General features: G+C 73.6%; 57 protein-coding genes, 1 tRNA gene and 1 pseudogene (1 of these 59 only partly in view). 25 read left to right on the forward strand and 34 right to left on the reverse strand.

Annotated features, from left to right (window positions below; genetic code table 11):
• A protein-coding gene (locus tag ABD160_RS18900) for an iron-containing alcohol dehydrogenase family protein (RefSeq protein ID WP_344024253.1) crosses the window boundary here: on the forward strand, positions 1-1,080 show its 3' portion. Its footprint begins 60 nt before the window's first position; the window shows 1,080 of its 1,140 coding nt (coding positions 61-1,140); the start codon falls outside the window, past its left edge; the stop codon is at positions 1,078-1,080.
• Positions 1,081-1,138: 58 nt separating this feature from the next.
• Here the strand turns inward: ABD160_RS18900 and ABD160_RS18905 are convergent, their stop codons facing one another.
• A complete protein-coding gene (locus ABD160_RS18905) occupies positions 1,139-1,357 on the reverse strand; it encodes a hypothetical protein (RefSeq protein ID WP_344024255.1) in 219 nt (72 codons plus the stop codon).
• On the opposite strand from ABD160_RS18905, the gene ABD160_RS18910 reads away from it, so the two are divergent.
• Complete coding sequence (locus ABD160_RS18910) at positions 1,347-2,009, forward strand: hypothetical protein (RefSeq protein ID WP_344024257.1); 663 nt, start codon at positions 1,347-1,349, stop codon at positions 2,007-2,009. The genes ABD160_RS18905 and ABD160_RS18910 overlap by 11 nt on opposite strands.
• 1 nt (position 2,010) lies before the next feature.
• Here the strand turns inward: ABD160_RS18910 and ABD160_RS18915 are convergent, their stop codons facing one another.
• Positions 2,011-2,163, reverse strand: a complete 153-nt coding sequence (locus tag ABD160_RS18915; RefSeq protein WP_344024373.1) for a HepT-like ribonuclease domain-containing protein — start codon at positions 2,161-2,163, stop codon at positions 2,011-2,013.
• A 15-nt stretch (positions 2,164-2,178) separates the two neighbouring features.
• Positions 2,179-2,652 carry a nucleotidyltransferase domain-containing protein gene (locus tag ABD160_RS18920; RefSeq protein WP_344024260.1) on the reverse strand — a complete coding sequence of 158 codons (474 nt, stop codon included), beginning with the start codon at positions 2,650-2,652 and terminating at the stop codon, positions 2,179-2,181.
• A 179-nt stretch (positions 2,653-2,831) separates the two neighbouring features.
• Here ABD160_RS18920 and ABD160_RS18925 point away from each other — a divergent pair, with 179 nt between their 5' ends.
• On the forward strand, positions 2,832-4,817 hold the full coding sequence (locus ABD160_RS18925; protein ID WP_344024262.1) for a glycosyltransferase: 1,986 nt from the start codon (positions 2,832-2,834) through the stop codon (positions 4,815-4,817).
• Complete coding sequence (locus tag ABD160_RS18930; RefSeq protein ID WP_344024265.1) at positions 4,814-7,747, forward strand: arabinosyltransferase domain-containing protein; 2,934 nt, start codon at positions 4,814-4,816, stop codon at positions 7,745-7,747. The genes ABD160_RS18925 and ABD160_RS18930 overlap by 4 nt, the downstream gene beginning before the upstream one ends.
• 136 nt (positions 7,748-7,883) lie before the next feature.
• On the opposite strand, the gene ABD160_RS18935 is transcribed toward ABD160_RS18930, so the two are convergent.
• A complete protein-coding gene (locus ABD160_RS18935; RefSeq protein WP_344024267.1) occupies positions 7,884-9,782 on the reverse strand; it encodes a glycosyltransferase in 1,899 nt (632 codons plus the stop codon).
• 53 nt (positions 9,783-9,835) lie between these two features.
• Positions 9,836-13,063, reverse strand: coding sequence for an arabinosyltransferase domain-containing protein (locus tag ABD160_RS18940; protein ID WP_344024269.1), 3,228 nt, complete (start codon positions 13,061-13,063; stop codon positions 9,836-9,838).
• Positions 13,064-13,248: 185 nt separating this feature from the next.
• On the opposite strand from ABD160_RS18940, the gene ABD160_RS18945 reads away from it, so the two are divergent.
• From ABD160_RS18945 to ABD160_RS18955, 3 genes are all read left to right on the forward strand, one after another.
• Entirely contained in the window at positions 13,249-15,618 is a 2,370-nt protein-coding gene (locus ABD160_RS18945; protein WP_344024271.1) for an acyltransferase family protein, read from the forward strand.
• Positions 15,619-15,722: 104 nt separating this feature from the next.
• Positions 15,723-16,400, forward strand: coding sequence for a hypothetical protein (locus ABD160_RS18950; protein ID WP_344024273.1), 678 nt, complete (start codon positions 15,723-15,725; stop codon positions 16,398-16,400).
• Positions 16,401-16,426: 26 nt separating this feature from the next.
• Positions 16,427-17,077: a nitroreductase family protein gene (locus ABD160_RS18955; protein ID WP_344024275.1), complete on the forward strand. Its 651-nt coding sequence runs from the start codon at positions 16,427-16,429 to the stop codon at positions 17,075-17,077.
• 6 nt (positions 17,078-17,083) lie between these two features.
• Here ABD160_RS18955 and dprE2 read toward each other — a convergent pair whose 3' ends face one another.
• Both dprE2 and dprE1 read right to left on the reverse strand, forming a co-directional pair.
• Entirely contained in the window at positions 17,084-17,839 is a 756-nt protein-coding gene (gene dprE2, locus ABD160_RS18960; RefSeq protein ID WP_344024277.1) for a decaprenylphospho-beta-D-erythro-pentofuranosid-2-ulose 2-reductase, read from the reverse strand.
• Positions 17,840-17,858: 19 nt separating this feature from the next.
• Complete coding sequence (gene dprE1 / locus ABD160_RS18965; RefSeq protein WP_344024375.1) at positions 17,859-19,193, reverse strand: decaprenylphosphoryl-beta-D-ribose oxidase; 1,335 nt, start codon at positions 19,191-19,193, stop codon at positions 17,859-17,861.
• Between the two features lie 183 nt (positions 19,194-19,376).
• Between dprE1 and ABD160_RS18970 the strand changes: the two genes are divergently transcribed.
• Entirely contained in the window at positions 19,377-21,191 is a 1,815-nt protein-coding gene (locus tag ABD160_RS18970; RefSeq protein ID WP_344024279.1) for a hypothetical protein, read from the forward strand.
• 27 nt (positions 21,192-21,218) lie between these two features.
• Positions 21,219-21,821, forward strand: a complete 603-nt coding sequence (locus ABD160_RS18975) for a DUF1707 domain-containing protein (protein ID WP_344024281.1) — start codon at positions 21,219-21,221, stop codon at positions 21,819-21,821.
• 51 nt (positions 21,822-21,872) lie between these two features.
• On the opposite strand, the gene ABD160_RS18980 is transcribed toward ABD160_RS18975, so the two are convergent.
• From ABD160_RS18980 to ABD160_RS18995, 4 genes are read right to left on the reverse strand one after another with little or no spacing between them, the layout of a single operon-like run.
• Complete coding sequence (locus ABD160_RS18980; RefSeq protein ID WP_344024283.1) at positions 21,873-22,643, reverse strand: ABC transporter permease; 771 nt, start codon at positions 22,641-22,643, stop codon at positions 21,873-21,875.
• Positions 22,640-23,512 (reverse strand): ABC transporter ATP-binding protein, encoded by an 873-nt coding sequence (locus ABD160_RS18985; protein ID WP_344024285.1) that lies wholly within the window; start codon positions 23,510-23,512, stop codon positions 22,640-22,642. The genes ABD160_RS18980 and ABD160_RS18985 overlap by 4 nt, the downstream gene beginning before the upstream one ends.
• Positions 23,509-23,823: a transcriptional regulator gene (locus ABD160_RS18990; protein WP_344024287.1), complete on the reverse strand. Its 315-nt coding sequence runs from the start codon at positions 23,821-23,823 to the stop codon at positions 23,509-23,511. Before ABD160_RS18990 ends, ABD160_RS18985 begins: the two co-directional genes overlap by 4 nt.
• Positions 23,820-24,428, reverse strand: a complete 609-nt coding sequence (locus ABD160_RS18995; protein WP_344024289.1) for a hypothetical protein — start codon at positions 24,426-24,428, stop codon at positions 23,820-23,822. Before ABD160_RS18995 ends, ABD160_RS18990 begins: the two co-directional genes overlap by 4 nt.
• Before the next feature lie 126 nt (positions 24,429-24,554).
• Here ABD160_RS18995 and ABD160_RS19000 point away from each other — a divergent pair, with 126 nt between their 5' ends.
• Together ABD160_RS19000 and ABD160_RS19005 are read left to right on the forward strand one after the other, a co-directional pair.
• Complete coding sequence (locus ABD160_RS19000; protein WP_344024291.1) at positions 24,555-24,677, forward strand: hypothetical protein; 123 nt, start codon at positions 24,555-24,557, stop codon at positions 24,675-24,677.
• Complete coding sequence (locus ABD160_RS19005; protein ID WP_344024293.1) at positions 24,674-25,123, forward strand: GtrA family protein; 450 nt, start codon at positions 24,674-24,676, stop codon at positions 25,121-25,123. The genes ABD160_RS19000 and ABD160_RS19005 overlap by 4 nt, the downstream gene beginning before the upstream one ends.
• A 70-nt stretch (positions 25,124-25,193) precedes the next feature.
• Here ABD160_RS19005 and ABD160_RS19010 read toward each other — a convergent pair whose 3' ends face one another.
• From ABD160_RS19010 to ABD160_RS19035, 6 genes are all read right to left on the reverse strand, one after another.
• Complete coding sequence (locus tag ABD160_RS19010) at positions 25,194-26,135, reverse strand: type IV toxin-antitoxin system AbiEi family antitoxin domain-containing protein (RefSeq protein WP_344024295.1); 942 nt, start codon at positions 26,133-26,135, stop codon at positions 25,194-25,196.
• A 171-nt stretch (positions 26,136-26,306) separates the two neighbouring features.
• Entirely contained in the window at positions 26,307-27,212 is a 906-nt protein-coding gene (gene glfT1 / locus ABD160_RS19015) for a galactofuranosyltransferase GlfT1 (protein ID WP_344024297.1), read from the reverse strand.
• Positions 27,209-27,961, reverse strand: coding sequence for a galactan export ABC transporter ATP-binding subunit Wzt/RfbE (gene wzt / locus ABD160_RS19020; protein ID WP_344024377.1), 753 nt, complete (start codon positions 27,959-27,961; stop codon positions 27,209-27,211). The genes glfT1 and wzt overlap by 4 nt, the downstream gene beginning before the upstream one ends.
• Positions 27,962-27,966: 5 nt before the next feature.
• Positions 27,967-28,836 carry a galactan export ABC transporter permease subunit Wzm/RfbD gene (gene wzm, locus ABD160_RS19025; RefSeq protein ID WP_425563633.1) on the reverse strand — a complete coding sequence of 290 codons (870 nt, stop codon included), beginning with the start codon at positions 28,834-28,836 and terminating at the stop codon, positions 27,967-27,969.
• Positions 28,837-28,921: 85 nt separating this feature from the next.
• The gene (locus ABD160_RS19030) at positions 28,922-29,479 is read right to left on the reverse strand and encodes a bacterial proteasome activator family protein (RefSeq protein WP_344024299.1); all 558 of its coding nucleotides are present in this window, start codon (positions 29,477-29,479) and stop codon (positions 28,922-28,924) included.
• Between the two features lie 43 nt (positions 29,480-29,522).
• A complete protein-coding gene (locus tag ABD160_RS19035; RefSeq protein WP_344024301.1) occupies positions 29,523-30,515 on the reverse strand; it encodes an NAD(P)H-quinone oxidoreductase in 993 nt (330 codons plus the stop codon).
• Between the two features lie 43 nt (positions 30,516-30,558).
• On the opposite strand from ABD160_RS19035, the gene ABD160_RS19040 reads away from it, so the two are divergent.
• The gene (locus ABD160_RS19040) at positions 30,559-31,260 is read left to right on the forward strand and encodes a GNAT family N-acetyltransferase (RefSeq protein WP_344024303.1); all 702 of its coding nucleotides are present in this window, start codon (positions 30,559-30,561) and stop codon (positions 31,258-31,260) included.
• Between the two features lie 173 nt (positions 31,261-31,433).
• Here the strand turns inward: ABD160_RS19040 and ypfJ are convergent, their stop codons facing one another.
• Entirely contained in the window at positions 31,434-32,390 is a 957-nt protein-coding gene (gene ypfJ, locus ABD160_RS19045) for a KPN_02809 family neutral zinc metallopeptidase (RefSeq protein ID WP_344024305.1), read from the reverse strand.
• A gap of 115 nt (positions 32,391-32,505) precedes the next feature.
• On the opposite strand from ypfJ, the gene ABD160_RS19050 reads away from it, so the two are divergent.
• Positions 32,506-32,591: transfer RNA gene (locus ABD160_RS19050), tRNA-Ser, on the forward strand.
• 23 nt (positions 32,592-32,614) lie between these two features.
• On the opposite strand, the gene ABD160_RS19055 is transcribed toward ABD160_RS19050, so the two are convergent.
• The 3 genes and pseudogenes from ABD160_RS19055 to ABD160_RS19065 all read right to left on the reverse strand — a co-directional run.
• On the reverse strand, positions 32,615-32,923 hold the full coding sequence (locus ABD160_RS19055; protein ID WP_344024381.1) for a tyrosine-type recombinase/integrase: 309 nt from the start codon (positions 32,921-32,923) through the stop codon (positions 32,615-32,617).
• A gap of 602 nt (positions 32,924-33,525) precedes the next feature.
• On the reverse strand, positions 33,526-34,014 hold the full coding sequence (locus ABD160_RS19060; RefSeq protein WP_344024306.1) for a transposase: 489 nt from the start codon (positions 34,012-34,014) through the stop codon (positions 33,526-33,528).
• 341 nt (positions 34,015-34,355) lie between these two features.
• Positions 34,356-34,823, reverse strand: a pseudogene (locus ABD160_RS19065) (IS110 family transposase); the annotation flags it as partial.
• Positions 34,824-35,165: 342 nt separating this feature from the next.
• On the opposite strand from ABD160_RS19065, the gene ABD160_RS19070 reads away from it, so the two are divergent.
• Entirely contained in the window at positions 35,166-35,540 is a 375-nt protein-coding gene (locus tag ABD160_RS19070) for a hypothetical protein (RefSeq protein WP_344024308.1), read from the forward strand.
• A 4-nt stretch (positions 35,541-35,544) separates the two neighbouring features.
• On the opposite strand, the gene ABD160_RS19075 is transcribed toward ABD160_RS19070, so the two are convergent.
• A complete protein-coding gene (locus tag ABD160_RS19075) occupies positions 35,545-36,024 on the reverse strand; it encodes an HIT family protein (RefSeq protein ID WP_344024310.1) in 480 nt (159 codons plus the stop codon).
• An 812-nt stretch (positions 36,025-36,836) separates the two neighbouring features.
• Entirely contained in the window at positions 36,837-37,613 is a 777-nt protein-coding gene (locus ABD160_RS19080; protein WP_344024313.1) for an alpha/beta fold hydrolase, read from the reverse strand.
• Between the two features lie 171 nt (positions 37,614-37,784).
• On the opposite strand from ABD160_RS19080, the gene ABD160_RS19085 reads away from it, so the two are divergent.
• From ABD160_RS19085 to ABD160_RS19095, 3 genes are all read left to right on the forward strand, one after another.
• Complete coding sequence (locus ABD160_RS19085) at positions 37,785-37,943, forward strand: hypothetical protein (RefSeq protein ID WP_344024316.1); 159 nt, start codon at positions 37,785-37,787, stop codon at positions 37,941-37,943.
• A 90-nt stretch (positions 37,944-38,033) separates the two neighbouring features.
• On the forward strand, positions 38,034-38,570 hold the full coding sequence (locus ABD160_RS19090; RefSeq protein ID WP_344024318.1) for a VOC family protein: 537 nt from the start codon (positions 38,034-38,036) through the stop codon (positions 38,568-38,570).
• A gap of 198 nt (positions 38,571-38,768) precedes the next feature.
• The gene (locus tag ABD160_RS19095) at positions 38,769-39,131 is read left to right on the forward strand and encodes a hypothetical protein (RefSeq protein ID WP_344024320.1); all 363 of its coding nucleotides are present in this window, start codon (positions 38,769-38,771) and stop codon (positions 39,129-39,131) included.
• A 208-nt stretch (positions 39,132-39,339) separates the two neighbouring features.
• Here ABD160_RS19095 and ABD160_RS19100 read toward each other — a convergent pair whose 3' ends face one another.
• On the reverse strand, positions 39,340-39,597 hold the full coding sequence (locus ABD160_RS19100; protein WP_344024322.1) for a VOC family protein: 258 nt from the start codon (positions 39,595-39,597) through the stop codon (positions 39,340-39,342).
• Between the two features lie 96 nt (positions 39,598-39,693).
• Between ABD160_RS19100 and ABD160_RS19105 the strand changes: the two genes are divergently transcribed.
• Complete coding sequence (locus tag ABD160_RS19105; protein ID WP_344024324.1) at positions 39,694-40,419, forward strand: hypothetical protein; 726 nt, start codon at positions 39,694-39,696, stop codon at positions 40,417-40,419.
• Between the two features lie 159 nt (positions 40,420-40,578).
• Positions 40,579-41,112 carry a DUF1707 SHOCT-like domain-containing protein gene (locus ABD160_RS19110; protein ID WP_344024326.1) on the forward strand — a complete coding sequence of 178 codons (534 nt, stop codon included), beginning with the start codon at positions 40,579-40,581 and terminating at the stop codon, positions 41,110-41,112.
• Here ABD160_RS19110 and ABD160_RS19115 read toward each other — a convergent pair.
• Together ABD160_RS19115 and ABD160_RS19120 are read right to left on the reverse strand one after the other, a co-directional pair.
• The gene (locus ABD160_RS19115; protein WP_344024328.1) at positions 41,099-41,314 is read right to left on the reverse strand and encodes an N-acetyltransferase; all 216 of its coding nucleotides are present in this window, start codon (positions 41,312-41,314) and stop codon (positions 41,099-41,101) included. The genes ABD160_RS19110 and ABD160_RS19115 overlap by 14 nt on opposite strands.
• 133 nt (positions 41,315-41,447) lie before the next feature.
• A complete protein-coding gene (locus ABD160_RS19120) occupies positions 41,448-41,786 on the reverse strand; it encodes a LysE family translocator (protein ID WP_344024330.1) in 339 nt (112 codons plus the stop codon).
• Between the two features lie 248 nt (positions 41,787-42,034).
• Between ABD160_RS19120 and ABD160_RS19125 the strand changes: the two genes are divergently transcribed.
• The gene (locus ABD160_RS19125; protein ID WP_344024332.1) at positions 42,035-42,715 is read left to right on the forward strand and encodes a PhzF family phenazine biosynthesis protein; all 681 of its coding nucleotides are present in this window, start codon (positions 42,035-42,037) and stop codon (positions 42,713-42,715) included.
• Here ABD160_RS19125 and ABD160_RS19130 read toward each other — a convergent pair.
• The 6 genes from ABD160_RS19130 to ABD160_RS19155 are packed head-to-tail and all read right to left on the reverse strand — an operon-like array spanning position 42,669 to position 48,286.
• Positions 42,669-43,088 carry a cupin domain-containing protein gene (locus ABD160_RS19130; protein ID WP_344024334.1) on the reverse strand — a complete coding sequence of 140 codons (420 nt, stop codon included), beginning with the start codon at positions 43,086-43,088 and terminating at the stop codon, positions 42,669-42,671. The two genes, ABD160_RS19125 and ABD160_RS19130, sit on opposite strands and share 47 nt — an antisense overlap.
• Positions 43,081-43,554 (reverse strand): DUF6194 family protein, encoded by a 474-nt coding sequence (locus ABD160_RS19135; RefSeq protein WP_344024336.1) that lies wholly within the window; start codon positions 43,552-43,554, stop codon positions 43,081-43,083. Before ABD160_RS19135 ends, ABD160_RS19130 begins: the two co-directional genes overlap by 8 nt.
• 48 nt (positions 43,555-43,602) lie before the next feature.
• The gene (gene arfA / locus ABD160_RS19140; protein ID WP_344024338.1) at positions 43,603-45,126 is read right to left on the reverse strand and encodes an arabinosylfuranosidase ArfA; all 1,524 of its coding nucleotides are present in this window, start codon (positions 45,124-45,126) and stop codon (positions 43,603-43,605) included.
• A gap of 39 nt (positions 45,127-45,165) precedes the next feature.
• Entirely contained in the window at positions 45,166-46,056 is an 891-nt protein-coding gene (locus ABD160_RS19145; protein WP_344024340.1) for a carbohydrate ABC transporter permease, read from the reverse strand.
• Positions 46,053-46,994 carry a carbohydrate ABC transporter permease gene (locus tag ABD160_RS19150; protein WP_344024342.1) on the reverse strand — a complete coding sequence of 314 codons (942 nt, stop codon included), beginning with the start codon at positions 46,992-46,994 and terminating at the stop codon, positions 46,053-46,055. Before ABD160_RS19150 ends, ABD160_RS19145 begins: the two co-directional genes overlap by 4 nt.
• On the reverse strand, positions 46,991-48,286 hold the full coding sequence (locus tag ABD160_RS19155) for an extracellular solute-binding protein (protein ID WP_344024344.1): 1,296 nt from the start codon (positions 48,284-48,286) through the stop codon (positions 46,991-46,993). The genes ABD160_RS19150 and ABD160_RS19155 overlap by 4 nt, the downstream gene beginning before the upstream one ends.
• Positions 48,287-48,648: 362 nt before the next feature.
• Here ABD160_RS19155 and ABD160_RS19160 point away from each other — a divergent pair, with 362 nt between their 5' ends.
• Both ABD160_RS19160 and ABD160_RS19165 read left to right on the forward strand, forming a co-directional pair.
• On the forward strand, positions 48,649-49,041 hold the full coding sequence (locus ABD160_RS19160) for a pyridoxamine 5'-phosphate oxidase family protein (protein ID WP_344024346.1): 393 nt from the start codon (positions 48,649-48,651) through the stop codon (positions 49,039-49,041).
• 40 nt (positions 49,042-49,081) lie between these two features.
• A complete protein-coding gene (locus tag ABD160_RS19165; protein ID WP_344024348.1) occupies positions 49,082-49,588 on the forward strand; it encodes a DinB family protein in 507 nt (168 codons plus the stop codon).
• A 10-nt stretch (positions 49,589-49,598) separates the two neighbouring features.
• Here ABD160_RS19165 and ABD160_RS19170 read toward each other — a convergent pair whose 3' ends face one another.
• Positions 49,599-50,033: a DUF6924 domain-containing protein gene (locus ABD160_RS19170; RefSeq protein WP_344024350.1), complete on the reverse strand. Its 435-nt coding sequence runs from the start codon at positions 50,031-50,033 to the stop codon at positions 49,599-49,601.
• A gap of 30 nt (positions 50,034-50,063) precedes the next feature.
• Here ABD160_RS19170 and ABD160_RS19175 point away from each other — a divergent pair, with 30 nt between their 5' ends.
• Positions 50,064-50,414, forward strand: a complete 351-nt coding sequence (locus tag ABD160_RS19175) for an avidin-fold protein (RefSeq protein WP_344024352.1) — start codon at positions 50,064-50,066, stop codon at positions 50,412-50,414.
• Position 50,415: 1 nt separating this feature from the next.
• On the opposite strand, the gene ABD160_RS19180 is transcribed toward ABD160_RS19175, so the two are convergent.
• Complete coding sequence (locus ABD160_RS19180; protein ID WP_344024354.1) at positions 50,416-50,985, reverse strand: CGNR zinc finger domain-containing protein; 570 nt, start codon at positions 50,983-50,985, stop codon at positions 50,416-50,418.
• 71 nt (positions 50,986-51,056) lie between these two features.
• Between ABD160_RS19180 and ABD160_RS19185 the strand changes: the two genes are divergently transcribed.
• Together ABD160_RS19185 and ABD160_RS19190 are read left to right on the forward strand one after the other, a co-directional pair.
• Positions 51,057-51,833 carry a class I SAM-dependent methyltransferase gene (locus ABD160_RS19185; protein WP_344024356.1) on the forward strand — a complete coding sequence of 259 codons (777 nt, stop codon included), beginning with the start codon at positions 51,057-51,059 and terminating at the stop codon, positions 51,831-51,833.
• Between the two features lie 143 nt (positions 51,834-51,976).
• Positions 51,977-52,381 carry a YccF domain-containing protein gene (locus ABD160_RS19190; RefSeq protein ID WP_344024383.1) on the forward strand — a complete coding sequence of 135 codons (405 nt, stop codon included), beginning with the start codon at positions 51,977-51,979 and terminating at the stop codon, positions 52,379-52,381.
• The last annotated feature ends 137 nt before the right edge of the window (positions 52,382-52,518 follow it).

Consider the following 52,518-nt stretch of genomic DNA (forward strand, 5'->3'; position numbering starts at 1 on the left):
TCCCGGCTGTCCGCCCTGGTCGACGGGCTGGGCGCGGACTCGGCGTTCGTCGTCACCGACGCCGGCCTGCGCGGCACCGGCATCGTCGACCGGGTGCTCGGCGGGCTCGCCGCGGACGGCCTGCGCACCGGGGTGTTCGACGGCATCGGGCCGAACCCGTCCACCACGGTCGTCGACGCCGGCGCGGTCGCGCTGCGCCGGTTCGGGCCGTGCGTAGTGATCGGCCTCGGCGGCGGATCGGTGCTCGACGCGGCCAAGGGCATCGCGCTGCTCGCCACCCACCCCGACGCGCACGCCACCGACCCGCTCTGGGACTCGCCCGTCGACGGGCTGCCGCTGGTCGCCGTCCCGACGACCGCGGGCACCGGGGCCGAGACGAACGGGTTCGGCGTCGTCGAGGACACCTGCGCCCGGCGCAAGATCTACCTCGGCCACCCGTCGGTCCGGCCGCGGGTCGCGGTGCTCGATCCGGAGCTGACGCTCGGCCTGCCCGCCGCGATCACCGCCGCCACCGGGTTCGACGCGCTCGTGCACGGCGTCGAGTCGCTCGCCTCGCGCGGCGCGAACCCGGTCTCCGACGCGGCCGCGGCGCAGGCCGTCGCACTGGTCGGGCGGTGGCTGCCGGTCGCCGTCGACGACGGCACCGACCTCGACGCCCGCTCGCAGCTGCTGCTCGGCGCGCACCTGGCCGGGCAGGCACTGACCGTGTCCGGGCTGGGACTGGTGCACGGCATCGCGCACGCCGTCACCGCGCACCTCGGCACCCCGCACGGGATCGCCCTGGCCGCGGTGAACGAGCAGGTCATGCGCTACAGCGCCGACGCGGCCGCCGCACCGTACGAGCGGGTGCGCCGGGCGCTGGACGGCGCGGCGCCCCCCGCCGGCCCGGCTCCCGCGATCGACACCGTCACCGCGCTGGCCGAGGGCATCGGCGTCCGCCGCACGCTGCGCGAGCTGGGCGCCGCCCGCGACCTGCTGCCGGTACTGGCCGCCGCCGCCGTCGCCGATCCGGTCACCGCCAACGCCCCCCGCCCCCCGAGCGAGGCCGACGTCCGGGACATCCTCGACGCCGCCTGGTGAGAGGTGCAGCGGTGCCCCCCGCGCCCGCCGGAACAGCGCCGGTGTACCCCTCGCCGGACTAGGGTGCCGGGGTGCGGTGGTGCTGGGCGGTGCTGGTGGGGCTGGTGCTGGTTGCGGGCTGCTCGACGGGTGCGGGCGGGGCGCCGGTGAGCCCGGCGCCGGTGAACCCGGGGCCGGTGAACTCCGCGCCGGCGAGCGCTGGGCCGGTGAACGCGGGCCCGGCGATCGCGTCCGTCGACACGACCGGGGCGCCGCTCCCGGCCGCGGTGACCGACACCGCCCGGGTGCTCGACGCCGCGCTGTCCTCCGGCGATCCCACCCCGGTCCGCGACCGGTACAGCCCGGCGCCGGGCGCGGCGTCCTGGACGGTCGTCGCCGACCGGCTCAGCGACCCGGCGAACCAGGCGAAGCTCGCGTCCGCGCTGCGCAACCCGCCCGAGCCGCGGCCGGAGATCGCCTACCTGTTCAGCGACGGCGACCACGGGTTCGGGCTGACCGCCGACGGCCGGCTGGCGTTCGTCGGCGTCGGGCAGCGCGCTCCGGGCGCCGCGACCGGGACGCCGGCGCCGAGCGGGCAGCCGTACTGGGCCGGGCGGTCCTACGGCCACGGGCGCTCGCTGGACGCCGACCCGTCCGGCACCGGCCTGCTGACCTTCCGCACCTACGAGACCTGCCCGTCGCAGCGGCCCGGGGTGCCCTGCGAGCCCGACGGCCCGCAGCAGGTCGGCCGGGTCGAGCTGCGGATCTACGACGTCGGCGGCGGGCCGTGGGTGGCCGAGGTCGTGACCAGCAACGACGAGCCGGAGTTCCCGGTCGGCGACCTGCTGCCGGTCGAGGAGCCCGCACCGGGCGTCGTGCTGCTCGGCAGCGGCGACCGGACGCTGGTGTTCTGCAAGGACGGCGTCACGCACGACGGTTGCGGCGCCTGAGTCAGCGGGGCAGCCAACCCGCCACGGCACCGACGAAACGGTCCAGGTCCGACGGGTCCGCCAGCCGGGCCAGCACGATCCGGTCGTCGACCTCGACATAGTCGTGCACCAGTACGTTCCGGAAACCGACGGCCCGGGCGACGGCATCGGCCAGCTCGCGACCCGTGCCTCATCGACCATCCCGGCTCCTCATCGCGTCCAGGAACTCCCGGTGCGCCCGAGTGATCCGGGGAAGCTCGTCGAGATAGATCTTGCGGGTGGTCGCCACCCATCGCACGCGGGCGGGGGGATCGTCGTCGAACAGCAGCTCGCCGTGCAGCGCGACCCGCCCGGCGAGCTCCAGCGGCGCGTCGTGCAGCACCAGCAGATCGACCCCGGCGGGCAGGTCCACCTCGAAGGACGCCGGCGGATCGGCGGGCCACCACGCCGCCAGGTCGAGATCGGAGCCGGGCCGGGGCGACCCGCCGGCGGCCCGGCTGCCGTGCACGAACGCGAACCGCGCGCCGGCCGACCGCAACACCGCGACGGCGGCGTCCCGGAGCTCCTGCTCGGTGCCGGACACCCGGCCAGTCTTCACCATGCCGGGGAGCGCCCGCAGCACGGCGGGCGGCGCCCGGCCGACCCGGCGAAACGGACGTACCACTCCGGATCGGTGGCGCGCCCGACCGCCTCCCGGAGCGCCCGCGACCCGCGGCTACGCTCGGGCGACCCCGACCGGGCCGAGCGACGCGGCCGCCCGGGCACGGGAACGACCGGAACCAGCCGACCCCCGAGGCAGTTTCTGCGATGACCACCGCCCCCACGGATCGACGAGGCCACCAGGTGTCCGAGACCGCGCAGTCCCCGACGACCGGCGAGACGCTGCTGCAGCGGGTGATCATGCCCCGCCCGGCGGACCCGTTCGCGGTGCGCGCGCTGTACCTCGACGAGCGCCCCGGCACCACGCTGGCCCCGGTCGAGCCGCTGCGGGGCGAGCAGGACCGCCCGCTGTCGCTGACCGTCTCCACCGCGGGCGGGCGCCGCACCCGGGTGCACGACCGCACCGCCGCGACCGTCCCGCCGGGGACCGAGGTGTCCTTCGGCGCCTACTTCAACGCCTTCGCCGCCGGCTACTGGCGGGCCTGGTCCACGCTGACCGCGATCGAGCTGCGCCTCGACCTGGAGGGCACCGGCCGGGTCGACGTCTACCGCACCAAGGCCGACGGCTCGCAGATCTTCGTGACCGGCGAGCTCGTGCAGGGCCGCCGGCAGGTGACCCTGGAGCTGGACCTGCGGCCGTTCGAGGACGGCGGCTGGTACTGGTTCGACCTGTCCACCGACGAAGCCGCCGAGCAGGGCCTGCACCTGCACGGCGGCGGCTGGCACGCGCCGCACGACGCGCCCGGGCGGGCCGCCGTCGTCGTCGGGATGCCGACCTTCAACCGGCCGGCCGACTGCGTCGCCACGCTCACCGCGCTCGGCTCCGATCCGCAGGTGCTCGACACGGTGACCGCGGTGATCCTGCCCGACCAGGGCACCCGCAAGGTGCGCGACGAGGCCGGCTACGAGCAGGCCGCCGCGCTGCTCGGGGACCGGCTGCGGATCATCGACCAGCCCAACCTCGGCGGGTCCGGCGGCTACGCCCGGATCATGTACGAGGTGCTGCACGGCACCGGGCCGCACGCTGGCGGCATCGACTGCGAGCAGATCCTCTACATGGACGACGACATCCTGCTGGAGCCCGACTCGGTGCTCCGCGCGGTCGCGTTCTCCCGGTTCGCCCGCTCCCCGATGCTGGTCGGCGGGCAGATGCTGTCGCTGCAGGCGCGCTCCCAGCTGTCCACGATGGGCGAGGTCGTCGACCGCAACCAGTTCATGTGGCGGCCGGCGCCGGAGACCGAGTCGCACCACGACCTGGCCGCCCGCACGCTGCGCCAGTCGCCGTGGCTGCACCGCCGGGTCGACGTCGACTACAACGCCTGGTGGATGTGCCTGATCCCGCGCCGGGTCGCCGAGGACCTCGGGCTGCCGCTGCCGCTGTTCATCAAGTGGGACGACGCCGAGTACGGCCTGCGCGCCCGGGCCGCCGGCTACCGCACGGCGACCGTGCCCGGCATCGCGATCTGGCACATGTCGTTCATCGAGAAGGACGACTCGTCGGACTGGCAGGCGTACTTCCACTACCGCAACCGGCTGGTCGCCGCCGCGCTGCGCGGCCCGGAGGACCCGCGGGCGCTGCTGAAGGAGACCTTCAAGCGCACCCTGCGGCACCTGATGCTGATGGAGTACTCGGCGGTGGCGCTGCAGATCAAGGCGTTCACCGACTTCCTGGCCGGGCCGGAGGCACTGTTCCCGAAGCTGCCGGTGGTGCTCGACGAGATCCGCGAGCTGCGGTCCCGCTACGACGACGGCCGCCCGCTGAACTCCGCCACCGACGTCCCGCTCGCCGATCTCGACGCGCTGGGCGCCCAGCTGTTCCCGGAGCCGCCGGTCGGTCGGGCGAAGGCGGCGCTCGGCCTGGCCCGCGGCGTGCTGCGCAACCTGCGCACCCCGGACCCGGCGCTGCGCGAGCGCCCGCAGCGCAACGTCCCGTGGGCGAACGCCCAGTGGTTCGTGCTGGCCGGGCTGGACTCGGCGACGGTGTCCACACCGGACGGCCGCGGGGTGACGTTCCGGCGGCGTGATCCGCTGCTGTTCAAGCAGATGGTCACCGAGTCGCTGCGGCTGCACCGCGCGGTCGCGGCCGACTGGGGGACGCTGCGCGGCCGTTACCGGGCCGCGGAGCCGACGCTGACCGGCCGGGACGGCTGGAAGCACATCTTCGAGTGAGCCGGGCCGACCGCTCGCGGCGCGGCCTGGTTCTGCTCCTGCTCGGTGCGCTGACCTGCCTGCTGGGGCTCGCCGCGGCGCTCGCCCCGGTCGACGCGGACGACCCGGTGGTCAGCTGGCCCCGGGCGGGACAGGAGCCGTCGTCGACGGTGCTCCCGCTGTCGCCGTACCGGCCGCTGCAGCTCACCGCCACGATCCCGTGCGCCCCGACCGCCGACGGGGACGTCCTGCGGACGATGCCCGCCGCCGTCGACGACCCGGTCACCGCGCCCGGGCTGTCGGCGACCGTGACCGGCGGGACCCTGACGATCCGCTCCGGCACCGAGGTGCTGCACACCGGCCCGGCCGGCGGGGACTGCACGTACACGGTGACCGCGGACGCCGGCGGCACCGTGCTCACCCGGGACGGGGCGACCCTCGCCGAGTACCCGGACCTCGCGCCACCGCAGGTCGCGGAACTGTCCACGACGCTGACCGGCCCGGACACCGCAGGCCTCGGCGTGCAGCTGCACACCGACGCCCGCTACGAGTCGTCGCCGACGCCGCTCAAGGTCGGCCTGCTGGTCGCGCACCTGCTGGCGCTGGCCGCGACCCTGGCCGTCGCCGTCCGCAGCTGGACCGGGACCCGGCCGATCCTCGCGGTGCGCCCGCGGCCCGGGATCGCCGACGCCGTGGTCGTCGTCGTGACGCTGGCCTGGGCGGTGCTCGGCCCGGTCAACATCGACGACTCCTGGTACGCGCTGATGGCCCGCCAGGGCGCCGACACCGGGGCGATCGGCAACGCGATCTACCAGTTCAACGTCACCGAGGCGCCGTTCACCACCGGCCAGTACCTGATGCAGTTCTGGGGGAGCCTCGCCGGCTGGGGTCTGCTGCCGTTGCGGGCGGTGCCGGTGCTGCTCGGCCTCGGCACCTGGGTGCTGCTGCGGCTGACCATGGTGGTGCTCGCCGACCGGGTCGGCGCCCGGCCCGCGGTGGTCGCCGCGCTCGCCGTCGCGCACCTGGCCTGGTTCCTGCCCTACGGGATCACGCTGCGGCCCGAGCCGGTCGGGACGGTCGCCGCGGCCGGGGTGCTGCTGCTGGTCGCCGCCGCGCTGCGCACCGGCGCCGTCGGCCTGCTCGCCCCGGCGACGGCGGTCGCCGTGCTCGGGGTGACCGCCGCGCCCGCCGCGCTGGTCGCCGCCGTCCCGCTGCTGCTCGCGCTGCCGCTGGTGTGGTGGCACCTGGTGCACGCCGGATGGGTCACCCGGCTGGCGACCCTCGCCGTCGCGTTCGCCGCGGCGAGCGTCGTCGTGCCGCTCGGACTGGCCGACGCCACCCTCGCCGACGTGCGGGAGTCGGTCGCGGTGCACCGCTGGTACTACTTCCAGTACCCGTGGTGGCGGGAGATCGTGCACTACGCCAACCTGCTCGGCCCGGACGACCAGGGCGCCTGGGGCCGGCGGCTGCCGGTGCTGCTGACCGTCGCCGTCGTCGTGCTCGGGGTGGTCCGGCTGGTGACCCGCCGCGGCACCGGCGGCCCGCTCGGCCGCGCGTTCGGGTTCGCACTCGCCGCGACCGCGCTCGGCCTGGTCGCGGTCGGGCTCAGCCCGACCAAGTGGGTGAACCACTTCGGTGCCGTCGCCGCCCCGGCCACCCTGCTGCTGGCGATCGCGCTGGTCCGCGGCCCGCTGCCCCGGCGCGCCCCGGGCCGGCTGGTCGCGATCGGCACCGCCGCGCTCGGTCTCGTCGCGGCCGTCATCTACGCCGGCCCGAACCTGTGGCGGCCGTTCGGGGACTGGGGGCAGCCGTTCGGCAACCACTCGGTCGTCGACGCGCCGGTGCACCAGGACGTGCTGGCGCCGCACCTCGGCCCGCTGTACCTGCGCAGCCCGCTGCTGTGGCTGCTGGTCGCGGTCGCCGCGCTCTGGTGGGCGCACCGGCGCCGGCGGGCCGGGCGGCCGTCCGGGGCCGGACCGGACGCAGCCGTGCTGCGCACCGCCGCGACCGGCGGGGTGGTGCTGATGCTGCTCGTCTTCACCGTCGCGCCGGTGCAGCAGGCACCGGGGGCGTCGGTGGCGTCGATGAACCTGGCGTCGCTGACCGGTGAGCCCTGCGGGCTGGCCGACGCGGTCACCGTGCTGGTGCCCGACGACGGGCCGCCCCCGCCGGACGGGCCCGCGGAGCTCACCGGAGCCATGGTCGAGGGCCCGGCACCGGACCGGCCGGCGCTGCCCGGGCCGGCGTGGCACGCCGCCGACGCCGGCATGCTGCGCACCGGCTGGTTCGACGTCCCGCGGGGCGCCACGGCGCTGCTCGTCCCGGTCACCGGCGAGCTCGCCGCCGGCGCATCGGTGACGGTGGAGTCCGCCGACGGCGCCACCGCCCCGGTCCGGCCGGAGCTGCCCGGCTCGTCCGAGTCCGGCTGGCACGACCTGCAGGTCGAGCTGTCCGGGGACGCCGCCCCGGTGCGGCTGGTCGTCGAGAACCCGCCGGGCGCGCTGATCGGCGTCGGCGCCCCGGTGCCCGCCCGGGAGCGTCCGGCGTCCGAGGTGGTCCGCGGCGACCCGGTGTTCGCCGACCAGGTCTCGGCGCTGCTGTGGCCGTGCGAGGACCAGATCGTCGTCCGGCACGGGATCGCACAGGCCCCGCAGTGGCGGCTGCGGGTCGGCGACGGCCTGGAGGGCGCCACCGAGGACAACGCGTTCTTCGCGCCCAACGGCGGCGTGCTCACCGGGATCGGGCGGACCGCGACGTTCGACGAGCTGCCGTCCCGGCTGGACCCGCCACCCGGGCGGGCCGCGTTCGGCTGGGGGCACGTCGAGCGGGTGGTGTACGACCACCCGACCGACGGCTACGACCTGACCGTGCGGAGCGAGCGGCGGTGGGGCTGGGAGCGCCTGCCGAGCCTGGCGAACAAGGAGTACACCGGGCGGGACTTCCTGGGCTGACGCCGCCATGATCGTCGTCGTGGTGCGTCCGGCCACGCGGATCGCGGTCTTGCGCACCGGCACGGTGATCACTCTTCTCGGAGCCCTGCGCAGCGCAGGTGGCACCGTGCTGAGGGTGGAGCACGGCCCCGGCCGGTCAGCCCTCGCCGTACAGCCGGGCCCAGGTCTCCCGCGAGGTGAGCCGCGGCTCGGCGGCCTTCCAGGCGCGGGCCGCGTCCGGACCCTCGCTGTAGAGCCGCCGCACGGTGCGCACGCCCCGGCCGGCCAGCTCGCGGAGCCGCTCGCGGTCCCGGGTCCGGATCCGGACGCCGGTCTCGGCCATGTCGGTCACGATCGCCCGCTCGAACAGCGCCACGTGCCACCAGTGCGCCTCGCCGGCCGGCACCATCCCGCTGCGGAACGGCACCCGCCCGGACGCCTGCAGCACGGCCCGCTTGAGCCAGGTCCGGATCATCTTCGACGGCTTGCCCCCGGCCAGGTGCACCACGGACTCCCGCGGGTCCAGCCCGGCGTCGGCGATCGGCACGGCCGTCGTCTCCGGGTAGGCGGCGCGGATCCGGCGGATCGTCGCGGCGGCGCCCGCGGAGCCGTCGTCGAGGATCTGCGGGCCCTCCAGGAAGTCGTCCACCGCGGTCAGCAGGGTCGCGGCCAGCCCGTACTGCATCGCGACCAGGTACTGGGCGAGCAGCTCGACGACGGTGGCGGTGACCGTGCGCCGGTCGAAGCCGGTCCGCAGGGCAGCGGTGATCAGGCCGTTGCGCTGGTTGAAGTAGCGGTGCCACTCGTCCCAGTCCTTCCAGCCGAAGTCGGCGTGCCACACGCCGGCGCCGGGCAGGGAGACCGTGGGGAAGCCGTGCTCGCGGGCGCGGTAGCCGAACTCGACGTCGTCCCACTGGAAGAACAGCGGCAGCGGGTAGCCGATCGCGCGCACCACCGGCGCCGGGATCAGGCAGGACCACCAGCCGCTGTACTCGGTGTCGACCCGGCGCTCCTGCACGACCGGCAGCAGCCGCTCGTCGCGGCCGAGCAGGAAGCCCTCCTCCAGCGCGCCCGGGACCGGCCTGCCGACGCGCAGCTTCTCCGGCTCGGCGTACTCGGCGGTGATGTGCACGTGCGCCGGGTGCAGCAGGTTCAGCATCTGCCCGCCGACGATCGTCGGGGTGGCGGTGCAGGCGGCGAAACCGGTCAGCCGTACGACGATCTCCGGGTCGAGCAGCACGTCGTCGTCCATCAGGAGGACGTCGTGGTCGTCGGCCGGGTCCCCGGCGGTGGCCTCGTAGAGGCCGCGGCTGAACCCGCCCGCGCCGCCCAGGTTCGGCTGCCGCTGGTGCACGAGCTGCTCGCCGAACGCCTGCGCGATCCCGGCGAACCGGTCCCGCGAGTCCAGCGGGTCACTGCCCTGGTCGACCACCCGGACCCGGGCGACGCGGGCCAGCGCGACCGGGTCGTCGAGCAGCGCCTGCAGGGTGTTGAGGCAGTCCTCGACCCGGTTGTACGTGCAGATCGTGATCGACGTCGGCCGCGGCGGGCGGGGGACCTGCACGGTCCACTCCACATCGGACACGGCCAGCTCGCCGGTGTCGGTGCCGAACTCCAGCCAGAGCCCGCCGCCGTCGATGAACCGGTCGATCGCGCCGGTCAGCTCGACCGGCCCGGTGCCCTCGACGTCGGCGTAGGCGACGGCGCGGCCGACCTTGTTGGTGTCCGACGCCATCAGCCACACCCGGCCGCGGCCGGTCGCGTGCAGCGAGACCAGAACCTCCGGCACCGACGTCCAGCGGTGCCAGTAGGTGGCGTGCAGCCTGCCCCAGTAGGTGTTGGTGGTGACGAGGGTGGCCGGGGCGAGCTCGATCCGGTCGCGTTCGCGGCGGGCCGCGCCGCGCAGCACCTCGGCGTAGAGGTCCTCGGGGACCAGCGGGGTCGGGCCGGTGAACGGCCCCCGTTGCACCACGAGCCTGCCGGGCTGCGGATCACCGCCCGCTGGTGCGGCGGGAGCGGGGTCTCCGTCGCGGGTGGGGCGCGCGGTGTCCAGCATGTCTCGGGGGTGCCTCTCGGTCAGGTGGGCCGGGTGAAGAGTCTGCCGTCCGCTCAACCGGGCAGCGGCGGCGGGTCGCCCGGCGCGGCGCCGATCTCGCCGACCTGCTGCCATCCCCACATGGTGCGCTCCCCGCGCTCCACCGGCGCGGGGACGGACGCCGGGGCGTAGGGCTCGTAGATCCGGAACTGGCCCCAGTCGAAGTCCCACTCGCCCGGCAGGTACGTCGGCAGCACCCGCTCGGCCCCGACCAGCGACGTCCAGCCGCGCGGACCGCCGCCGGAGGCGGCACCCCACTCGTCGCCCACCGAGCGCTGCTGGGTGTCGGCGAGCAGCCGGTAGGCGGGCACGTCGGCGACGCCGCCGTTCACCTCGAACCGGCGCAGGCAGGGGTGCACGAACGCGGTCGGCCAGTCCAGGTAGCCGGGACGGCCGGCGACGACGTCGGTCAGCGGCGTCAGCTGCGGGACCCGGGGCTGGGCGACGGCCAGCCAGGCGCTCGGCCCGAGCCCCTGGTCGGACGCGACGACCCGGACCCGGTCGGCGCCGGCGGCGGCGGTGCCGGACAGGTCGAGCCGGATGTCGCGCCAGGCGGACCCGCCGGCCGCGGTGCCGGCGTTGTCGGCGACCGACGTGACGGTGCCCGCGTTGCCGGACGGCGTGATCGTCTCCACCGGGCGGTCGCCCGCGGCGAACTCGAGGGTCAGCGAGTTCGGGCCCCCGACGGTCCCGGCGACGCCGAGCACCAGCGGGGCGTCCCCCCGCCGGGCCGCGGCCGGCAGCGTGTACCAGCCGGACCGGTACTCGCCGGTGTGCTCCGGATCCGGCGACCAGCTGCCGGTGACCGGCCCGCCCTGCGGCCCGGTGCCGGTGATCCCGGCCCGGGCCTGGCCGGTGCCGTCGTTGTCGCGCAGCGAGCCCGGCCCCGTGGGCGGCAGCCCGTCGCGGACGAAGCCCTGCTCCAGCGGCGGCTCGTCGAGCGGTCCGGGCGGGGCCGGCGGCAGCACGCCGGCGGCCGGATCGGTCTCGACGAGCAGGCGTCCGGCGAGGCCGCATTGCGAGCCCGTCGGGTCGGTGATGATGTCGGCGCCGAGCGAGTACGAGCCGGCCTGCTTCTCCATGCCCTTCGCCAGCGACGCGACCTGGAACAGCACCATGAACGCGCAGATCAGCGCGACCGGCGCGGAGCCGAGCCGCACGGCGCGGGCCTGTCCGCCGCGCCGCCGCCGCCGCCCGCCGGCCTGCGGGGGCGGCACCGGCCGCGGCACGCCGGGCGTGCGCAGGTGCTCGATCATGCCGACGACCAGCGAGATGCCGGCCAGGCCGAGCAGCAGGCCGGTCGCCGAGAACCCGCCGACCGACGGCGGCTTGTCGAACCACGGCACGCCCCAGTTGGAGACGTACCACCAGGTGTTCGGGCCGGTGAAGGCGAGCGCGGTGACCGCCAGCACGGCGGCGAGGAACAGCGACTGGTTGCGCCGGGAGCGCAGCACCCCGGTGCTGGTGGCGAGCGCGGCCAGCGCGGCGACGCCCGCGGCGAGCGCGGCGAACGCGCCGAAGTGGTGGGTCCACTTCGTCGGGGTGAGCGCGAGCACCGCGAACGACAGCACGGTGCTGCCGAGCAGCCGCCGGGAGAAGCCGAGCGCGGCCCCGGGGATCCGGCCGCGGCGCAGCAGCACGGCGCCGGCGACCGCGGTGCACAGCCACAGCAGCAGCACCGGGAACCGGCGCTGCAGCGCGCCGTCCCGGGACTCGGCGAACAGCAGGTCGTACCGGGACAGCTCCTGGTACCAGGACAGGTTCGGCCCGAGCTCGGTGCGGACCCGGGTGGCCTCGGAGATCGTCGCCCAGGTCTGGTCGCCGAACACGGCCAGCAGCACGATCAGCCCGGCGGCCAGCAGCGGCGCCAGCGTCGGCACCCAGCCTGCGGTCGCGGCGCGCTCGGTGAACAGCCGCAGCAGCGGCCGGGCGCCGGCCAGGAACGGCGCCAGCGCGATCAGCCCGGTGGGGGTCGCCGCGACCGCGAACGCCGCCGCGATCAGCGCACCGGCGACCGGGAGCAGCCGGCGGGTCGCCAGCGCCCGCTCCAGCATCACGAACGACACCAGCGCCGCGATCACCACGACGCTCTCCGGGCGCAGCCCGTTGTCGAACGGCAGCCAGAAGCACAGGAACACCCCGGCCGCGGCCCAGCCGGCGGACCGGCTGCGGCGGACCCGGGTGCCGAGGCGGGGGAGCAGTGCCCGGCTGATCAGGAACCAGGACGCGATGCCCATCGCGAGTGCGGGCAGGCGCAGCCACAGCACCGCCTCGGAGATCCCGCTCCACAGCGAGTACAGCTGGTAGAACCAGCCGAACGGCGCCTCGGGCGAGTTGAACCAGCGGTAGTAGTTGCCGATGTAGCCGGCCGCGTCGTTGCCGCGGGAGATCGCGAGGATGTACCCGTCGTCGGAGGTCATCGAGCCGATCACGGCCCACACCGCGAGCACGCCGACGACGACGGCGTCCCGGACCGAGTCCCGCCCGCGCAGCGCCCCGGCGAGCCGGCGGCCGTGCACGATCCGGCGGCCGTCCCGGTCGTCGATCCGGTGCAGGAACCACAGGCAGCCGGCCAGCGCGAGCGCGGCGAGCACCCCGGCCACCGTCTTCAGGCCGGTGGCGGAGGTGTCGTAGCGGTTGTCGGTGTCGAACGTCACCGACGTCCCGGCCATCGGGTCCAGCGCACCGTCCAGATCGGAGTACACGCCGACGACCTGCGGGCGGACGTCGCCACCCGCGTCGATCACGGTGCTGCCGCCGAGCGTCGCGGTGGTCGCGGCGCCGGTCGAGTCCAGCTCGAACGCGCAGCCGGGGCCCGGCGGGGGGAGCGGTTCGGTGGCGGCCCGCTGGCCGCGGTTGTCGACGGTGAGGACGCCGTCGGCGACGCTGATCTGCAGGCCGACGGCCGCCCCGTGCGGCGCCTGCGGCGGGACCGTGGCGAGGACCGTCGCCGGGCCGGGGGTGCGGTCGTCGAGGCTGCGGATCGCGTCACAGGTGATGGCGACCTGCAGCATCTCCGGCCGGTAGGCCACCAGGGGTGCGTCGATCGCCGCGGTGCCGGTCTCCGCGGTCGGCCAGGTGACGGTCGCGGTGCTCTGCACGACCGGCAGGAACGGGATGAGCAGCGCGAACACCGCGGAGAGCAGCCCGAGTGCCGCGGCGAGGACGCGGTCGGTGCCACGCGATCCGCGATCACCGGGCCGGGGCCCGACCCGCTGATCGGGTTCGCTCTCGACGCTCACCACGCGGCCGAGGCTAGACGGGCACCGAAGATCGACTGTGACACCCCCGTGATGACCGCTTGCGGATGTCGCCCCGTCGGGGTCTCAAGACGGCCCATGGTGACGCTGTGTCACCGGATGCGACATTCGGGCCCTCTTCAGGTGTCACCGGTGACGGTGGTGGCGATCTTTCGTTGGCCCCTCACGTGAGCATCCGCACTTCGCAGCGCCGGCCGGTGGACATCCCGGCCCAGGGCGTCCCCGGCCCCGGTGACACCCGCGCCGACCGGGTCGAACCGGCCGTCACCGGGGGGCGTGCCGAGGTGCGGGCGCTCACCGGGCTGCGGATCGTCGCGGCGCTGTGGGTGGTGGCGTTCCACTTCCACTTCACCCCGCTGGCCGGGGTGGGGATGGTGAACGACTGGCTCGGTCCGCTGGTCACGCAGGGTGCGCTCGGGGTCGATCTGTTCTTCGTCCTGAGCGGTTTCGTGATCGCCTGGACCTACCTCGAGCAGCTCGGTCCGCGACTGCGGATGGCCGACGCGGGCGGTTTCGTGTGGGCGCGGGCGGCGCGGATGTGGCCGGCCTACGCGGTCGTGCTGCATCTGTTCGGGATCTGGCTGGTGGCCCGCGCGCTGCTCGGCGGCACCGACGAGATCGCCTACCAGGCCGTCCAGCCGGAGCTGAGCGTCGGCGCCTGGCTGGAGCAGGTGTTCCTGGTCCAGATGTGGACCCAGCCCTATCTGGACGGTGCGTCCTGGGTCGGGCCGACCTGGTCGATCAGCGCGGAGTGGCTGGCCTACCTGCTGTTCCCGCTGCTCGCGGTGGTCTTCTTCCGGCTGCGGAACCTGCCGTTCGTGGTGCTCGCGGCCGGCTCACTGCTGTGCGTCGCACCGCTCGCGGCGGCGTTCGTGGTCGTCGGGTCGCCCTACTACCCGTACAGCTGGCTGGTCCGGATCCTCGGCGGGTTCTCCGCCGGTGTCCTGGCGATGCTGGCCGTGCGCAGGCTGCGTGAGCGGCCGGCCGGCACGACCGCCGCAACCGCGGCAGCTGCCTCTTCGGTGGCGACGTTCACCTTCGCCGCGATCCCGTTCGTCCTGCTCGCCGGCGGTGTCGCCTGGCACGGGCTGCACGGGCTGACGGTGCTGCTGTTCCCCGTGCTGGTCGGTGCGCTCGCGCTCGCCGACCGCGGGCCGGTGCACCGGCTGCTGTCCCGCGGCCCCGTCGTGCACGGGGGCCGCATCTCGTACGCGCTCTACCTCGTCCACATCCCGATGTTCGAGGTCTACTGGTTCCTGAGCGACTCAGGTGTCGTCCCCACCGGCGGGGCCACCGGCCACCTGATCGCGCTCACCGTCTTCGTGGGGACACTGCCCGTGGCACACCTGCTCTACACGCTCGTCGAACGCCCCGCCCGCCGGTGGATGCGTGCGCTGCCCGGTCGCCGGGGAGCCGCCGCCCCGCAGCCCGGCCCGGGTGGCCCCGCGCCGGTGGACGGCGGTCCCGCCCTGGTGGACGGCGGCCCCGCCCTGGTGGGCGTCGGTGGCACAGCCCGGCAGGGCGAGGCCGGCACAGCCCGGCCGGGCGGGACCGGCACAGCCCGGCCGGGCGGGACCGGTGCCGTTCTGCGGGTGGACAGCGACGCGGCCCGTCGCGACCCGGAGACGACGGTCTTCCCGGTCGTGACCGACCCGGCCCGGCGCCGGGTCACCACCGACGACGCGCGGATCGACCCCGAGACCGCCCTGATCCCGGTGGTCCGGGCGGCCGGGCGGCCGGTGCCCGCGGAGCGCCCGGTGCCGGTCCAGCACAGTGCACCGGTCGAGCGTGCTGTGCCGGTCGGGCACGGTGCGCCGACGGAGGACGCTGTGCCGGTGGGATCGGCTCCGGGCCGCCCGCCCGCGGAGCCCGCCGACGCCGCGGTCCCGGCGCAGGCCGACCACCGGGTCGCGGCGCAGGCCGACCACCGGATCTCGGTGCGGGGCGACGACCGGACCCCCGAGCAGCAGGCCGACCGGACCCCGGAGCGGCAGGCCGACCGGACCTCGGAGCGGCAGGCCGACCGGACCCCGGCACAGCAGGACGACCTGGCCCCGGCGCAGCAGGCCGACCGGGCCCCGTCCCCCTCCGGCGGCGTCGTCCCGGCGGGAACGGCCCGCTGGGTGCTGGACCGGCTCGCGGCCGCCCGCGCGGTGGGCGGCGACGGGCTGGGCGGCGGCGTCGCAGCCGATCTGGTCGCGCTCACCCGCCCCCGCGACGACGTCCGCGGCCCGGAGCTGTTCAGCCCGGTCGTCGACGGACCGGGGCCGCCCGCGGGCACCGACCGGGCGCAGCGGCTGCGGTCGCTGCAGCGCGCGGCCCGCGAGCTGTCCGAGGAGCCGCGCGGTGGCGTGGTGCCGGCGCCGCGCGCGATCAGGTCCGCCTCGGCACTGCCCGGGACCCGCAGCGGGGCGGAGAACTGCGGCCGCGGGTCGCACCGCCGGGACGTGGCGCACGGCAGCGCCGCCACCCCGATCGTGGCCGCCTCGGGGGAGGCCGCCCGCCGCCGCCGCAAGCGGCCCTCGCACGGGATCTGATCCGGCGCCCGTCCGGCACGTCCCGGTGGGCGGGTGCCGGACGGGTGGCCGGGGCCGCGCGGGGGAGAATGAGCCCGCCCGATCCCGCCGACTCCTGTGGACCGATGACTCCGACCAGCCCCTCCCGCGCCGACCTGCCGGATCCCGCACCCGCCCCGCCGGACACCGCGGCCCTGCACTGGTACCTGCGCCTGGTCCGCCGTCACCTCGGTCGCGGGCCGTATCTCGACGTCGCCGGGGCCGGCGGGCTGCTGCTCGCCGGTCTCGCCCGGCTCGGCCCGGCGTCCGGCCTGGCCGGGTCCGATGCGGAGGCGGACGCGATGCGGTCCGGTGCCCCCGGCTGCCCGGTGCACCGCCGGCTCGACGACCTGCCCGGCGCGGTCGCCGCGCTGACCGCCGTCGAGGTGCTGGACCGGCTCCCGGACGACGCGCTGGCCGGTGACACCGGGCCCGGCGGCTGGTTCCGGGTACTGGAACCGGGCGGGCACGCGCTCGTCGTCGCCGCCGACGCCGAGGGCCGCGGCCGCGAGCTGGCCGGTGCGCGCTGGGTCCCGCCGCGCCACCCGCGGGGGCACGTCCGGATCCGGGAGATCCTCACCGACACCGGGTTCGACGTCGTCCGCGAGGGTGCGGACGGGCTGACCCGCCCGCCCTACGGCGGCGTCCCGGCGCTGCTCGACCCGCGCCTGACCGCGACCAGGGCGCAGCGCTCGTCGGGCCGGTTGAGCATGGCCGTCGGCAGCGGCGAGCGGGCGGTGTTCGTGCTTCGCAAGCCCGGCTGACGGCGAAGGAGGGCAAGATAGTTGTCATGAGCGACGTTCTTCCCCTCGGCCCCGACGAGCTGCTCTCCACCACCCGTTCGGTCCGCAAGCGCCTCGATCTCACCCGCGACGTCCCGCTGGACGTCGTCCGGGACGCCCTCGAGGTCGCCCTGCAGGCGCCCAGCGGCTCCAACCAGCAGGGCTGGCACTGGCTGGTCGTGACCGACCCGGACAAGCGCAAGGCGATCGGCGAGTACTACCGCGAGTCCTACACCGCGTACCGGAACGGCCCGACGTACCCCACCAACCGGTCGACCGGCGACACCGAGCGGGACGTCGTCCAGAGCCGGGTCGCCGACAGCGCGACCTACCTCGCGGAGCGGATGGGGGAGGTCCCGGTCCTGGTGATCGGCGCGCTGCAGGCGTCGGCCGAGCTGCCGGCGTCGAACCAGGCGGGTCTGTGGGGGTCGCTGCTGCCGGCCGCGTGGAGCCTGCAGCTGGCGCTGCGGGCGCGCGGGCTGGGCAGCGCGTGGACCACCCTGCACCTGAAGTACGAGAAGGAGATCTCGCAGCTCCTGGGCGTCCCCGACGACGTCCGCCAGGGCGTCCTGCTGCCCGTCGCGTACTACACCGGGGACACCTTCAAGCCCGCGAAGCGGGCGCCGCTCGACACCGTCCTGCACGTCGACGGCTGGTGAGCCGGGTCAGATCGGCAGCTTCCGGAAGATCGGCCGCGGCACGTGCCGCAGCGCGCTCATCACGAACCGCATCGGCGCCGGTGCCCACACCAGCTCCTTGCGGTTGCGCACCGCGTCGGTGATCACGTCCGCGACCGCCTGCGGCGTGGTCGCCAGCGGGGCCGGGTCGAGGCCGTCGGTCATCTTCGAGTGCACGAACCCGGGACGCACGATCGTGACGGTCACGCCGTGCTCGCGCAGCGCCTCGGTCAGTCCGGTGTAGAACGCGTCCATCCCGGCCTTCGTCGAGCCGTAAACGAAGTTCGAGCGGCGGGCGCGTTCCCCGGCGACCGAGGAGATCGCGACGATCGAGCCGTGCCCCTGCTCGCGGAACCGCTCGGCCAGCGCGACCCCGGTGGAGACGGTCGCGGTGTAGTTGACCTGGGCGAGCTCGACGGCGTGCTCGACGTCGGTCCAGGCCCGCTCGTTGTCGCCGAGCAGGCCGAACGCGACGATCGCGACGTCGATGTCGCCGCCGGCGAACGCCTTGCGCACCACCTCGGCGTGCGTGTCGAGCTGCGCGGCGTCGAACTCGAGGGTCTCCACCCCGCAGCCCAGCGCCTCCAGCTCGGTCCGGGCGGCGTCCAGCCGGGGCCCGGGCCGGGCGGCCAGCACCACCCGCATCGGGCGGTCCGACGCGAACGCGCGGACGGTGGCCAGGCCGATCTCGGAGGTGCCACCGAGCAGCAGGATGCTCTGCGGGTTGCCCACGGCGTCGATCATGGTTCGGAGAACTCCAGGGTCAGAGGGTGAGCTTGAGGCGGCGGGACATGTCGGAGGCGAAGACGCCCGACGGGTCGGCGGCGTCGCGGACGGCCTTCCACTCGTCGAACCGCGGGTAGCCGGCGGCGAACGCCTCCGGCGAGGTCCGCGACTCCTTCGCCAGGTACAGCCGGCCGCCGGCGGCGAGCACCAGCTCGTCGAGCTCGGTGCAGAACCGGGACAGGCCGTCGGTGATCGGGAAGTCGACGGTGATCGTCCAGCCCTCGGTCGGGAACGACAGCGGTGCGTCGTTCCCGGCGCCGAACCGCTTGAACACGTTCAGCGCCGAGTCGAACGGCGACTGCGAGATCCGCTCGACGATCCGGCGCAGCGCCGTCTCCTCGCCGCGCGGCACCACGAACTGGTACTGCAGGAAACCCTTGGACCCGTAGATCCGGTTCCAGCCGCCGAACACGTCGAGCACCTGGTAGAACGCGGTGATGTTCTGCACCGAGCCGCGCTGGCGGCGGGGTGCCTTGCGGAACCACAGCTCGCTGAACGCGCGCACCGACAGCTTGTTGATCAGGCCGTTGGGGAAGGCGTCCGGGAAGCTCAGCAGCTGCGGCGCGTCGAACTTCAGCGGGTCCGAGCGCAGCTTCGCGGGCAGCTGGTCGACGGTCGCGAGCGAGCCGCGGGTGAGCACGCTGCGGCCCAGCCGGGCGCCGGTCGTGGTGGTGTCGAACCAGGCGGCGGAGTAGCCGTAGGTGTCGTCGGAGCCGTCGGTGAGCAGCTCCAGCAGGCCGTCCAGGTCGTCGGTCCGGTCGGTGTCCACGACGAAGTACGCCGACTCGGTGCGGTGCAGCCGGATCCGCGCCCGGACGATCACCCCGGTCAGGCCCATTCCGCCGACGGTCGCCCAGAACAGCTCCGAGTCCGGGGTCAGCTCGTGCACCGAGCCGTCGGCGAGGACGATCTGCAGCCACTCGACGTGGTTACCGAAGCTGCCCTTGGTGTGGTGGTTCTTGCCGTGCACGTCGGCGCCGATCGCGCCGCCGATGGTGACCTGGCGGGTGCCGGGCAGCACCGGGACCCACAGCCCGTGCGGCAGCGCGGCGCGCATCAGCTGGTCCAGCGAGACGCCCGCGTCGACGTCGGCGACGCCGGTGTCCGGGTCGATCGAGTGGATCCGGTCCAGGCCGGGCATGTCCAGGACGACGCCGCCGGCGTTCTGCGCCGGGTCGCCGTAGGACCGGCCCAGGCCGCGGGCGATCACGCCCCGCTCGCCAGCGGTGCGCACCGCCGTGGCGACGTCCTCGGCGTCGCGCGGGGTGACCAGCTGCGCGAGCGTGGGCGCGGTCCGTCCCCAGCCGTGCAGGGCGGTGGTCCGGCGGGTGGGTGTCCCGGACCGGAGGCTGCCGGGAACGGTCGTGTCCGTCACCGGGCCCAGGGTAGACACCCGTCCCTGGCGGGCTCGTCGCGGTGCAACCGCCGTGCTGTCACCGCGCGGACCCGGCACCGCGGTGACCGGTCGCGGGGTGGGAGGCGCCACACTGGGCAGGTGCTGGACGAGCGGCAGGCCCCGCGTGCCCTGGGCGCGCTGCCGCCGCGGCGCACCCGGGCCACCGCGGCGGGCTGGTACCTGCTGCTCGGCATCGGCTACCTGCTGGTCTCGCTGTGGCTGCAGCGGCGCGCGCTGGCCGACCCGGGCGGGGTGCTGATCGGGCACGTCACCGCCGACGCCGACATGTTCGCCTGGTGGCTGAACTGGCTCCCGTTCGCGACGGCGCACGGCGAGAACCCGCTGCTCACCGACTGGATGCACTGGCCGTACGGGCTGAACGCGCTGTGGAACACCGCGGTCCCGCTGCTCGGCGTGCTGCTCGCCCCGGTCACCGTGGCGGCCGGCTCGGTGGCCGCGTTCAACGTCGGCGTGGTGCTCGGGCCGGTCGTGTCCGGGCTGCTGCTGGTCGCCGCGCTCGGCCCGTTCGTGCGGTCCGCGGGCCCGCGCGGCTGGGCGGCCCGCGGCGTCGCCGGGGCGCTGTACGCGTTCTCCCCGTTCCATCTCGCGCACGCCGTCGCCGGGCACCTGAACCTCACCTGGTCGGTGCTGCCGCCGCTGCTGCTCCTGCTCGTCCACCACCTGTTCGGCCGCGGACCGGTCGCCCGGCCGTGGCTGGTCGGCGGGCTGGCCGGACTGGCGTTCGCCGGCCAGCTCGTGCTGTACACCCAGACCCTGGCGATCGGCGTCATCCTGCTGGTGCTGACGGCGCTGCTGCTGGCGCTGCGGTACCCGCGGCGGGTCCGGGCCCGGCTGCCCGGCCTGGTCCGGGCCGGGGTGGCCTGCGTCGGGGTGTTCGCCGCGGTCGGCGCCTACCCGCTGTACCTGGTGCTGGCCGGGCCGAACCGGCCGCGCGCGGCGATCCGCAACGTGCACGCGACCGGGGCGGATCTGGCGAACGTGCTGGTCCCGACCCGGATGACGGCGTTCCGGCTGACCCCGGACGTGACCGGCGAGCAGCTGCGCGGGCACATCGGCGAGCAGGGCGGCTACGTCGGGCTGGCGATGCTGGCGCTGGTGGTCGTCGCGGTGGTGGTGGTCCGCTCGACGGCGCTGCGGGTGCTGGCGGCGGTCGCCGCGCTGTCCTGGCTGTGCTCGCTCGGCACCGCGGTGGTGCTGTTCGGCCGGGAGACCGGGATCCCGCTGCCCTGGCTGGGTCTCGCCCGGGTGCCGCTGCTCAGCGACATCGAGCCGGTGCGGATCCAGGTCGTCACCGCGCTGTGCGTGGCCGCGGTGGTCGCCATCTGGATCGACCGGATGCCGCTCGCCCCGCCGGGCACCCGGGTCGGCGCGCTGGCGCTCACCGGTTTCGCGCTGCTCAGCTGGCTGCCCGCGGACGCCCAGGAGGTCCGGCCGGCCCCGGTGCCGGAGTTCTTCGCCGCCGGGGCGGGCGGGCTCGGCCCGGACGACGTCGTCGAGATCTACCCGCGGATCACCGCCGCCTGGGACGACGGCGCGCAGGGCCTGCGCTGGCAGGCGGCGTCCGGGCCGGACTTCCGGATCCGCGGCGGCTACTTCATCGCCTCCGACCCGGAGGACGACGTCGTCGTGCAGAGCCGCTGGAACCGCTACCAGATCGGCGCGCAGTGGGTCGCCGACGGCAAGAACGACCCCAGTGACGGCTACGCCGCCGAGGCGGACGCCGAGCTGCGCCGGCTGGGGATCACCGCGGTGGTGATGGTGCCGGGCCGGGCGGTCGACGGCGGCGACGAGGACCGCGTCGTCGAGTGGACCCGCCGGGTGACCGGCGATCCGGGCCGGTTCGACGGCGGGGCGTGGCTGTTCCGGCTCCCCGCCGCCGCCCCGGTCGGCTGAGCACCGGTGGCCGTTTACCCTGGACACGTGGACGGTCCGCGGGTTCCCGGCGAGCGGCGCGAGATCAGGATCTCCGACGCCGACCGCGAGCGTGCCGCCGAACGGCTCAACCGGGCCATGGCGGAGGGCCGCATCTCGGTGGACGAGCTGCAGGAGCGGCTGAGCACCGTCTACGCGGCCCGGTTCGGCGCGGACCTGCTGCCGGTGCTGTCCGATCTGCCCGGTGATCCGCTGAACCTGAGCGCCGACGTCCTCGCCACCCCGGTCGGCCCGCCCACGGTGCTGCGCGGCGGGGTCGGCCCGCTCAAGCGGCGCGGGCGCTGGAACGTCCCGCCCCGGCTGCGGGTGCAGAGCTCGTTCGGCTCGGTGCTGCTGGACTTCTGCGAGGCCGAGCTGCCCTCGCCGGTGGTCGAGGTGGAGCTGGAGCTCGGCGCCGGTTCGGCCCGGCTGCTGGTGCCCGAGCACGCCACCGCCGACGTCGACGGCCTGGTCTCGTCGTTCGGCTCGATCCGCTCGAAGGTGGCGTCCCGGCCGGTGCACGGGCGTCCGCACTTCCGGGTCTACGGCCGCACCTCCGCCGGGTCGGTGACCGTCCGCACCCGCTACACGTTCGCCGGCCGGCACTTCTGACCTGCGGGTCCCGGCGCGGTCCCGACCCCCCTCGGGGCCGCGCCGGGTGGCTCAGCGGAAGCGGCGGCCCTCGTCGCGCCGGTAGGCCCAGCCCGCGACCAGCGCCGCCAGCACCGTCCAGCCGGCGAAGGCGAGCACCGTCAGAAGCCCCGGGGTGGGCCCGCCGAGGCTGAGGATCAGCAGGTCACGGGCACCGCGGGTGGGCAGCAGCGACGACACGACCTGCATCCAGTCCGGGAACAGCGCCGGCGGCAGCAGCAGCCCGCCGCCGAACGCCATCGGGAAGAACACCAGCTGCACCACCGGCAGCGCGACCTTCGTCGGCAGCGAGTAGCCGATCGCGAGGCCGCCGAGCAGGAACGGCAGCCCGCCGAGCGCCAGCATCGCGACCGCGCCGAGCATCCGGCCCGGTGGCACCGTCGCCGCGGTGAACAGCGCGCCCACCACGAGCACCGGCAGCACCGAGAGCAGCGCGAAGAAGCCGCCGCACGCCAGCCGGGCCACGATCCGGGCCGCCGCCGGCGCCGGGAGCGTCCGCAGGTAGGGGTCCCACGGCTTCTCCCGGTCGTCGGCGACACCGACGCCGAAGGTGAACAGGAACCCGGTCAGCACCCCGAACAGGGCCAGCTGCGCGACCGCCGCGGTGGCCGCGGCCGGATCCTGCGAGTAGTCGAACGGCAGCACGAAGAACAGCAGCGTCAGCGCCGGGAACAGCGCCGAGGACAGCACCGCGATCGGGATCCGGAGCTGTTCGAGCACCAGGTAGCGGACGTGCGCGGCGACCAGCGCGGCGGCCGGGCGGGGCGCGGTGCGGGTGCTCATCGGGTGCCTCCGGTGAGTGACAGGAAGGCGTCCTCCAGGGACGCCCGCTGCACGCCGAGATCGGAGAACGCGACGTCGTGGCGGACCAGGGTGCGGACCAGCTCGTCGGCGTCCGCGGTGTGCAGGGTCCAGCGGTCCCCGTCCCGTTCGGCGTGCTCGACGCCCGGCAGCTCGGGCAGCAGCGGCGCGTGCAGCGTGACCCGGCTGCGCCGGACCGCCCCGCGCACGGCGCCGACGTCGCCGTCGGCCCGGATCCGGCCGGCGGCGAGCACCACCACCCGCTCGGCGAGGTTCTCGATCTCGTCCAGGTAGTGGGTGGTGAGCAGGACGGTCCCGCCGCCGGCGTGGAAGTCGCGGACGGCGTCCCACAGCGCCCGGCGCCCCTCGACGTCCAGCCCGGTGGTCGGCTCGTCGAGCAGCACCAGCCGGGGCCGCCCGCAGAAGGCCAGCGCGACGGCGAGCCGCCGCTTCTGGCCACCGGACAGTCCGCCGGTCTGCCGGCGTTCCAGGCCGCCCAGGCCGAACCGCTCCAGCAGCTCGCCGGCCGGGACCGGATCCGGGAAGTGCCCGGAGACGAAGCGCAGCACCTCGCCGACCCGCAGCGTCTCGGGCAGTCCGGTCTGCTGGGGCGTGGTGCCCAGCGCGACCCGGCTGGCCGCGTCCCGCGGGTCGCCGCCGAACAGCCGGACCGTGCCGGAGTCGGCCCGGCGGAGGCCGGCGACCAGGTTGACCAGGGTCGACTTGCCCGCGCCGTTCGGTCCGAGCAGCCCGGTGAGGCTGCCGGGCTCGAGGGTGAGGTCGACCTCGTCGAGCGCGACGGTGTCGCCGTAGCGACGGCTGACCCCGGCGAGCTCCACCGGTGCCGTCATCGTCCGACCTCGGTGCCGGACTGCGGCGCGAGCAGTGCCCGCAGCGCGGTCGTGTAGTCCTCGAACGCCCGGCGACCGCTTCTCGTCAGTTCGACGAAGGTGACCGGGGTGCGGCGCTGGTGCGTCTTCGTGATCGCGACGTAGCCGGCGTCCTCCAGCTTCCGCAGGTGGGTCGACAGGTTCCCGGCGGTCATCTCCAGGAGCTCCTGGAGCCGGGGGAACGTCATCCGGTCGCCGTCCGGCAGCGTCGCGAGGGTGGCGGTGACGCGCAGCCGGGCCTGGGCGTGGATGACCGGATCGAGCTCGGTCACCGCGCCCTCCGGTGCAGGAGCCCGGCGACGATCAGCGCGCCGCCGCCGCCGAGACCCATCACCAGGGAGTTCCACGGGTCGGGGGCGAACGCGGTGACGACGGCGACCGCCTGCACGGTCAGGCCCGTCCAGTAGTCGACGGCGCTGTGCACGAAGGCGCCGGTCGCCATGTAGAGCACGCCGACGACGAACACGAAGAGCACCGGGAACGGGTTCGCGCCGCTCGGAGTGACGGCCGGTGCGAACGCCGCGGCGATCGCACCGGTACCGATCATCGCGACCATCCAGCCGACGCCGTACATGGCGCCGAACCGGCTGGAGGTGCCCTGCACGCCGCGGCCCATCCGGATCCCGATCACCGCGCTCAGCACGATCGCGATGCCGACCGTGACACCGGTGATCGCCCAGGCGTCCACGGCGGGTCCGAGACCGGCGCGGTCGGCGAACCAGGCGAGCCCGATCAGCAGCCAGGCCACGCCCCAGAACAGGAAGTACGGGGCGAAGTCCGGCGTCCGGCGGGCCTGCTCGCGTTCGATGATCGCCAGGGCGTCGGCCGGCGAGGCCGGTGGCTCGTCGCCGACGTCGGTGCTCGGCCGGTCCTGCATCGTCTCCTCCAGCGCGGAGTAGTTTGCCTTCGTGCCTAGTTTGTAGCGCAAAGTGCTTGGCGGTGTCCAGGGGGCGGCTGTCCGCTCCGGCCGAACCGGACCCGTTTCCCGGGTCGGCCGAACCCGATGTCCGAGCCGGCGTGCGTGCCGCGCGGGACGGTGTCCGCGCAGGTCGTGACCGGTGTGGTGGCCCGGCACGGCGGGTCGCCGACCGGCCGGGCGTTGCGCGCCGCTACCCTCGACGCGTGACCGCAACCGAGCCCTCGCGGGCCGAGAGCCCGGCACCCGACGTGGTGCCCGCGCCGCGCCGCGGACTGGTCAGCCAGCTCGGAAGCTTCGTCGTCGTCGGTGTGCTCGCCGCGATGGTCGACTTCGGGATCTACCACCTGCTGCTGAACCTCGGCCTGTGGGTCCCGGTGTCGAAGGGGATCAGCTTCATCCTCGGCACGACGACCGCGTACCTGCTCAACAAGCGGTTCACCTTCACCGGCGCGAACACCGGCGGCAAGGGCCGCTTCGCCGGCTTCGTGGCCCTCTACGGCACGACGTTCGCGGTGAACGTCGGGATGAACTCGCTCGTCCTGTACCTGCTGCCGCCGCTGGACCACGACACCTCGCTGGCCTGGCTGGTCGCCCAGGGCACCGCCACCGCGATCAACTTCGTGATGCTCCGCTACGTCATCTTCAAGAACTGACGCCGCACACCCCTTCCCTGCGCCGCACACCCGCTGCAACAGGTGTGCGGCGGGGTAAACCGGTGTGAGGTCACGGGCCGATGAGGGGCCTCAGGCGGGCGGCCATGCCGTTCGGGCCGGGATCGTCGATCTCCGGAAACGTCCACCGGACGACGGTGAGACCCTCCGCCCGGATCCGGTCCTCCCGGCGCTTCTCCTGCCACAGCACCTCGGCCGGGTCCGCGCCGGGGCGTGGCGAGCGGCCGTACTTCGTGCGACCGTCGAACTCGCCGACGACCCCCCGGTCCGGCCACGCGAAGTCGGTACGGAGCCGAGTGCCCGGGACCGGCCACTGGAGGACCGGTGCCGGGAGTCCGGCGACGTGCATGCGGAACCGGCTGAGTGTCTCCCCGGGGCTCTCGCTGCGTCCGTCGGCGAACGCGACCGCGCGCCGAGCCGCGCGGGACCCGGACCAGTTCGCCGAGGCCCCCAGCGCCCGGATGATCTCGCCGGTCGTCGCCGCTGCGGGATCCGGCCGCCGGGCCCGCTCGGCGACGATCCGGCGGTGCAGCGCCCCGTCGATCGTGACCAGTGCCTGCGGCGCCGCAACGGTGCGGGCCAGATCGACGACCGTCCTGGCCGGTGAGGTCACCCGCAACCCGCCGGCGAGTTCCAGAACGTCGCCCTCGGGGAGCCGGCCGCCGTGGATCTGCAGGTCGCCGCGGATCCGTGCGCCGTTCGACCGGTCGCGCACCACGTGCAGCCGTCGCAGCGGGATCCGCCAGACCGGTAGCCCCAGCAACACCGCCGCCGTCACGAAGCCGAAGACCGCCCCGGACACCAGCCCGGGCCCTGCTGCCCGGGCCCGTAGCCGATGGTCGTCCTCGGCCCGCGGCGAGTCACCCCCGGCGAGCCGGTACACGCCACGGCGCACCGCGACGAGCGCACCGGAGCGCAGCATCCGGTCGATCTCGGCCCCGTCGAACCCGTCGGCGACCAGCGCCGGCCGGCGGACCAGTCCGTCCGCTCCCACCCGCAACGACGCATCCACCACCCCACCCCACACCCAGGAAGCGCCCCCGCACCCCCAACCCCCCAACCTGTGGACAACCACCCCTCCCTGTGGACAGAGGTGCACACCCCCTGACCGTGCGACACACCTGCTGCAGCAGGTGTGCGGCGCGGTGTCCGGGTGTGCGGCCGGTCAGGGGGCGCGGTGGAAGCGCTCGTTGCGGCCCTGGTTCAGGAGGCGGAGCCAGTCCCGGAAGGCGCGTGGGTCGCGCTTGGTCACCAGGAAGTACCAGGCGAACCGGGGCAGCTCCAGCAGGCCGATCCGGCGCATCCCGGGCTGGCTCATCAGGTAGCCGCGGTTGCGGTAGGTGTAGTAGCGCTTCACCGCGTCGCCCGGGTCCTGCGCGTGCAACCGCCCGCCGAGCATCGGCTTGAACTCGTCCGAGCCGTAGGGGTGCAGGTAGGCGGCGTGCAGGGCGGTGCCGAACGGCAGCCCGGAGCGCACCATCCGGCGGTGCATCTCGACCTCGTCGCCCCGGACGAACAGCCGCAGGTCCGGCACCCCGATCACCTCGAGCGTCGAGGCGCGGAACAGGGCACCGTTGAAGAACGAGGCGATGCCGGGCAGCAGGTCGTCGTCGCCGAGCGCGGAACGGCTGCGGTGCCAGGTCACGCCGCGCCGCAGCGGGAACGCCAGCCGGTCCGGGTCGGCCTTGTCGGCGACCACCGGCGAGACCGCGGCGAGATCGTGCCGCTGCGCGACGTCGAGCAGGGTGGCGAGGGTGGAGGCGTCGGCGGCGTGGCCGTCGTCGTCGGCGAGGAAGACCCAGTCCGCACCCATCGCCAGCGCGTGCAGCATGCCCAGCGCGAACCCGCCGGCGCCGCCCAGGTTCGTCCACGACGGCAGCCAGGTGGTCGGCAGCGGGCAGGCGTCGACGGCGTCGCGGGCAGGCTGGTCGGGCCCGTTGTCGACGACGATCAGGTGCGCCAGCGGGTGGGACTGCTTCGCCATCGCGTTCAGCGAGTCGACCAGCATCCCGGCCCGGTGCCGGGTGACGATCACGCCGACGACGGAGCCGGGCGCGAGCGGCGAGGTCACGAGTGGGTCCGCCCCTTGTAGGCGTCCAGCACGTCCTGCAGCGGGCCGTACTCCTTGATCGTCCCGTGCTCCATCCACAGCGCGGTGTCGCACAGGTCGGCCAGGAACTCGTCGGAGTGCGAGGCGAACACCAGGATCCCGGAGCGGTCGACGAGCTCGTGCAGCCGGCCGCGGGCCTTGTCGAGGAACTCGGCGTCGACGGCGCCGATGCCCTCGTCGAGCAGCAGGATGTCCGGGTCGATCGAGGTGACGACGCCGAGCGCGAGCCGCACCCGCATGCCCGTCGAGTACGCGCGCAGCGGCATCTCGAGGTAGTCGCCGAGCTCGGTGAACTCGGCGATGTCGTCGATCCGCTCCTCCATCTGCTTGCGCGTCATGCCCAGGAACAGGCCGCGGATGAGGATGTTGTCGTAGCCGGAGATCTCCGGGTCCATGCCGACGGCGAGATCGAAGACCGGCGCGACCTTGCCGCGCACCGCCGACCGGCCCCGGGTCGGCTCGTAGATGCCCGCCATCAGGCGCAGCAGGGTGGACTTCCCGGCGCCGTTGTGGCCGACCAGCGCGACCCGGTCGCCCTTGGAGAGGGTGACGGTGATGTCCCGCAGCGCCTCGATGATCGGGACCTTCGACTCGGTGCCGATCCGGCCGCCGGCCCGGCCGAGGACGGCCTTCTTCAGCGACCGGGTCTTCGCGTCGAAGATCGGGAAGTCGACGGCGGCGCGGTCGATGCGGATGGACGGTTCCGGCACGGTGTTCACACCCAGTACGCGACGCGGGAGCGGTAGTTGCGCAGGCAGACCAGCGCTGCGGTCCAGCCGACGATCGTGATGACGCCGGTGACCAGCCAGTACCGGCCGACGATCTCCTGCCCGAGCAGCGGCTGGCGGACGATCTCCACGAAGTGGAAGACCGGGTTGAACTCGACCAGGCTGGCCCGCTCGCGGGCCGCCTCGTTGTCCCGGAGGATGTCGACCGACCAGACGATCGGGGTCAGGTAGAAGACCAGCTGGGTCACGCTGGCGATGATCGGCGGGATGTCCCGGAACCGGGTCGCCAGGATCCCGGCCAGGATCGCGACCCAGGCGCCGTTGATCGCGAGCAGCACGAACGCGGGCACCGCGAGCAGCGACGACAGGCCCAGCGGATGCGGGAAGATGATCATCAACACGACCCAGACGACCAGGTTGTGCAGGAAGAACAGCGTCTGCCGCCAGACCAGCCGGTAGATGTGCAGGCTCAGCGGCGCCGGCAGGAACTTGATCAGGCCCTCGTTGGAGATGAAGACCTCGCTGCCCTCGAGGATGCAGCCGGACACGAAGTTCCAGATCAGCAGCCCGACGGCGACGTGCGGCAGGAACGTCGCGATCGGGATGTCGAACAGCGCCGAGTAGAGGATGCCCAGCCCGAGCGCGATGACGCCCATGCTGATCGAGATCCACAGCGGGCCGAGCACCGAGCGGCGGTAGCGCTGCTTGATGTCCTGCCAGCCGAGGTAGCCCCACAGCGGGCGCTGACGCCAGCCGGCCGCGAGATCCGCGAACGCCCGGCGCCAGCTGCGCGGGCTCGACACCTCGGACGGGTCGACGAGATCGCCCGGCTCGTTGTCGGTCACGGTCACGGCCACCCGACGAGGGTACTCAGAGCGCTCCGCGGGGCCCGGCCGGGGAGGCCCCTGCCGGGCACCGCGAAGTGCAGCTCAGAAGTGCAGCTCAGAGGTACTGGCCGGTGCCCCGGCCCAGACCCTCGGGGACACCGGCCTGATCCGGCCCGCCACCGACGCCCGGCGGCAGGCCACGGCGCATCTGCTCCAGCTGTGCGCGGGCGGCCATCTGCTGGGCGAACAGCGCCGTCTGGATGCCGTGGAACAGCCCCTCCAGCCAGCCGACCAGCTGCGCCTGCGCGATCCGCAGCTCGCCCTCGGACGGCGTCTCGTCCGCGGTGAACGGCAGGCTCAGCCGCTGCAGCTCCTCGCGCAGCTCCGGGGCGAGCCCCTCCTCGAGCTCCTTCACGGAGTTCTCGTGGATCTCCTTCAGCCTGCTGCGGGACGCCTCGTCCAGCGGTGCCGCCTTCACCTCCTCCAGCAGCTGCTTGATCATCGTGCCGATCCGCATGACCTTCGCGGGCTGTTCGACCATGCTCGCCGGACTCTGCTGCTCGGCCTCGTCGTCGCCGGAGGGGATCTGCGCCATGCCCACCGGACGGCCGTCGGCGCCGACCACCACGACCCGCTCGTCGGGGGTCTCCTGCTCGTCGCTCATGGGGGCCATTCTGGCCCTGCCGGGCGGCACCGCGCAGCGGGGATCATGCCGATCAGGCGTCCGGGTTCAGCAGCAGCAGCTTCCCGGTGACACCGCCCTCGGCCAGCCTGCGGTGCGCGTCGGCGGCGTCGGCCATCGAGAACCGCTCGAAGACGACCGGACGGACCTTCCCCGCCCCGAACAGCGGCCACACCTGCTCGCGCACCTGCTCGACGATCTCGGCCTTCGAGTTCGGGCCGGTCACCGGGCGTCCGCGCAGGCCCATCGCCGAGATGTGGCCGCGCTTGGCCAGCAGCGCACCGATGTTCAGCTCGGCCTTCACCCCGCCCTGCATGCCGATGATCATCAGACGGCCGTCGCGGGCCAGCGCGGACAGGTTGTTCGCCAGGCCCTTGGCGCCCATGTTGTCCAGGATGACGTCGGCGCCGTGCCCGTCGGTCGCCTTCTTCAGCTCCTCGGCGACGTCGTCGTGGTAGTCGATGACGATGTCCGCACCCAGATCGCGGCAGAACTGCAGCCGATCGGGGGTGCCCGCGGTGGCGGCGACCCGGGCGCCGAACGCCTTCGCCACCTGGATCGCGTGCGTCCCGATGCCGGACGAGCCGCCCTGCACCAGGAACGTCTCGCCGGCGGCCAGCCGGCCCTCCATGAACACGTTCGACCGGACGGTGCAGGCCACCTCGGGCAACCCGCCGGCGTCCTCGACGGACACGCCGTCCGGGATCGGCAGCAGCTGCACCGCGGGCACGGCGACCTTCTGCGCGTAGCCGCCGCCGGCCAGCAGCGCGCACACCTCGTCGCCGACGGCCCAGCCGGTGACACCCTCGCCGAGCGCGGCGATCCGGCCCGAACACTCCAGGCCGACGATGTCGGATGCGCCCGGCGGGACCGGGTAGTTGCCCTGCACCTGCAGCAGGTCGGCCCGGTTCACCGCGGACGCGACGACGTCGAGCACGACCTCGCCGGGCCCCGGCTCCGGATCCGCGACCTCCGCCCAGGTCATCTGCTCGGGACCGCCGTACTCCGCCAGGGTGATCGCCTTCATGGGGCCGACGGTATTCCGTCGCGGCAGCGGGTGCGATCCGGCAGTGTCACCCGTCGTGGACCGGCTGCCCGCCCCGATCGACCCGGTGCCCGACCCGTGGCCGCCACGCGGGCTGGTACTGCGGACCCCACGACTCGAACTGCGTCCCGACGACGACGGGTCGGTGCGCGAGCTGGTCACGATGCTGCACGCGACGGGGGTCCATCCGGCGTCGGAGATGCCGTTCGCTGTGCCGTGGACCGACGCCGATCCCCGCTACCTCGGCCGCGGGGTCGCGCAGTACTTCTGGTCCGAGCGGGCCCGGACCGGTCCGGAGTCGTGGGCGCTGCACCTGGTGGTGCGCCGCGCCGGCCGGGTGATCGGTCTGCAGAGCCTGACCGCCGACCGGTTCGGCCTGCTGCGCGGCGTGCACACCGGCTCCTACCTGGGCATCCGGTACCAGGGCGCGGGATACGGCACCGAGATGCGGGCCGCCGTGCTGGCGTTCGCGTTCGACCACCTCGGCGCGACGACGGCCCGCTCCGACTACGTCGAGGGCAACGGCGCCTCGGCCACGGTGTCGCACCGGCTGGGCTACCGCGCCGACGGGACCTCGCTGAACGCGGCCCGCGGGGTGCGGGAGGTGCAGCACCGGCTGCTGCTGACGCCCGCGGAGTTCGTCCGGCCGGGCTGGGAGCCGGTGGTGGAGGGGTACACCGGCGAGCTGGCCGGGTTCCTCGGTGCGGAGCCGCCGCGCGGGGGGTGAGCAGGCCGGAGCGGGCCGCGTCGCACCCCGTGTCCGACCTCGCACCCCGTGTCCGGGACGCCGCACCCCGTGTCCGGGACGTCGCACCCCGGCTTCGGCGCGGCACCGGCTGTACACGGTGCGCCGCCGCGCGCGGGGTGCGAGACGATCGAGCGGACCCGGCCGCGCCCGGTCTACCCGAGGTCGCGGGCGGAGAACGTGTCGCAGGCCCGCGGGTCGCCGGTGTCCAGCCCGGTCGTGAACCACCGCTCGCGCTGCTCGGACGTCCCGTGCGAGAACTGCGACTCGTCGACCCGGCCGGAGCCGAGGTTCTCCTGGATGAAGTCGTCGCCGATCCGGGACGCCGTGTCCAGCGCCGCGTCGATGTCGGCCTGGGTCAGCTCGGTGATCAGCGGCCGTCCGGACTCGCCGGGCACCGTCGTCGCGTGGTGCGCCCAGACCCCCGCGTAGCAGTCGGCCTGCAGCTCGAGCCGGACCTGGCCCGAGTCCGGTCCGGTCTCGCGGCCGGCCCGCTGCAGGTCGCCGGTCAGGTTCTGGATGTGGTGGCCGTACTCGTGGGCCATCACGTACGCCTGCGAGAACGGGCCGCCCTGGGCACCGAACCGGGACTGCAGGTCCCGGAAGAACGTCAGGTCGATGTAGATCTCCGAGTCCGCCGGGCAGTAGAACGGCCCGCTGTCCGACGACGCCGCCCCGCAGCCACCGGTGCTGACGCCGCCGGAGAAGAAGTTCGTCCGGGGACGCTCGAACCCGGAGCTGAACTGGGTCGCCCAGTAGTCGTCCAGCGAGTTCGCGACGGCGACCATCCGGCAGTCCGTCGAGTCGTTCGCGGACGCCCCGGTCGCGCAGTTCTGCTCCAACGACGACGTCGACGCGGTCTGCCCCGAGCCGACCTGGTCCAGGCCCGGGTAGCCGCCGCCGGCCGCCATCCCGCCCAGGTCGACGCCCGCGAAGTTCGACAGCAGCAGATAGATGATCACGCCGACGATGCCGAGCCCGCCGCCGGCCCCGGCGACCCGCCCGCCGACGCCGCCACCGATGCCCCCGCTGATCCCGCCGCCCCGGCCGCCGGATCCACGCAGGTCGTCCACCCCGGACGTGTCCAGCCGGGCGTTCTCGTCGAACCGCACGTCGACCTCCCCTGACGAGTCGGGAAGATCCCACCACACGCCGTGCAACGGCACACGAGCGCTCGGCGCGTCGGGGTGGATCCGCGCGTCCGGGGGGACCGGTAGCCTTCCCCGCGGAAGCGTGGCAGAGCGGCCGAATGCACTCGCCTTGAAAGCGAGCGTCCGAAAGGACCGGGGGTTCGAATCCCCCCGCTTCCGCCACAGGTCAGAGGCATGATCGGCGATCACGACCCGTCCGCCCGGCCGCCGTCGACCTCACCCCTTGACCGCAACCCGCCGGTAACCGTGGTGCTGAGCCGGGACAGCGCAGCGGCCTTCTCGTCGAGGTTGCCGTGCGCGTAGACGGTCATCGTGACCTTGACGTCGCTGTGCCCGACGATCTCCCGGACCACGTGCGGCGGGATCCCGAGCGCGAGCAGCAGCGAGACCGCGGTGTGCCGCAGGTCGTGGAACCGCATCTGTCCGAGGCCGGCCGCGGTGCGGATCACGTGCCACTGTGCGGCCAGCGTGCGTGGTGAGACGTGTCCGCCCAGCGGGCGTCAACGAACCCCTACGTCTTCTAGCCGCGAGTCGGGAGCGGTCTCCGTCCGGTGAGGACTTTCTCTACGTCTTCCAGCCGGCCCTGACGGGCCGGACGGGCGGCGTCGCTGCCGTCCGCCTATCGCCTCCGGCCCGGCGACCGGCGCGCGCACGCCCGCCACCGTCGACCAGCTCGAAACGCCAAGGAGCCGCACCACCGGAACGAACCGAGGTGCGGCCACGAGCAGAAGCCGACGCCCGAGCGAGCCACGAGACGCGAGCCGGGCCGACGGACGTCGAGCGGGAGACCTGCCCCTCAAGGCCGGGGCGGGCCGAGAACAGCCGATGGACCGCCTCCGGCGGGGACCTGACGGCCCCGAAGCGTCACACGGGCTCACTCAGCATCAAGGGCGCTGCGCGTCGCTTCGCGACAGCCCTCCGGGCTGCCCTTGACAACCCCATGTCAATCTCGGGGTGGGTCGTTCCCATCGCCGGGAGTGTCCTGCCGTCCTCGTCGGTGTCCAGGCCGGTGCCCTTCGGGTGGCCTTCGGCCAGCCTGGACACCGTCTGCGGGCGGCTGGTGCTGGCCGCTATGGGAAAGCGACGCCGGGCCTGGTCAGGACGCCATCGCGTTGTCGCTGGCGGGTGTCGTGCGCTGGTCGCGGGCGGTGATGGCGGCGGCGTGGCGGTCGGGGTCGTAGGGGGTGTTCTCGGTCCAGCAGCGCCAGATGATCCGCAGCCAGGCCCGGGCCAGGATCCGGATGGCGTGGGCGTGGTTGTGTCCGCGTGCTCGGGCTCGGGCGTAGGTGTCCTGGGCCCAGGGGTGGGCGGCGCGGCTGCCGTCGGCGAAGTCGACGAGTGCTTGGCGCAGGCGGTAGTTGCAGCCGCGGCGGAAGGCGACGTAGTGCGACCGGCCCGATGCCCGGGTCGAGGGGGAGATCCCGGCAGCGGCGGCGAGGGCGTCGTCGGTGGGGTAGCGGCCGCGGGCGTCGCCGATTTCAGCGAGCAGGGTCGCGGCCCGGACGCGGCCGGAGCGGGGCAGGCTGGTGAACACCGCCCCGTCGGCGTGCGTGGCCAGGGCCTGTTCGATGTGGGTCTCGAGCACGGCGATCCGCTCCTTGAGTTGCGCAGCAGCGCGACCAGTTCGCCGGTGATGACCTGCGCGGCGTCGGCGGCGGGCCCGTCGGGGTGCCCGGCCGGGGCGTGGCGCAGGTGGTCGAACAGTTGGGCCGGGGTGCGGGTGTTGGAGCGGGTGTAGCGGGCGCTGCGCAGCCAGGTCGGGAGGCGTTTCTCCGAGAGCCAGGCGGTGTGGCGCGGGGTGGGGAACCGGTCGAGGAAGGCGAGCGAGACCGTCCCGGCCAGGTCGTGGAACAGCCCGACGGCGCCGGGGTGGGCGAGTTGCAGGTGCGCGCGGAGCTGGTTGTGCGCGGCGACGCGGGCCTTGACCAGGTCGGCGCGGGTGCGGATGAGCATGCGCAGTCCGATGGTGGCGTCGGTGTCGAGGGTGAGTGGGGTGAGGCGGCGGCGGTCGGTGCGCAGGACGTCGGCGAGCAGGTAGGCGTCGAAGCGGTCGTCCTTGTTCCCGGCCGTGGAGTAGCGGGTGCGCAGGGCGGTGACCTGGCGGGCGATGATCACGAACACCGTCAGGCCGGCGGCGAGCAGCGCGGCCACGACCGGGCCGTCGCCGCGTTCGATCGCGACGCCGGTGACCCGGTGGCGGTGCAGGGTGGTGACCATCGTGGACAGTCCGGCAGCGGTGTTCGGGACGGTGAGTCGTTCGACCGCGACGCCGGTGTCGTCGACGACGCAGACGGCCTGATCGGACCAGGACCAGTCCACTCCCGCCCAGCGGGTCGGAGCCTCGCCTGCGGGGCTGTCGCCCGGATCGGTGCTGGTCGTGTCGGGGTGGTGCATCGGTGGTGTTCCTCCCGTCGGGGCGGGGTGAGCGCTCCGGGAGGGCGGGGCTGCCGGTCGGTCACTTCAGCGCTCGTGGCGCACAACCCCATCGCCGGTCAGCACGCCCCGTCCCGTCGGGCCTCGCGGTTGTCAAGGCAGACCTCGCAGGTCTGGCGAGCCTGGGCGATGACCCGACGGTCCGGGATGCGCACCGGACCCATCCGAGCCCGGCCAGATCAGCCTGCCCGTAGTGACATCGAGCCTCGGAGGCCACGAGGGCGCCTTCGCGCGGTGACGGGGACAGCACCCCCCACCAGGGACGGGGCCGACAGGCCCCACGCATCCGCGGAGGCCAGCATCATGCCCACCAACGCCGACATGTTCGAGACCCTGCGCACCTGGCACGTCTGGGCCGGAGCCGACAGCAGCGCCCGGGAGGCCGACGCCGAGGGACGCCACGCCACAGCCGCGAAGTACCGCGCCGTTCGCGACGAACACACCGTCGATCCCATCCAGGTCCTCAGCGATACCTACGACCTGATCCAGTCCCTGACGGCCGGCCGCTGGGACGCCATCACCGAGGCTCGCCTGCGCGGCGCTACCTGGGATCAGGTCGCCGTGGCCGTGAACCAGCGCGTCGAGGAAATCCGCAACGAGTACGCCGCCATGGTCGACTGGGTCGCGAAGAACCGACCCGACTTCGTCGATCTTGACCGGTACTTCAGGGCCCTCTAACCGCTCAGGGGCGTCCGCGGGAGTGCTCGGACAGCAGCGCCGCGAGCCGGTCCCGCAGGGGCCGATGCCGCTCGTCGAGGGTGTTTGTCGGGTCGGTCCACATGGTCGGTGGGTACAGCCAGACGGGACGGCTGAGCCGGTCGGGCGGTTCCCACCCGTAGCGCGGCCAGACGTGGGCGTGGAGGAACACGTCCTGGTTGCCGAGGATTTCGAGGTTGACCCGGCGGAACTGGTCGTCGCTCTCCGCACATGCTCGCTCAACAGCCTCGGCGAGGCGTTCCATGCTGTCGAGGAACCGCAGCCGTCTTTCGCGGGGCAGATCGCTGAGCTTCTCGACGCCCGGGGTGTCGGTGAGCAAGACGCAGTACCCGGGGAGCCACTGGACGTCGCCGATGACCGCGAAGGCACCTGGCAGGCGCGCGAGCACGGTCGGATTCTCGCCACGCAACGCCGAGCCGACCCGATCGTCCTGCCAGTCGCCCACCACCTGACCGTAGCTGGACTGACCACAACCGTGACCGCAACCCGGGGTCGAAACGGCACACGTTGGCGGACGGCTATGGACGCCTGACCAGCGCGATCAGGTGCCCCGCCTGGCCCCGCAGTGACCTTGAAAGCGAGCGTCCGAAAGGACCGGGGGTTCCGAATCCCCCCGCTTCCGCTGTCTCTGACCTGCAAGAACGCAACCGTCGCGCGCTCCCGGCTCGTGGGGAGTTCGCAGCGGTTGCAGTTCCGGTTGCAGTTCGGGCCCTCAGACGGTGTCGGCGGCCCGTCGGGCGTCTGCCACAGCAGCCCGCCGACCCGGGCCGCGACGTCCTGCCGGACGGCCGACGTGATGTGCTGATGGCGCGCGGCCATCCCGGTGTTCGACCAGCCCATCACTCCCATGACCGCCCGCTCGGTCACGCCGAGCAGTAGCAGGACCGTTGCGGCCGTGTTCCGGGCATCGTGCAGGCGACGTTCCGGAACCGCGCCCTGCTCGGACAGCGTCTTGCGTAGCCGCAGAATCCGTTCGGCGACGTCGTCGTCGGTCGCGGTCGGTGAGCGGTGCGGGCGCCGGGAGCGGGGCTCGAACGCGGCGTCGCCTTCGGCGCGGTAGCGGGCGACCTCGCTCTGCGAGCGGCCCTCGACGACGACTGCGGTGATGACCAGCCGGGCCCTCGGCATCCAGCACGGTGATCGCCACGGCTATGCCGATGTCCTGAGACACGCCCAGCGGCGGCGCGCCGGGGAACCGATTCCGCCGGACGACGGGAGTGCGCGGGGTTGATGTCGGCCCGGTCCAACCCCCGGGTACTACGGCAGCGACGCCCAGAACGCCCGCAGCGCCGTGACCGTTGCAGCGGGATCCTCCATCATCCACCAGTGGTTCAGACCCTCCAGCTCGGCGGTGCGCGCGCCGAGCCCGGCGGCCATCTCCGCGGAGCGGGCGGGGTCGTCGGAGTTGTCGGCGGTTGCCCTCAGCACAAGACCGGGAATGGCCGCGGGCCGAGACATCTCGGCCCCCCAATCGCCGAAGATGTTCGGCGTCGCTGACCGGTAGAGAGCGAGGATGCACTCGCCCATCACCTCGTCGATGCTCGCATCGATCTGTCGTGCGTCGGCCGGAGTCGGACACGAAGCCAGCAGCGCACTCTTGAGCCAGCCGGGTTCACCGGGTCGACCGCCGGCCCCGCCCTCGGCGGCCACGAACGCGGCGATCCACTCCTCGCCGCTACCGGGTGTCCGCCACACCTGCGCCATGTCGTGCCACACGTTGTCCCGGTGCATCACGGACGCGCAGTCCACCGCCCAGCTGCGCACCGGCACGTCGAACGCGGTGACCGCCCGCAGCACGAGGCCGGCTCCCCAGTCGTGCCCGACGACGTCGATCGGGCCGTCGATGCCGCGCAGCGTCTCGGCCAGCCACTGCGAGTACTCGTCCTTCGACGCCCCGAAGCCGGCGGGCTTCGGCGCACCGAAGCCCGGTAGGTCGACGGCCACGGTCGGCATCCCGTCGCCCTCGAGCTGTTCACGCACGCCGTTCCAGATCACACTCGTTTCCGGAACCCCGTGAAGGAAAACAGCGGTCACGCCCGCCTCTCTATCAAGATCGTCACTTGTGGGTCAACCTTTCGAAGGATGGCGACCGCAACCCGGCGGTAACCGTGGTGCTGAGCCGGGACAGCGCAGCGGCCGTCTCGTCGAGGTTGCCGTGCGCGTGGACGGGCCGACAGGCCCACGACCGTCGCGGAGGCCAGGACCGTGCCCACCTACACCGAGATGTTCGACGCCGTCCGGAACTGGCGCTGCTCGAACGGATTCGACTACGGCGCCCGAGTCGCTGATGCTGAGGCAGACCCCGGGGTCTGTACTCGCCGGCCGGACTTCGTCGACCTCGATCGTCATCGCCAGGCGTTGTGACCTGCGTGCTTCCGGGCTCCTGCGTGAGTCGACCTCGATCGACGGTCGTCGAGGACTCGTTCTGTCCGCATGGGGTGTGACCGTCGTAGCATGGCCGATGACATCCTCTTGCCCGCCGGCGTGGTGCCCAACTCCGCTGGAGTCCTCAATTCGTTCGTGATCGTCGACGACGCCGCCGGACTCATGGAGTTCGTCACCGATGTGTTCGGGGCCAGCGAGACCGCAGAAGCCCGAGCCGACACGCCGGACGGAAAGATCATCCACTCCGAGATCCGGATGGGCAGCAATGACCTCATGCTGGTCGATCGTCTGGAGGGGTGGCCGCTGCGTCCTGGACTCCTGCAGGTGTGGGTGACGGACGTCCGCGTCGTCCTCGACCGGGCCACCGCCCGTGGCGCTGAGGTGATCACCGACCCGACACCGTTCTGGGGAGAAACGACGCTCGCCCGCATGCTCGACCGTTGGCAGAACATCTGGTGGCTGTGGGCGCCGGCCCCCGGTCAGCCCGGCCCCGAGTACGCGACGGAGGACGATCCGAATGACATTTTCGGGTCGATCGACCGCACGTTGCGAGCGATGAAGGATCGCGACGCTGACCTCAACGGTGACCGCAACGCAGCCCGTTGAGCGCGTACTCCGCTGGACGGCGATGGACCGTTGACCGCGCCTCCGACGATCCTTGAGATCGCCCCTCCGGGCCTTTGCCAGGCGCTCCGCGCGGAGGCGGGGCGCGCACCCCGCCCCATCGCTCGGGGTCGCCAGGCCCACAGAGACCTTGGAGTCCAAGGTCGTGCTCAGTCAGTTGAAGTACGGAACGATGACGACGTGACCCACTCTCTCGCAACCGATCCCGGATCACTCGGCCTCGGCCTGACCCTCGGGTGGTTCGGCAGCGGCGGGACGCTGCTGATCGCGTTGGTGACTGCGGTGGTGGCATGGCGGGGCAAGGTGCCCCGGAGCGTCCCGATGATCTTCGCGGTGATGGGCACGGCCCAGTTGGCGAATACGCTGGCGCGGCATGTCGAGCGCCCTTCGCTCGTGCTGGCAGTCCTCGCGCTCGCAGTCCAGCTCGGCGGGGCCGGCGCGCTCGGATACCTGGGCCTACAAGAGCTGCGCAGGCGTAGAGCAGCTGGTTCCGCCGAGGGTTCGGGATCCGCGCTGACCGCAACACCCACCAGCGAACCGTGAGACACCACCGGACAGCCGCAGGCTCCTGACCAGTCAGATCGTTCCCACGACCACGCATCCCGCCGGGCTTGAAGGCGAGCGTCCGAAAGGACCGGGGTTCGGAACCCCTGCTTCCGCCAGACCGGTCGGCGAGAACGCGACGGATGCGGTCGCGCCTCCGATGGTCGACGGGCGCGGCGACCCGAGCCGGTACCGCACGACCCGGTGGTCAGTCGGTGTCCGCCGGGCCGAGCAGATCCCAGCGGTTGCCGGCGACGTCACGGAACACGACGACGCGTCCGTACGGCTCGGAACGTGGCTCGGTGCGGAACTCGACCCCGGCCGCCCGCATGTTCGCGTACCTGCTCTCGAATTCGTCGTCCCGGAGGAAGAACCCGACCCGCCCGGCATGCTGGTCCCCGATCGCCCCGGCCTGGCGCTCCCCGTCGGCGCGAGCTGGAGGAACGCCATGCGGTGAGGGTGACACCCTGCCCGTCGTACATCCGGGACGACTGCGCGCGACCCTCTCCGGGGCGAACCGAATCCGGCGGTCGGAGCACCCCGTCCGTGCCAAACTACCGGCGTGACCGTTTCGGCCGAGGCAGATCTCCGGTTCGGAGTCCCCCTGTACTCCGCGACCGACGCTGCCCGGTACATCAACGTCTCGCGGACCACGTTCGCCTCCTGGTCCCGCGGATACGTGCAGCGACCGGTCGGACGATCGCCGGTGACCGGAGCGCCCGTCATCACGTCGATCCGGCGCGAGAGCGGCGGACCGACGATCCCGTTCATCGGGCTCGCGGAGGGTTTCGTGCTCTCGGCGTTCCGTCGGGCGGGGGTGCCGCTCCAGCGCATCCGTCCCGCGCTCGTACGCCTGCAGGAACAGCTGGGGCTCGATCACGTCCTCGCGTCGCGGTCGCTGTACACCGACGGCGCCGAGGTGCTGTACGACTACGCGGAGAGTGCCGGGGACACCGCCGAGGCCCGTTCCGCGCGCCGGCTGGTCGTCGCACGAAACGATCAGCTCGTCTTCCGGGAGGTGGTCGACGCATATCTCCGGAGGATCGAGTTCGACGGGGACAGATACGCGCGTCTGATCCACCTTCCCCAGTACGGCTCCGCTGACGTCGTCGTCGACCCGGAGCGCTCCTACGGTCTTCCGATCTTCGCGAAGGGCGCTGTCCGGGTGGAGATCGTCCAGCGGAGGTTCAAGGCGGGTGAGTCGCTCACCGATCTCAGTGAGGATTCCGGTATTCCGGAGGACCAGCTCGTCGACGCGCTCCGTGTCCACACCGACGCCGCCGCATAGCGGTCTTCCGACGTACTTCCTCGATCGCACCGTGCCGGCGTGAACAGGATCGTCGTCCCCGATCGGCGTCGGCCTGCGGCTCGCGAGCGACGCACCCTGAACCCCGGATCCGGGAGAACCCGGGTGCCCCGGGCGGGCCCACCGCATACCGTCCGAACCGTGACCACACCGCGGGACCTGCGCGTCTCCCACGCCGAACGGGCGCACATCGCCGCACTGCTGGACCGGCACCACACCGACGGCCGGCTCGACGGCGCGGAGCTCGCCGAACGCCTGGCCCGGGTCACCACCTCGGTCACCCGGGCGGACCTGAACCGGGTGATCGCCGACCTGCCCGGTGCGGCCGACGCCGTGCCCACCCGCGAGCTGCTGGAGCTGTCGAACACCGCCGGGGACCTGCGGCGGTCGGGGGAGTGGCTGGTGCCGCCGCGTGTCGTCGTGCGGTCCCGCTTCGGCAACGCCCGATTGGACATGCGGCGGGCCCGGTTCGTCACCGGTGACGTGCTGGTCGAGTCGGACCTGACCGTCGGCAACCTGGACATCAGGCTGCCGCGGGGCGCGACCGTCGATCTCACCGGCGTGCGTACGCGGTTCGGGACGGTCCGGGACAAGCTGGGCGCGTCGGAGCGGCCGGGGGTGCCGCACGTGGTCGTCGTCGGCGGGGCGTGGATCGGGAACGTCACGGTCCGCTGAGCCCGCCGGGACCCAGGTCCCGGAAGTACCGCGCGACCGGCCACCGCTGGAACCCGAGCGCCTCGTGCGCGGCCCGGGCCGGTGCGTGGCCGGGATCGTCACCGGTCTCCACCATCACCATCCGCAGGCCCGCGGCCCGGACCCGGTCGGACGCGCGCCGCTGGTGCTCCGGATCGACGGCGAGCACGGCGATCTCGTCCATGTCGTCCGCCGGGTGCAGCCGGGTGCAGGCCCGACCGGCGACGGCGGTACCGACCGGCTCACACGCCCGCAGCGACAGATCCAGGACGGCCCGGCGGTGCCCGTCGTCGTACGAGAGACCACGGTAGCCGGGCTCACCGGCCGTCGAGGGCCACCCGGGCGCCGAGCCCGATCATGACGATCCCGGTCACCGACTCCAGTGCCGTCCGCACGCGGTCCGCGGCCAGCCAGCTGCGGAACGCCCCGGCCAGCCAGGACGTCACCCGCCACCAGACGAGCGCCACCCCGACGAACGCGACCGTCAGCACCACCGACGTCTGCACCCGCGGCTCGCCGGGGGAGATGAACTGCGGGAGCAGGGTCAGGAACAGCAGGGCGATCTTCGGGTTCAGCAGGTCGCTGACGACGCCCTGCCGGAACGCGACCCGCCGCCGGATCGGGTCGCCGAGCGTCCCGTGCAACGGCAACGGCAACGGCAACGGCACCGGACCGCGCCGCCGCCGCGTGCACGCACAGCCCGCTGCACGCGCCCAGGCCGGTCCACCACATCGCGCTGCTCCCGCCGCGCACGCCGTTGCGCAGGCCGAGCGCGGTGTCCGGCCCCGGCACGACGGTCAGCACGATCACGACCAGCACGAACGGCCAGAGCTGCTGCGGCACGGTCCCCTCCGATTGCACTGCGGAACGCAGAGTATGCACCCGCGTGTGCTGGGATCCCGGTGTGCCCGAACCACTGCTCGTCGACGTCTTCTGCGGCCCCGGACACACAGCCGGCAACCGGCTCGCCGTGATCCTGGACGACCCCTCCGGTCCGGTGCAGCGGCAGCGCCGGGCGGCGGAGCTCGGCTACAGCGAGACGGTGTTCGTCGACGACGGGTCGGCCGCCGACATCTACACGCCGAGCGTCCGGCTGCCGTTCGCCGGACACCCGCTGGTCGGGGCGTCCTGGCTGCTCCGGCACCGGCTCGGGTCCTGCGAGGTGCTGCACCCGGCCGCCGGTGCCGTCCCGGCCTGGGCGGAGGGCGGGTTCGGCTGGGTGTCCGGCCGTCCGGAGTGGGTGACCGGCCGGACCACCCGGCAGCTCGCGTCACCGGCGGAGGTCGAGGCGCTCCCGGGCCCGCCGGACGGGACCGGCTTCCTCTACGTCTGGGCCTGGACGGACGAGCCGGCCGGATCGGTGCGGGCGCGGGCGTTCCCCCGGCGCGGCGACGCGATCGTGGAGGACGAGGCCACCGGGGCCGCCGCGCTCCGGCTCACCGCGGAGCTCGGCCGGTCGCTGACGGTGCGGCAGGGCGCCGGCTCGGAGATCCGGACGCGGTTGCTGCCGGAGGGCCGGATCGGCGTCGGCGGCCGGGTCAGGCAGGTCCGGCCGGACCCGCAGGATGCTCGGCGAACCAGCTGACGACGCCGGGCATGTGCTGCTCGAAGTGCCCGGGATGGGTCAGGTTGAGCACGCCCGCCGGGGTGTCGCCGCGGTTCTCGAAGTCGTGCGTCACCCCGCCGGGCACGGCGACGAACGCGCCCCTCGTCGCGTCCACCCAGCGGTCGCCGACCAGCACCGACATGGTGCCGTCCAGCACGTAGAACACGTCGTCCTCGGGATGGCTGTGCGCGCCCGGCCCGGCGGTGTGCGGTTCCAGCCACCACTCGGAGATCGAGTAGCCACCGCCGGTCTCGGCGCCGTCGGCCTTGAACACCGCCGAGATCCGGCCCATGTCGTAGTGCCGGCCCTCGCCGGGGCCCAGCACCACCGGGGCCCGGTCCGTCTCAGCCATCGCCGTCCTCCTCGCCCGCGCCGGTCGCGTCCGGGACGACGGTAGGCGCGGTCCGCCCGCGCGTCTTGGACGAACGGGAACTCGCGAACCCGTGCGCGGTGACGAGCAGTTCCCGCACCAGCGGCCAGGTGGTGTCCGGGTTGAGCACCGACACCCACCGGGACGACGCGTAGACCGGGTGCGGGAACAGCACGTCGAGCGCGGCCGGGTCGTGCCCGGCCGATTCACCGAACAGTTCCCGGAAACGCGCCGCGGACAGTCCGATGTTCAGCCGGAACACCCCCGGCCGGTCCAGATCGGAGAAGGCGTCGTTGACATCGGAGTGGACCAGCGTGGCCCAGCCCTGCCGCGGGCGTCGCTCGTAGTCGAGATCGGGATCGTGAACGGCGAACACGTCGCCGTTCGCCTCGATCAGCCGGGTGCCGGGGAAGGTCGCCAGAAACGCGATGATCTCGTCGGAACGCATTGCGTCAAGACAGCACGTTTCCAGCGAACGACGCCCAATTCAAGTGATTCAGATCACATGAAGTGGAACGACCGCCCAGGACAGCGGCGGCAGCGTCACCGACACCTCGTCCCCCTCGACCCGCACCCCGTCCAGCGGCCGCATCCCGACCGCCTCCGGCGCGGCCTCGTTGTTGGTGGTGTGCCGGTCCTGGCCCGGCCCGGTGGCCAGCACCTCGGCCCGGCCGGGCCGCAGCTCCCCGAAACCGTGCAGCGCGATCCGCACCTCGGCCGGCTCGGTGAGGTCGCGGTTGGCCAGGAACAGCGCGAGCGTCCCGCCGTCCGGGTCCCAGGTGCCCGCCGAGTCGACCACCGGGGCGTCGCCGAGCCGGCCCGCGTCGTAGTGGTCGCCCCGGGCGCGGACGTCGAGGATCTGCCCGCGGGCGTGCTCACGCATCACCCGGAACGGGTGCGCCACGGTCTGCGTCCAGGCGGCCCCGCCGGGCTCGCTGCGCACCATCCCGATCACGTTGACCAGCTGCGCCTGGCAGGCGATCCGCACCCGCTCGCCGTGCCGGAGTAGCGCGTGCAGCATCGTCCCGACGACGACGGCGTCGGTCACCGAGTACTCGTCCTCGATCACCCGCGGGGCGACGGCCCAGTCGTCGGTCTGCTGGTGGATGCCGCCGGAGCGGTGCCGGCTCTGGTACCAGACGTTCCACTCGTCGAACGAGACGTGGATCCGCCGCCGGTGTCGCCCGCGGGCCCGCACGGCGTCCGCGGTGGCCACCACGGACCGGATGTAGGAGTCCATGTCGACGGCCTTCGCCAGGAACTCGCCGGGATCGTCGGTCTCCTCGTAGTAGGTGTGCGCGGAGATGTAGTCGACCTGGTCGTAGGCCAGCTCCAGGACGGTGCGCTCCCAGTCGCCGAAGGTCGGCATCGAGCTGTGCGAGCTCCCGCAGGCGACCAGCTCGATCGACGGGTCGACCAGGCGCATCGCCCGCCCGGCCTCGGCGGCGAGCCGGCCGTACTCGGCGGCCGTCTTGTGCCCGACCTGCCAGGGGCCGTCCATCTCGTTGCCCAGGCACCACAGCCGGATGCCGAACGGGTCGTCGTCGCCGTTCTTGCGCCGCAGGTCCGACCAGGCGGTGCCGCCCGGGTGGTTGGCGTACTCGACCAGGTCGAGCGCCTCCTGCACGCCGCGGGTGCCCAGGTTGACGGCCATCATCGGCTCGGCGCCGGCGGCCCGCGTCCAGTGCACGAACTCGTGCAGCCCGAACTCGTTGGTCTCGATCGTCCGCCAGGCCAGGTCGAGGCGCCGCGGACGGTCGGCGACCGGCCCGATCCCGTCCCGCCAGTCGTGCCCGGAGACGTAGTTGCCGCCCGGGTAGCGCACCACGGTCGGGCCGATCTCGCGGACCCGGTCGAGGACGTCGCCGCGGAACCCGCGCTCGTCGGCCGTCGGGTGCCCGGGCTCGAAGATCCCGGTGTAGACGCCCCGGCCCATGTGCTCTACGAACGAGCCGAACAGCCGGGGCGGGACCTCGCCCGCGGTGAAGTCGGCGCCGACGGAGAGGTGCGCGCGTGCCATGGAGTTCCTTTCGTAGGACTGGTGGGGACGGACTCGTGGTCACCGGCCGCCGAGGCCGGTCGTGGCGATGCCCTGGACGATCTGGCGCTGGAAGAACAGGAACGCGACCACCAGCGGGAGCCCGGCGAGCACGGCGCCCGCCATCACCTGCGCGTAGCGGACCCCGAACGAGCTCTGCACCTGCACCAGCCCGACCGGCAACGTCATCAGCGAGGGATCGGACAGGATGATGAAAGGCCAGAGGAAGTTGTTCCAGCACTGGATGAACACGAAGATCGCGACCGCGGCGAGGATCGGCCGGGACAGCGGCAGCACGATCGTCAGGAAGATCCGCAGCGGGCCGGCGCCGTCGATCCGGGCGGCCTCCTCCAGCTCGTGCGGGATGGCGTCGAAGAACTTCTTCAAGATGAACACCATCGCCGGTACGACGATCTGCGGCAGGATCACGCCGAGATAGGTGTCGGCGAGCCCGACGGCCAGCATCTGCTCGTAGAGCGGGACGATCAGGATCTGCGAGGGCACCATCACCCCGGCGACGGTGATCGCGAACAGCGTCCGCCGGCCGCGGAAGTGGGTGCGCGAGAACCCGTAGGCGGCCGCCGCGGACAGCGCCAGCGTCAGCAGCGTGACGGCGACGGCGACGATCGTGCTGTTGACGAACCAGCGGGTGAGGTCGCCGACCGACAGCACCTCGACGTAGGCCTGCGCGGTGAACCCGGAGTCGGGGATCACCTGCGGCGGGACGGTCGTCGTCTCGCCCTCGTGCTTGAGCGAGGTGAGCACCGCCCAGACCAGCGGGGCCGCCCAGATGACGGTGAGCGCGCCGAGCGCCGAGTAGATCGTGGCGCTGACCAGCGGGTTGCGCCGGATCCGGCGGCGTCCGGGTGCCGGGTGCGACGTCGTCGCGGGCGGTTCGAGGGTGGCGGTCATGCGGACCTCCTCCGGCCGGCGAGCCAGGCGTGCGCGAGTGCGATCACCAGGATGAGCAGGAAGAACACGTAGGAGATCGCGGAGGCGTAGCCGAGCCGGTACCCGACGAAGCCGGTGTCGTAGACGTACTGCAGGACCGGGGTGACCGAGCCCTCCGGCCCGCCGTCGCCGACGAACAGGATGTAGGCCTGGTCGAACAGCTTCAGCGAGGCCAGCAGCTGCAGCACGATCACCAGGCCGGTGGTCGGCGCGATCAGCGGGATGACGATGGAGCGGATGGTCCGCCAGCGACCGGCGCCGTCGGTGGCGGCGGCCTCCAGCACGTCCGGCGGGATGGCCTGCAGGGCGGCCAGGTAGAGCAGGAAGTTGAACCCGACCGTCCACCACACGGTCAGCAGCACCACCGACCACAGCGCCACCGACGGGTCGCTGGTCCAGCCGACCGGTTGCATGCCGACCAGGCCGAGCAGCCCGTTGAGCAGGCCGACGTCGTTCTGGAACAACCAGTTCCAGATCAGTGCCACGGTGGCGACCGGCATCAGGTACGGGGCGAAGAAGGCCAGCCGCCAGAACCACTGGCCGCGCGCGCCGGAGTGCACCAGCAGTGCCATGACCAGCGCGATCAGCACCAGCGGGATGGTCGAACCGATGGTGAACACCAGCGTCGTCCAGAGGCTGGACCACACCAGTGGATCGGCGAACAACCGGGTGTAGTTGTCCAGGCCGACGAACGCGGAGCCGGACCGGACCAGGCTGGTGTCGTGGAAGCTCATCCACAGCCCGCGGGTCAGCGGCCAGATCACGAACGCCGCGTAGCTGAGCATGAACGGCAGCACGAACCAGATCCCGGGCGGGATCCGGCGGTGGCGGGAGACGGCCGCCGGGGCCCCGGTGGGCCCGGCCGGTGCGGGCGTGCGGACCTCGCTCGGCGCGCTCACAGCGGGGACTCCAGCCGCAGCTGCTCGTCCAGCCAGGCGGTCAGGTCGTCGGCGCCCCGTTCGGGGGCGAGCCCGCCGCCGGCGACGGCCTGCAGGGTCTGCGCGGCCCGGTTCATCATCGTCGACCCCGATCCGGAGTAGTAGGCGACCGGATCGAACTCGACGTCGTCGACCACGTCGCGGTAGCGCGACTGCGGCTGCATCGCGAGGTACTCGGGGCTCTCGGCGACCGCGGCGAGCGCCGGGACGTGCCCGCCCTCGGCCCAGGAAACGCTGTCGTCGAGCATCGAGACCGCCAGGTCGTAGGCGACCGACCGGACCGCAGGATCGACCGAGTCCTGCCGCGGGACGACGAAGCAGTGGCTGTCCGCCCGGACGATGGCCCGGTCGCCGAAGACGGCCGGGAAGCGGGTCATCGAGAACGGGATGCCCGCCGTCTCCGCGGACGTGTACTCCCACGGACCGGTCACCAGGAACCCGGACTGGGCGCTGGCGAACGTCGCGACCGCGGCGTCCGAGTCGAGCGTGGGGGAGGCGACCGTGCCGTCGCAGAAGGACTGCAGGTAGCCCATCGCCGTGACCATCGCGTCCCGGTCGACCCGGGCCGGTCCGCCGTCGGGCAGGTCCATCCGGCCGCCCGCCTGGTTGTACAGCGACCAGAACAGCATCCACGGCTCGTTCGTGCCGGTCGCGGCGAACGCGATCCCGATCGCGCCGGTGACCTCGGCGGCCCGGCGGCCGGCGTCGAGCAGGGTGTCCCGGCCGTGCAGCGGGCGCAGCTCGCCCGCGGCGTCGAGCAGGCCGGCCCGGTCGCAGATCTCGGTGTTGTAGTAGAGGACCATCGGGTGCGTGTCGAGCGGGAGCCCGACCAGCTCCCCGTCGACGGCGAGCCGCTCGGTGATCGCCGGCGGGAAGTCGTCGAGCCGGACGCCGCGGGCCTCCAGCTCGGCCAGGTCCCAGGGTTCGAGCAGGTCGCGGCCGAAGGTCACCAGACGCGAGGTGTGCAGCGTGGCCAGGTCCGGGGCGCGGCCGCCGGCGCAGGCCATCGCGAGTTTCGTGTAGTACGGCGCCCCCCACTCCAGGGTGGTGGCGCGGACCTCGATCCGCGGGTGGTCGGCGCGGAACCGGTCGACCAGGCCGACCATCCGTTCGCCGTCGCCGCCGCCGAAGAAGTTCCAGTAGGCGAGGGTGAGATCGGGGGAGGGGGCGGTCGAGCATCCGGTGAGCAGCGCACCCGCGGTGAGGCCGGCCGCGCCCAGGAAGCCGCGCCTGCTCAGCGCCGGGGAGCTCATCCGGTGACGCCGGTCGGCCTGTGCGGCCCGGCCCGCCCCGACGGGGGTCGTCGCTCGGTCGGTCGGACACGTGATCGGTCCATCGGATCTCCCGTGACTCGAGGCTGCCCTGGCTCGAGGTGCCGCGCAGCGCCGGTGCTGCCGATGCGAGCGCAGTATGTTTGCGCTCACATTTTCGGATGGTGCCTGCTCGGATCAGGATGGTCAAGGCAGGGAGAGTCGGTCGACCGTCGTGTGTTTGCCTGGTTGACCGTCACAGAGCAGTGTCCCCGCGCAGGTCCGCAATGATGTTAGCGATCACATTCCGGCTACCGATTTCGAGCTTGCCCTCAACCCGGCTCCAGCTCGTAGCGTCCTGTGTCATGACGATTCGGAAGATCCTCGACGAGCACGCGGCCGACGAGGTGCTGTGGTTCGGCACCGTCACCCCGTCCGGCCGCCCGACGACCCGCCCGGTGTGGTTCGTCCACCACGACGGGGAGCTGCTGCTGTTCAGCGAACCCGGTGCCGCGAAGGTCCGGCACCTGGCCGGCAACCCGCACGTGGTGGTGACCTTCCCGAGCGACCCGGCGGCGGCGCACGTCCGCGTGGTGTCGGGGACGGCCGTCGTCGAGCACGGGCTGCCGTCGGCGTTCCCCGGTTACCTGGCCAAGTACGAGCGGCACTACGACGCGGTCGGCTACGACCGGGACCGTTTCGACGCGACGTTCGACGCGCTCGTCCGGATCACCCCGGAGCGCACCTGGGGCTGGTGAGGGGCCGGCGCTGTCGGTGCCCGGTGCCACCATCGGCGGCATGACGACCGATGGACGTGCGGTTCCGCCGATGCAGGCCGGCGAGCAGGCCACCCTGGACGGCTGGCTCGACTTCTACCGGGCGACTCTGGTCGGGAAGTGCACCGGGCCGGGCGACGACCTGGTGCGTGCGGCGCCGCTTCCGCCGTCGTCGCTGACCCTGCTCGGGCTGGTGCGGCACCTGGCCGCGGTCGAGCGCAACTGGTTCCGCATCGTGCTCGCCGGTGAGGAGGTGCCCCCGTTGTTCCATCCCGACCCGGAGACGGGCCATGACGGTGGGTTCGAGCTCGACGGGGCCGGCCTCGCCGAGGCGCTGGCGCTGTGGGAGGACGAGGTGCGGCGGGCCCGCGCCGCCCGTGCGGCCGCCGGACCGGACGGGGTGGGCTCGCTCGCCGGCCGGCCGGTGTCCGTGCGCTGGATCGTCGTCCACATGATCGGCGAGTACGCGCGGCACTGCGGCCACGCGGACCTGATCCGGGAACAGCTCGACGGCCGCGCCGGGGTGTGAGCCGGGCCGGTCACCCGAACCCACGGAACACCCGGTCGGGCCGCAGCTGTGCCTGGTCGGCGTACGCGGCGAAGTCCACGGCGCGCAGCGACACGTCGTTCTGCACGCTCCACAGCTGCGCCGCGGCGACCCGCAGGGTCCGGCCGGGCTCGTCGCGCAGGTCCGCGGCGACCAGCGGGAAGCCGTGGTCGGTCAGGGTGTGCTCGTCCACCACGAACAGCAGCGGATGCCGCTCGCCGATCCCGTCCTCGAGTGCGAATGCCACCACCCGGTCCACCGGCCAGTCGCCGAACAGGTCCTCGGTGACGACGTCGAACGCGGCCGGCGCCGTGTCCTCGACCGGATCGACCGGCGCGATGATCCCGAGCAGCTCGTTCCACGGTCCCTCGCCGCTGTCGGACGCCGTCCGGACCAGCGGGCACCGACGCGTCGCGGGGAACTCCACCCGGCCATCCTCCCGTGCCAGGCTGGCGGGGTGAGCAGTGCACCCAGTGTCGACGGCCGCCGGTTCGCGGGGATCAGCAACTCCGCCGACGGCGAGGTCGGGCAGGCCACCGTGTTCAGCTACCACGAGGCGGACGGCCTGGTCTGGGCCGAGTACGCCGGCGGCGCGGTGCGGCTGGGGCGGCTGGTCGGCACCCGGGACGGCGACCTGCTGCGGTTCCGCTACGTGCACGTCGCGGTCGACGGCGAGTCGAGCTCCGGCCGGTGCGAGGCGCGGCTCGAGGTGCTCGCGGACGGGCGGCTGCGGTCGCACGAGGACTGGTGCTGGGAGTCGCGGCCGGGCGCGGGGGCGAGCGTGGTGGAGGAGATCCCGGCCGGGTGACTCAGTCCTCCCGGCGCCGGGCCCGGAACGCGGCGGCCTTGACCCGGTTCTGGCAGGCCGTCGAGCAGAACCGGCGGGTGCCGTTGCGCGACACGTCGATGAAGACGCGATCACAGGCCGGGGCGGAGCACACCCCGAGCCGGTCGTGCGCCGGGTTCCCCAGGACGACCGCCAGTGCCGTCGCCATCGACGCCGCCCAGCTGCGGGCCCAGCCCGCGTCGACCGCGTGGAAGTGCAGGTGCCAGGGCCGGTCGCCGTGCCGGGCGAGCACCGGCACCGCGCCGGTCTCGGTGAGCAGCGCGTTCACCGTGGCCGCGGCGGAGTCGAGATCGCCACGCTCGACGTCGGCGAACACCGTGTACATCCGGCCGGCCCAGCCGCGCAGCAGCGCCATCTCCGCGGCCGGGGGGCGGTCGTCGAACCAGTGGTCCTCGCGCGGGACGAGGGCGGCCTCCACCCCCGGCCCGTCGTCGCCGGGATGGGGGCGGCCGCGGGCCTCGCCCGGGGTCAGCAGGTTCACCACGGCGACGGCAGCGGCGAGCACATCGCTGGTGTGACTGTCGAAGTCCACTTGACCAGTTACTCCTCGATCCTTACCGTCGTCACTGGCGAACAGGATAACGACAGTGATGGAGTGGCATCATGGCAGTGGCCCGGGACGTCGCGGTGGAGTGGATCGACCGGTGGGACGCCCAGCAGGAGGGGTACGTGCCGGACCGCGAGGAGCGGTTCGCGGTGCTGGCCGACCTCGTCGAGCACGCGGTGCGGGAGGTGGCCGAGCCGGTCGTCGTCGATCTCGGGTGCGGCCCGGGCTCGCTCGCGGCGCGGATCGCCGAGCGGGTGCCGCGCGCGCTGATCGTCGGGGTGGACGCCGATCCGCTGCTGGTCGAGCTGGCCCGCGGCCGGTACGGCGACCTGGCGCGCTGGTCGGTCGCCGATCTCGCGACCGACGGCTGGGCGGCCACGCTGCCCGGCCCGGTACACGCCGCCGTCTCCACCACCGCGCTGCACTGGATGCTCCCCGAGCAGCTCGCCGGGCTCTACCGGACGGTCGCCGCGCACACCGCCCCCGGCGGGTTGCTGGCCAACGGTGACCACCTGGCCGTCGCCGACGGTCTCGACGGTCTCGCCGGTGCCGTCGCCGCCGGGCGGGCCCGCCGGTCCGGCGTGACCGGGCGGGAGGGCTGGACCGACTGGTGGGACGCGCTGCTCGGCGATCCCCGGCTCGCCGGGCTGACCGACGGGCGGGCGCGGGCACGGTCCGCGGTGCAGGACGCGGCGGGCGAGTCCGAGCACCACGACGGCAGCAACCGGCTCTCCGCCGCCGACCACGTCCGCCTCCTGCTGGACGCCGGCTACAGCGGTGCGGGCGTCGTCTGGCAGCACGGTGACGACACGGTCGTCGCGGGGGTGCGGTGAACCGGCCTCCCCCGCGGGCGGCCGTTCGCGGGGCGGGGTGCGCGCCGGGCGGCACAGCGCCCGCGGCCGCCCGGCACAATTCGCGCGAACATCAGGGTGAACCCTGAGTTGGGCCCCTCCGGACCGGGCATCCTGGAAGCATGCTGCGGCTGATCCTGAACGTCATCTGGCTGGTGCTCTCGGGCTTCTGGCTGTTCCTGGGCTACATGGCCGCCGGCATCGTGGCCTGCGTGCTGATCGTGACGATCCCGTTCGGCATCGCGTCGTTCCGGATCGGTTTCTACGCGCTGTGGCCGTTCGGCCGGGACGTGGTGCGCCGCCCGTCCGCCGGAGTGGCCTCGATGATCGGCAACGTGCTGTGGATCCTGCTGTTCGGCTGGTGGCTGGTGCTGGGGCACATCGCCACCGCGCTGGCGCTCGCGGTGACGATCATCGGCCTGCCGCTGGCCTGGGCGAACCTGAAGCTGATCCCGGTGTCGCTGTTCCCGATGGGCTCGCAGATCGTCGACACCGACGCCTACGTGCCCGGTTCGCGCGTCGCGGCCTGATCCCGCCGCACCGCGCCGCATCCCGCCGCGCCGCGCCGCATCCCGCCGCGCCGCGCCGCATCCCGCCGCGCCGCGCCGCATCCCGCCGCGCCGCGCCGCATCCCGCCGCGCCGCGCCGCATCCCGCCGCGCCGCGCC

The organism is Pseudonocardia kongjuensis, from assembly GCF_039526905.1.
In the GTDB taxonomy this organism is placed as follows: domain Bacteria; phylum Actinomycetota; class Actinomycetes; order Mycobacteriales; family Pseudonocardiaceae; genus Pseudonocardia; species Pseudonocardia kongjuensis.

What these genes read in the sequence shown, in the direction of transcription:
- ABD160_RS18935 (WP_344024267.1), bottom strand. Translation starts at nt 9,782, where the DNA reads ATGCTGGACACCGCGCGCCCCACCCGCGACGGAGACCCCGCTCCCGCC.
- ABD160_RS18950 (WP_344024273.1), top strand. Translation starts at nt 15,723, where the DNA reads ATGACTCCGACCAGCCCCTCCCGCGCCGACCTGCCGGATCCCGCACCC.
- ABD160_RS18955 (WP_344024275.1), top strand. Translation starts at nt 16,427, where the DNA reads ATGAGCGACGTTCTTCCCCTCGGCCCCGACGAGCTGCTCTCCACCACC.
- dprE2 (WP_344024277.1), bottom strand. Translation starts at nt 17,839, where the DNA reads ATGATCGACGCCGTGGGCAACCCGCAGAGCATCCTGCTGCTCGGTGGC.
- ABD160_RS18980 (WP_344024283.1), bottom strand. Translation starts at nt 22,643, where the DNA reads ATGAGCACCCGCACCGCGCCCCGCCCGGCCGCCGCGCTGGTCGCCGCG.
- ABD160_RS18985 (WP_344024285.1), bottom strand. Translation starts at nt 23,512, where the DNA reads ATGACGGCACCGGTGGAGCTCGCCGGGGTCAGCCGTCGCTACGGCGAC.
- ABD160_RS18995 (WP_344024289.1), bottom strand. Translation starts at nt 24,428, where the DNA reads ATGCAGGACCGGCCGAGCACCGACGTCGGCGACGAGCCACCGGCCTCG.
- ABD160_RS19000 (WP_344024291.1), top strand. Translation starts at nt 24,555, where the DNA reads ATGTCCGAGCCGGCGTGCGTGCCGCGCGGGACGGTGTCCGCGCAGGTC.
- ABD160_RS19030 (WP_344024299.1), bottom strand. Translation starts at nt 29,479, where the DNA reads ATGGCCCCCATGAGCGACGAGCAGGAGACCCCCGACGAGCGGGTCGTG.
- ABD160_RS19035 (WP_344024301.1), bottom strand. Translation starts at nt 30,515, where the DNA reads ATGAAGGCGATCACCCTGGCGGAGTACGGCGGTCCCGAGCAGATGACC.
- ABD160_RS19070 (WP_344024308.1), top strand. Translation starts at nt 35,166, where the DNA reads ATGCCCACCAACGCCGACATGTTCGAGACCCTGCGCACCTGGCACGTC.
- ABD160_RS19090 (WP_344024318.1), top strand. Translation starts at nt 38,034, where the DNA reads ATGGCCGATGACATCCTCTTGCCCGCCGGCGTGGTGCCCAACTCCGCT.
- ABD160_RS19115 (WP_344024328.1), bottom strand. Translation starts at nt 41,314, where the DNA reads ATGGACGAGATCGCCGTGCTCGCCGTCGATCCGGAGCACCAGCGGCGC.
- ABD160_RS19130 (WP_344024334.1), bottom strand. Translation starts at nt 43,088, where the DNA reads ATGGCTGAGACGGACCGGGCCCCGGTGGTGCTGGGCCCCGGCGAGGGC.
- ABD160_RS19135 (WP_344024336.1), bottom strand. Translation starts at nt 43,554, where the DNA reads ATGCGTTCCGACGAGATCATCGCGTTTCTGGCGACCTTCCCCGGCACC.
- arfA (WP_344024338.1), bottom strand. Translation starts at nt 45,126, where the DNA reads ATGGCACGCGCGCACCTCTCCGTCGGCGCCGACTTCACCGCGGGCGAG.
- ABD160_RS19145 (WP_344024340.1), bottom strand. Translation starts at nt 46,056, where the DNA reads ATGACCGCCACCCTCGAACCGCCCGCGACGACGTCGCACCCGGCACCC.
- ABD160_RS19155 (WP_344024344.1), bottom strand. Translation starts at nt 48,286, where the DNA reads ATGAGCTCCCCGGCGCTGAGCAGGCGCGGCTTCCTGGGCGCGGCCGGC.
- ABD160_RS19160 (WP_344024346.1), top strand. Translation starts at nt 48,649, where the DNA reads ATGACGATTCGGAAGATCCTCGACGAGCACGCGGCCGACGAGGTGCTG.
- ABD160_RS19165 (WP_344024348.1), top strand. Translation starts at nt 49,082, where the DNA reads ATGACGACCGATGGACGTGCGGTTCCGCCGATGCAGGCCGGCGAGCAG.
- ABD160_RS19185 (WP_344024356.1), top strand. Translation starts at nt 51,057, where the DNA reads ATGGCAGTGGCCCGGGACGTCGCGGTGGAGTGGATCGACCGGTGGGAC.